This is a genomic window from Pseudomonas sp. 10B238 (assembly GCF_000970615.1).
Taxonomy (GTDB): Bacteria; Pseudomonadota; Gammaproteobacteria; order Pseudomonadales; family Pseudomonadaceae; genus Stutzerimonas.
Genome location: NZ_KQ033936.1, coordinates 1 through 55336, shown reverse-complemented (window position 1 = coordinate 55336; position 55336 = coordinate 1). Strand labels below are relative to the sequence as shown.

The following is a 55336-nucleotide window of genomic DNA, read 5'->3' as shown; positions in this document are numbered from 1 at the left end:
TGACTTCATGGTGCCAATCCATCGCCGTCGCCATAATGGCCAACTTAGACATATTCAGTTCATTTCAAGCCATGACCAGAACCCTTCAGGTAGGCCTTCTCCTGTACCCCGGTTGCATGCCTGCCGGGCTGCTCGCTTTTGCGGATATGCTGCATGCCGCCAACCGTCGAACCGGGCAGCAGCTTTTTGAAACGCGCTTCATGGCCTTGCATAAAGGACCGATTGCCTGTGCCCATGGCCTGATTCTGGAAGCAACACACGCCATCCATGACGGTGCGCTCGAAGCCTTACTGATACCTGGGTTCTGGGCAGAGTCGGCGGAACATATCGACACGGCGTTGGCAGCCAATGCAGATCTCGTGGCGGCCTTATCGATACGAGGAAAACGTTGCCAGTTATGGAGCTACTGCGTGGGTGTTTGCCTGGCTGCTGCGAGTGGCCGGCTGAGTAATCAACACGCGACCGTGACCTGGTGGTTGGCTGACACCATGCTCAAGCGTTATCCGAAGGTTCGCTGGCAGATCGAGCAAAATTGCGTTTTCAACGAGCACAACGCCACCGCTACGGGAGTGAATGGCTATCTACCCATTGCACAGTCGCTGATCGAGCAACACGTCAGCCCAGCGATCTTTCGTGACCTCATCAAATTGATGGTGCTCCCACGCCCTGCACAGGCACATGACGTCTTTCAGGCCATAAGCCTCATCAAGCAGCCCAGCACGCTACTCCGTCAGGTACACGCCCTAGTGGAAAGGCTGCCGGCCGACCAAATCACCCTGTTGAAGCTGGCGTCTGAACTGGGCATGTCCGAGCGCACGCTGGCACGCAAGGTGAGAAGCGAGGCAGGCGTACCGGCGGCCACCTACGCACGGCGCATCAAGTTGAGCCAAGTCGGTGAACGCCTCACCCTGACCTCAGCACCGGTCAACGCCATCAGTACAGAGTTGGGTTTCAGCAGCGACGCCAACATGCGACGGATGTTCAAGGATTTGACTGCACTCACTCCGGCAAAGTATCGACAGCAATTTTCTCGCTGCTAGTCGCTGGGCAGATTGGTTCTGCCAGATACGCCGGCGTATCGCCCGCTTGCTACAGCGGCTGGCCAGGTTTTCTGGTAGCCAGTGGGTTGGCCCTAGCCCCGATAACGGCCCAACCGGCGTTAGCCCCAGCGACACCAACCCTCAACCACACTTGGAATTGCCGCAATTCAGGCAAGTGGCGCAGCCATCCATCTGCACCACCGCCTGGGTGTTGCACTTGCTGCACAGCTGCGCACCGGCCGGGAAGCCCTCGCCCGGCTCGACGGTCACCGCCCCCTGGCTGGCCTCGTAAGCGGCGCGCTTTTCCGCCAGGTACTTGAGCTGAGTCTCGTCCAAGGCATGACCTTCGAGCATGCCGATGTGGATTAGGTGGCGCTCCAATACGCCGCCGATCTCCGCCACGATGGATGGCATATAGACGCCGCCCTTTTTCAGATAGCCGCCGCGGGGATCGAACACCGCTTTCAGCTCCTCGACGAGGAAGGTGCAGTCACCCCCCTTGCGGAACACTGCAGACATGATCCGGGTGAGCGCGACGATCCACTGGAAGTGATCCATGTTCTTCGAGTTGATGAAGATCTCGAACGGCCGCCGCTGCTCGTGGGGCGTGCCGGCGTTGAGGACCACATCGTTGACGGTGACGTAGAGCGCATGTTCGAACAGCGGCGACTTGATCTTGTAAGTCATGCCGACGAGTGTTTCGGGGCGCTGCAAACTTTCATCCATTTCCACCACGGTGGCCTTGCCAGTGGCCTTGCCAGTGGCGTTGTCGGCGGTGACGGCGGGGCGCTCCAAGGTCTCGTCGACGACCTTGAAGCCCTTGATGCGCTGAGTGATCTTTACGGTCATTGCATGTTCTCCACGGACGGTGCGAGCCGCCCGGCTATCAGTCGGGACTCAGTATTTGCCGTAGTAGCCTTCTTTCAAGGCGTCGAACAGGTTGGCGGCAGAATTGACCTCACCGTCGTACTCGACTTCTTCATTGCCTTTCAGCTCGACCACACTGCCGTCCTCGAGAATGAAGCGGTACAGGGTCTTTTCCAGATCCGCTTCCTTGACCAGCACACCTTGGAACGCCGCCGGATTGAAGCGGAAAGTGGTGCAGCCCTTGAGACCTTGGCGCCAGGCATAGCGGTAGATGTCCTTGAACGCCTCGAATGGGTAGTCGGTGGGCACGTTGGCGGTCTTGGAAATCGACGAGTCGACCCACTTCTGCGCTGCGGCCTGAATGTCGACGTGCTGCGTCGGGGTGACATCGTCGGCAGTGATGAAGTACTCCGGCAGCTGCTCGCCCGGCTCGGTCGAGCCCGGCTTGGCGCGCGAGTTGATCAACGTGCGATAGGCCAGCAGCTCATAGCTGAACACCTCGATCTTTTCCTTGGCCTTGCGCCCCGCGCGGATCAGGTTGCGCGAATAGTGATGGGCGAAGCTTGGCTCGATGCCATTGGAGGCGTTGTTGGCCAGGCTCAGGCTGATGGTGCCAGTGGGCGCGATGGAGCTGTGGTGGGTGAAACGTGCGCCCTGCTCGGCCAGCTGATCGATCAGCTCGGGCGCGTATTCGGCGATCTTCTGCATGTAGCGCGAATACTTCGCGTGTAATACGCGGCCCGGCACCTGATCGCCCAGCTTGTAACCATCGGCTTTCATTTCTGGACGCTTGCGCAGCATCTCGGCGGTGACTTCGAAGATTTCGGTCAGCAGAGGCGCCGGGCCTTTTTCCTTCGACAGATCCAACGCCTGCTCCCAGCCGACCAGCGCCATCTCGCGCGCGACTTCTTCGGTGAAGACGCAAGCTTCGGCGCTGCCATAGCGCAGTTTGAGCAACGTCAGTGCCGAGCCGAGCCCGAGGAAACCCATGCCGTGGCGGCGCTTGCTCTCGATTTCGTGGCGCTGCTGCGCCAGCGGCAGGCCATTGATCTCCACCACATTGTCGAGCATCCGAGTAAACACACGCACCACTTCGCGATACTTGTCCCAATCGAAGCGCGCATCGGCGCCGAAGGGGTCAGTGACGAAGCGGGTCAGGTTGATCGAGCCCAACAGGCAAGAGCCGTAGGGCGGCAGCGGCTGCTCGCCACAGGGATTGGTCGCGCGAACAGCTTCGCACCACCAGTTGTTGTTCAACTGGTTGACCCGGTCGATGAGGATGAAGCCCGGCTCGGCGTAGTCGTAGGTGGAGACCATGATCATGTCCCACAGATGTCGCGCCTTGACCCGCCCGTAAATCTTGCAGGCCACGAGGCCGTCGTCGCGGACGATGTAGCCGTCATGGCTCGGCCATTCGCGCCACACCACCTGTTCGGCATCGGCCAGATCAAGCTCGGCTTTTTCCTTCATGTGCAGCGGGAAAATCAGCGGCCAGTCCGCATCGCTTTCCACCGCCTGCATGAACTCGTCGGTGATCAGCAGGCTGAGGTTGAACTGACGCAGCCGGCCGTCTTCACGCTTGGCGCGGATGAACTCGCGCACGTCCGGATGGCCGACGTCGAAGGTGCCCATCTGCGCGCCGCGGCGCCCACCGGCGGAGCTGACGGTGAAGCACATCTTGTCGAAGATATCCATGAACGACAGCGGCCCGCTGGTATGCGCGCCTGCGCCAGAGACGAAAGAGCCGCGCGGCCGCAGGGTGCTGAATTCATAGCCGATGCCGCAGCCGGCCTTGAGCGTCAGGCCGGCTTCATGCACCTTGCCGAGGATGTCGTCCATCGAGTCGGTGATGGTGCCGGACACGGTGCAGTTGATCGTCGAGGTGGCCGGTTTGTAGTCCTGCGCGCCGGCGTTGGAAATGATCCGCCCGGCGGGGATGGCGCCGTTGCGCAGCGCCCAGAGGAAGCGTTCGTACCAGTGCTCACGGGCATCCTGTTCCTCCACATCAGCAAGCGCGCGGGCAACCCGCTGCCAGGTGGCGTCGACGCTGTCATCAACGGCGCTACCGTCCTTGCGGGTCAGGCGGTATTTTTGCGCCCAGATGTCTTCGGAGGCCGTCTGAAGAGCGATTTCTGGGGTGGTTTTCGTCTCTGCCGTGATGGGCCCGTCCGTCTTCGCCATGCGCTGCGCATCCTCGTGTCGATGGAGTGGAAACCAAAGCACGAAGCATAGCCATGAGCGCCAGAAGCACTATGACGCGCATCAAGTCGGCCGACGGACGACCCGGACAAGCGCCGGGCGGAGCGTTGCCGCCGAGCGCTATGAACCAAGGGTCAGAGCGATTCCAGACATTCCGCCAGCGAGCGACCGAGGTTATCGATCAACTGCTCGTAGCCGCCCGCCGAGGCGTCGATGCCATGACCCAGCGCGTCCAGCTCGGTCACCTTGACTGGCAGTCCCCGGATCAGGCTATCCGCCAGACGCGGACGAACCGGTGGCTCGTAGAACACGCAGCTCGGACCGGCCTGTTCCAGACGCTCTCGCATGGCGGCAACATGTCGCGCGCCGGGCTGGGCTTCGCCACCGGCGCTGAACACGCCTGCGTGTTTGATCCCATAAGCGGCTTCGAAATAATCGAAGGCTTCATGGAAGACGAAGAACGGCTTGGTTCGGGTTTCGCTCAGGCGCTGGCTGAGCCGCTTATCCAGCGCATCCAGCCGCTGCTTGAATGCGGCCAGGTTGGCTCTGTAGCGCTCAGCGTTGGCCGGGTCGGCCTTGGCCATGTCCTGCGCCATGCCTTCGGCGATGGTCACCGCATTGGCAGGCAACAACCAGAGGTGCGCGTCCAGGCTGCCGGGACGATGGGCGTGGTCGTGTTCCTCGTGGTCGGCGGCGGCTTCATGAGCGTGGTCGTCATGTTCATCATGTGCCTGGTCGGAATGCTCGCCGTGCGCCTCGTGTGCATGCTCGTCGTGACGATCATGCTCGGCTTCGTGCTCGCCGGCTGCGTCGCCGAAGTGGCGCAGGGTCAGTCCGGGCAGCGACTGTATCGCCACGCTCGGCCGCTTGCGGCCTTCCAGCACCGGCGCGAGAAAACCTTCCATGTCCGGACCGATCCAGTAGAACAGATCGGCGCTGCGAATCTGCCGTACGTCGGACGGGCGCATGGCGTAATGGTGGGGCGAGGCACCCGGCGGCAACAGAACGGCAGGCTTTCCGACACCGTCCTGAACGGCAGCGGCGATCAGCTGCAGCGGCTTGATGCTGGTCAGCACCTCGATCTCGGCATGGGCTTGGGCGCTGCTGAACAGGCTAGCGGTCACTAGAAGAGGTATCGAAAAAAGACGAAACACGGGCAACACTCGATTGAACTGAATGGGTAACATAATAACGTCTCTCAACCACATCGTCTCGCTCATGCCCAAGTCTCCGCTGGCCTGCACGCCCCACGACCACAACCACTGCGTCAGCCATGCTCTGGCCGAAGCCGACCTCCTCTGCGAACGTTCCGGTGTGCGCCTGACCGCCCTGCGCAAACGCGTACTGGAGCTGGTCTGGCAGAGCCACAAGCCGCTCGGCGCCTATGACATCCTCGCCGAGCTGACGGCCCAGGACGGCCGCCGCGCCGCGCCGCCTACCGTTTATCGCGCGCTGGATTTCCTGCTTGAGAACGGGCTGGTGCACCGCATCGCCTCACTCAACGCGTTCATCGGCTGCAACCACCCCGAACACCCGCATCAGGGCCAGTTCCTGATCTGCCGCAACTGCCATACCGCCATTGAGCTTGAGCGACCTGCCATCAGCGAGGCCATCAATCAGGCCGCGCACAGCGTCGGTTTCCAAGTCGAAGGTGAGACGGTCGAGGTCGTTGGTCTGTGCGCCCCCTGCAGGAACGCGGCATGAACGAAGCGTTGATCCGCCTGGACGATATTCATGTCCGCTTCGCCAACCAGGCGGTGCTCGAAGGCGCTCAGCTGCAGGTCCACCGGGGCGAGATCGTGACCCTGATCGGCCCCAACGGCGCCGGCAAGACCACTCTGGTGCGCGCCGTGCTCGGCCTGCTCAAGCCGGACAGCGGCACCGTCTGGCGCAAACCCAAGCTGCGCGTCGGCTACATGCCGCAGAAGCTTAACGTCGACCCGACCCTGCCCCTGTCCGTACTGCGCTTTCTGCGCCTGGTGCCGGGAGTGTATAGAGCCGCGGCGCTGTCGGCGCTTAACGAAGTGGGCGCCGAGCACGTCATCGACAGTCCGCTGCAATCGGTTTCCGGCGGCGAGATGCAACGGGTGCTGCTGGCCCGCGCGTTGCTCCGTGAACCGGAGCTGCTGGTGCTGGACGAGCCGGTCCAAGGTGTCGATGTGGCCGGCCAGGCCGAGCTCTACCGGCTGATCGGACGATTGCGCGAGCGCTATGGCTGCGGCGTACTGATGGTGTCCCACGACCTGCATCTGGTGATGAGCGCCACCGACCAGGTGGTCTGCCTGAATCGCCACGTCTGTTGCTCCGGCCACCCGGAACAGGTCAGCGCTGACCCGGCGTTCGTCGAACTGTTCGGCCAGGATGCTCGCAGCCTGGCGGTCTATCACCATCAGCACGACCACAGCCACGACCTGCACGGCAGCGTAGTGACCGGCAAACCTCACGTCCACGGCCCGAACTGCAAGCATTGATCGATATGCCAGATTTCCTACTGAATGCCCTGCTCGCCGGCCTCGCGCTGGCGTTGGTCGCCGGCCCGCTTGGCTCCTTCGTGGTCTGGCGGCGGATGGCCTATTTTGGCGACACGCTGTCCCATTCCGCCCTGCTTGGTGTCGCGCTGGGTCTGATGCTCGAGGTCAACCTGACCCTGGCGGTCATCGTTTGCTGCGTGCTGCTGGCGGTGCTGCTGGTGACCTTGCAGCAGCGCCAGCCGCTGGCTTCGGACACCCTTCTGGGTATTCTCGCCCATAGCACGCTGTCGCTTGGACTGGTGTCGCTGAGCTTCATGCAGGACGTGCGCATCGACCTGATGGGTTATCTATTCGGCGATCTGCTGGCCGTCAGCCCGACCGATCTGGCCTGGATCGTTGGTGGCAGCGCCTTGGTGCTGCTGGCGCTCATCCCGCTATGGCGGCCCTTGCTAGCGGTTACCGTGCACGAGGAACTGGCCAAGGTAGAAGGCTTGCCGGTGGCCGCCATCCGCCTGGCCCTGATGTTGTTGATCGCGATGGTGATTGCCGTAGCGATGAAGATCGTCGGTGTGCTGCTGATCACCTCACTGCTGATCATTCCGGCCGCTGCCGCTCAGCGCCATGCACGCACGCCGGAACAGATGGCCCTGGGTGCCAGCCTGCTGGGACTGCTGGCGGTCTGCTGCGGACTTGCATTGTCCTGGTATCAGGACACGCCGGCCGGCCCGTCTATTGTCGTCTCGGCGGCCGCGATATTCCTGCTCAGTTTTGCCTGGCCGCGTAGGGCCTAACGCGATGACTGCTGCGCCTGCCATGCTCAAATACCTGCAGGGTTACCCCGAATCATTGCAACAACAGGTTCGTCAGCTGATCGCCGAGCAGCGTCTGGGCGACTACCTTGAGCGCCGCTATCCGCAACGCCATCAGGTGCAGAGCGACAAGGCGCTGTACGGCTATGTGCAGCAGCTGCGCCAGAGCCACCTGAAAAGCGCGCCGAACATCGACAAGGTGCTCTACGACAACCGCCTCGACCTCACCCATCGCGCGCTGGGCCTGCACACCGCCGTTTCACGCGTCCAAGGTGGCAAGCTGAAGGCGAAGAAGGAGATCCGCGTCGCTGCGCTGTTCAAGGAAGCGGCGCCGGAATTCCTGCAGATGATCGTCGTGCATGAGCTGGCGCACCTGCGCGAGAGCGATCACAACCGCGCCTTCTACAAGCTCTGCGAACACATGATGCCGGGTTACGCGCAGACCGAATTTGACTTGCGCTGCTACCTGCACTGGCGCGAGCTGAGCTGAGCTGACACGCAGCCTCCAGGCATAAAAAAGGCGGCTCGGAACAAACTGAGCCGCCTCTGGACATGCCGCTAGGATCAGGCCGGAACCTGCTCCGCAGCCGCCTCGCGCGCCCAGATGCGATGCTGCGCCAGGGCCTGGGCGAACGCCGTGAATACCCTAGCAACATCACCGTCATCACCGGCCACCAGACCGGCATCCTCCGGCAGGTTGAGTGCGGTTAGCAGCTGCCGCGCCTCGCCCAATACCGCGATGGGCTTGAGGTGCTTGTAGGCCTCGAGCAGGTAGTGCTTAGCCACGCCATTCTTGGCCATGGCCTGCACGCTCTGCGCGCCGCCCGGGACGAAGACCGCGTCGAAGGCGATCGAGGGCATGCCATCCATCGCTGCATCAGGCGTGAGCATCGTGCCGTCAGCCGCCTTGACCGGAGCCGGTGACGGACCGATCAATTTGGCGATTGCACCCTCGTCTGCCAGCTTCTGCTTGAAAGCCTCGATAGCCTTACCGTCCACGCCGTTGGCGATAAGGATCGCCACTTTGCGCGACTTGATATTGCCGGATAGGTGATTCATCAGGCTCAGCGCCGGTGAGCTGGCCGGGTTCGGCTGCTTGAGGCTGACTGTCGGCGCGGTCGGCGGCGTGACGCCGATGTTTTCAGCAACCCGGCGAGCCAGTTCCAGATCGATATTGGCAAGGATCTCGTTGACCTGACGCTCGCGGATGAAGACGCGCTCGACCTTGCCCAACTCGAAGCTGTAGGCGCCGATGATGTGCTCCTTCTCCGGAGCGCTCATGCTGTTCCAGAACAAGGTCGCCTGGGAGAAGTGGTCGCCGAACGAAGGGCTGCGTGCCCGCACCTTATGGCCTTCCATGCGCTCCGGATAGCTCTCGAACCCGCCGCCGCTGGCTGCTGGCGGGGTTTCTTTCGGCCAGCCGCTGTCGATGGAGTTGGGCTCGTAGTTAGCGCGGCCCTTGTTGATGGTTTGCCGGTGAAACGCATCACGCTGGTTGTTGTGTACCGGCGCAATCGAACGGTTGATCGGCAGTTCGTGGAAGTTCGGCCCGCCCAGACGCAGCAATTGGGTATCGGTGTAGGAAAACAGCCGGCCCTGCAGCAGCGGATCGTTGGTGAAATCGATGCCGGGCACGATGTGGCCGATGTGGAAGGCGGCCTGCTCGGTTTCGGCGAAGAAGTTGTCCGGGTTGCGGTTGAGCGTCATCTTGCCGAGCTTCTGCACCGGTACCAGCTCTTCCGGAATGATCTTGGTCGGGTCGAGCAGGTCGAAATCGAACTTGTGCTCGTCGGCCTCTTCCACCACCTGTACACCCAGCTCCCACTCGAAATAGTCGCCCATCTCGATGGACTCCCACAGGTCGCGGCGGTTGAAGTCCGGATCCTTACCGGCCAGCTTCAGCGTCTCGTCCCAGACCAGGGAGAAGGCGCCGGCTACTGGCTTCCAGTGGAATTTGACGAAGCGGCTCACGCCCTCGGCATTGATCAGGCGGAAGGTGTGCACGCCGAACCCTTCCATGGCACGCAGGCTACGCGGGATACCGCGGTCAGACATGGCCCAGATGACCATGTGCGCCGACTCGGGGGTCAGTGAAACGAAGTCCCAGAAGCTGTCATGGGCCGACTGGCCCTGCGGAATTTCGTTGTGCGGCTCGGGTTTGACCGCATGCACGAAGTCGGGAAACTTGATCGCATCCTGAATGAAGAACACCGGCATGTTGTTGCCGACCAGGTCGAAGATGCCCTCGTCGGTGTAGAACTTGGTGGCGAAACCGCGCACGTCACGCACGGTATCGGCCGAGCCACGCGAGCCCTGCACGGTGGAAAAGCGCACGAACACCGGGGTTTCCTTGCCCTTGCCGGCGAGGAATGAAGCCTTGGTCAGCGCGCTGTGGTCGTCATAGCTGACGAACACGCCATGGGCAGCCGAGCCGCGGGCGTGGACGATGCGCTCGGGGATGCGCTCGTGATCGAAGTGGGTCAGCTTCTCGCGCATGATGAAGTCTTCGAGCAGCGAGGGTCCCCGTTCGCCTGCCCTCAGCGTGTTCTGGTTATCAGCGATCTTGACGCCCTGGTTCGTGCTCAGGGCCTCGCCTGTGGCATCGGAACGAAAGGTTTCGAGCTGATCGAGCTTGGCGTTGTGGTTCTTGCGATCGACAGTGTCGGTACCGGCGAGCTCGCTGTTCTTAGGATCTTTGTTGTCCGTCATCATGGGCCTCGGTTGAGCGGGTGTGCTGAACCGCGAAGAAATCGGGCCATGCGGCCCAACACTTGATCAATTCACGGCGTACCAGTTAGTGACCCGATAAAGCCGCTCAAGGTTGCGAGCTACGACGATTTGCTCAGACTATAGAGGCGATGGCTTGTCTCAATCACCGCAGTTCGCTACGCCCGCCCGCTGCAAATGCGTAGAATGCACGCCTTTCGCCACCATCCAGGCACATACGACCGCACCCACAAGGTTCGCCCGTGATCGAATTTCAGCAAGTCCACAAAACCTATCGGGTTGCCGGCCGGGGCACTGCTCGAGAAGTGCCTGCGCTCAAGCCGACCGAACTGACTATCGGTGCAGGCGAAGTGTTTGGCCTGATTGGCCATTCCGGTGCAGGCAAGAGCACCTTGCTGCGCCTGATCAACCGTCTGGAAGAACCGTCCGGTGGCCGCATCCTGGTCAACGGAGAAGACGTCACGGCGCTCGACGCCAACGGCCTGCGCCGCTTCCGTCAGCGGGTCGGGATGATCTTCCAGCACTTCAACCTGCTGATGTCCAAGACTGTCGCCGATAACGTCGCCATGCCGCTGCGCCTGGCGGGTCACCACTCACGCAGCGAGATCGACAGCCGGGTCGCCGCGCTGCTCGACCGCGTCGGCCTGAAAGATCAGGCGCGCAAGTACCCGGCGCAATTGTCGGGCGGCCAGAAACAGCGCGTCGGTATCGCCCGCGCGCTGGCGACCGAGCCGGACATTCTGCTCTGCGACGAAGCCACCAGCGCTCTCGACCCGCAGACCACTGCTTCGGTGCTACAGCTGCTCGCCGAGATCAATGCCGAGCTGAAATTGACCATCGTGTTGATTACTCACGAGATGGATGTGATCCGCCGTGTTTGTGACCGCGTCGCGGTGATGGATGGCGGTGAGATTGTCGAACAGGGGCCGGTCACCGAGGTATTCCTGCACCCGAAGCATCCGACCACGCAACGTTTCGTCCTTGAAGACGAAGCAGTCGACGAAGGCGAGCAGCACGATGATTTCGCCCATGTCCCCGGCCGGATTCTTCGCCTGACCTTCCAGGGTGAAGCCACCTACAAGCCGCTGCTCGGCACCGTCGCCCGGGAGACCGGTGTGGATTTCAGCATCCTCTCGGGACGCATCGACCGCATCAAGGACACCCCCTACGGCCAGCTGACCCTGGCGCTGGTGGGGGGCGACATGGGTGCTGCCCTGGCCCAGCTGGATGCAGCTGACGTGCATGTGGAGGTGCTGCGCTGATGGACGCCTTGTTTAGCTCTTTGTTGGGGAATGTCGACTGGTACGAAATATGGCTGGCGACTCTGGACACCCTGCTGATGCTCGGCGGGTCGCTGCTGTTCACCATCATCCTCGGCCTGCCGCTGGGCGTGCTGCTGTTCTTGACCGGCCCGCGCCAGCTGTTCGAGAACGGCCCGCTGTACGGCTTTCTGTCCTTCGTGGTGAACGTGCTGCGCTCATTGCCGTTCATCATTCTGCTGATCGTGATGATTCCCTTCACGGTGCTGGTCACTGGCACCTCGCTGGGCGTGGCGGGGGCGATTCCGCCACTGGTGGTGGGTGCCGCGCCGTTCTTTGCGCGACTGGTGGAAACCGCGCTGCGCGAAGTCGACCGCGGCATCATCGAGGCCACTCAGGCGATGGGGGCCACCACCCGGCAGATCATCTTCAATGCCCTGCTGCCCGAGGCTCGCCCAGGCATCATTGCTGCCGTAACCGTCACCGCCATCACCCTGGTTTCCTACACCGCCATGGCCGGCGTGGTGGGTGCAGGCGGGCTCGGCGATTTGGCCATCCGCTTCGGCTATCAACGTTTCCAAACCGACGTCATGGTCGTCACCGTGGTGTTGCTGCTGGTTCTGGTCCAGGTACTGCAGAGCGTCGGAGACAAGTTGGTAACGCATTTTTCAAGAAAATAACTGCCTAACCGGCACCGATACAGGAACCCACAAGGAGCCCTCCATGAAAAAACTGCTTGCCGCCTTTGCCGCTGTCGCGGCTTTCTCCGCCCAAGCCGCCGACGAACTCAACGTCGCCGCCACTGCCGTTCCGCACGCCGAGATCCTCGAGTTCGTCAAACCCCAGCTTGCTGAGCAGGGTGTCGACCTCAAGGTGAAAGTCTTCACCGACTATGTGCAGCCGAACATTCAGGTCGCCGAGAAGCGTCTGGACGCCAACTTCTTCCAGCACCAGCCGTACCTGGATGAGTTCAACAAGGGCAAGGGCACCGAGCTGGTCAGCGTGGCCGGCGTGCACATCGAGCCCTTCGGCGCCTACTCGAGCAAACGCAAACACAAGTCGCTGGACGAGCTGCCCAATGGCGCAACCGTGGTGATCCCCAACGACGCGACCAATGGCGGCCGCGCCCTGCTGCTGCTGCAGAAGGCCGGTGTGATCACGCTGAAGGACGGCGCCGGCATCACCGCCACGCCGAAGGACATCGCCGAGAATCCGAAGGACATCAAGATTCGTGAGCTGGAAGCCGCCACTCTTCCGCGCGTGCTGACTCAGGTCGACCTGGCGCTGATCAACACGAACTACGCCCTGGAAGCCAAGCTGAACCCCACCGAAGACGCCCTGTTCATCGAAGGCAACGACTCGCCGTACGTGAACATCCTGGTCGCCCGTCCGGACAACAAGGACAGCGCCGCCATGCAGAAGCTGATTGAAGCGCTGCACAGCGAAGAGGTGAAGCAGTTCATCAATGAGAAGTACAAAGGCGCCGTGGTTCCGGCGTTCTAAGCGCGACAGCAGGAGGAGCGGCGTACAGCGCCGCCCCGTTGCACTTGAGACAGGCCCGCCACGTGCGGGCCTTCTTGTTTCTAGCACCGGCAGACCAGGGTGGTGCTTAAACCGCTGCTGAGCCGAGGTAACCGTTACTCCAGTGCAAGCACGGCCGGCAGCTGCTCAGCCAGCTTCTCGGTACGCAGCGGCCCGCGGACGAAGCCGCGCAGACGGCCGTCGGGGCCGATCAGGGCGAGGTTGCCGCCGTGGTCGACGGTGTAGTCCTCTTTCGAGGTATCGGCAGGGATGAAGGGTACGCCGACGGCATTGGCGAGTTCCTGGATGTCGTCCAGCGAACCGGTCAGGCCGATAAAGCCGGCGCCGAAGTATTCCAGGTACTTCTTCAGCTGTTCCGGCGTGTCTCGCTCGGGATCGACGCTGACCAAAACCGGTTGCATCCGCTGTTTCGCGTCTTCCGGCAGTTTAGTGCGCAGCTGCCGCAGTTCCGCGAGCGTCGCGGGGCAGATGTCCGGGCAGAAGGTGTAGCCGAAAAACAACAGGTTCCAACGTCCCTGCAGCTGCTCCATGGATACCGGCTCGCCGTCCTGGTTGGTCAGCGTCAGGTTGGGCACATCGCGGCCCTGAGGCAGCATGACGATGCCGGCATCGAGCAGGTCGGCGGTATCGAGTTGCTGCTCGGTGTTGAGCACCTTGTAGACCGTCAGGCCGATGACCAGCGCAACCAGCGCCACTAGAACAATTACGGTTTTCTGGATGCGTGTCATGAAGGTCCTTGGCGGCCGGCTTAGAAGGTCAGCGGCAGATAATGATCAACCAGCAAGGCGATGAACAGCGCAAACAGGTACCAGATGCTGAATTTGAAGGTCTTGATGGCGGCATGCGGGCGGCTGTCGCGATAGAGCACCACGGCCCAGAACAGGAATCGCGCACCCAGCAGCACGGCCGCAGCCAGGTACAGCGGGCCGCTCATGTGAATGGCGAAAGGCATGACGCTCACGGCCAGGAGCATCGCGGTGTACAGGAGGATATGCACTTTGGTGTAGTGCTCGCCGTGGGTCACTGGCAGCATCGGCACGTTGACCTTGGCGTACTCATCCTTGCGGTGGATGGCCAGCGCCCAGAAGTGCGGCGGCGTCCAGGCGAAGATGATCAAAACCAGCAGCAGCGGTTCGGCCGTCACCTGCCCGGTTACCGCAACCCAGCCGAGCAGCGGCGGCGCGGCGCCTGCCAAGCCGCCAATCACGATGTTCTGCGGCGTGGCGCGTTTGAGAAAGCCGGTGTAGATCACCGCGTAGCCGATCAGCGAGGCCAGCGTCAGCCATGCCGCCAGTGCATTGGTAAAGGCCAGCAGCAGGGCCATCCCGGCAACGCTGAGCACCAGGGCGAACAGCAAAGCAGCGGCCGGCGCGACCCGTCCTTGTGCCAGCGGCCGCTTGTGGGTGCGCGCCATTTCCAAGTCGATGCGCCGGTCGACCACATGATTGATCGCCGCCGCGCCACCGGCACAGAGGGCAATGCCGAGGTTGCCGAACAACAGAACGGTCCAGGGCACACCGGAGCGCGTCGCGAGGAACATCCCCACCAATGAGGTGATGAGCATCAGGACCACTACCTTTGGTTTGGTTAGCTCCAGATAGTCGCGCCAAATGGCCTGGGCGCCGCGTTCGCTGATAAGAGTGGCCATGGGAGTTCTCCTTATGCGCGAGGCAGGTCGAGCCTGCTCGTCGTGTTCGAATTCAGATGCGGCTGAGGCGCCTGTACGGCGTCAACCGATGGGGCCAGGCGCAGGCGATGGTTGATCAGCACGGTTACCAGCAGCAGCAGCGCACCGCCGCCGTTATGGGCGACCGCAACGGCCAGCGGGAGATTGAGCAGCACGTTACTGATGCCCAGCGCGATCTGCAGGGCCAGGGCGGCGACAAGCATCGCGGCCAGACGCGACAGGCCGTGACGCCAGAGCTGCCAGGCCAGCGCCAGCAGAATCAGCGTCACCGTGAGCGCGCCGAGCCGATGCGTCAGATGGATGGCGGTTCGGGCCTCGCCATAAAGCATCCCGCCGAGGTAATTCGGGCCGATGTCGTGATGAGTCAGGTTGAACGCATTGGCGAAATCCATCTGCGGCCACCACTGGCCATGGCAGGTTGGGAAATCGGTACAGGCCACCGCCGCGTAGTTACTGCTGACCCAGCCGCCCAGCGCCACCTGGACGATTACCGCGAGCATGCCGATCAGCGCGAAGGTTTTGAGCCTGCCCGGCACGCTCGGCATCGCCGGCCTCCGGCCGGACAGGCGCAGCGTCAGCAGGAACAAGAGGCTCAAGGTGGTGAAGCCGCCCAGCAGGTGCGCGGTGACCACCTGAGGCCAGAGCTGCAGGGTGACGGTCCACATGCCGAATGCCGCCTGAGCGATGACCACCGCGAGCAGCAGCAAGGGAAGCTTGAGCGGCTGTCCCGGCTCGGCGCGGCGGCGCAGCGCCTGCACTGCGAGCCCAAGGATGACCAGCCCCAGCGCACCGGCGAAATAGCGGTGCACCATCTCGTTCCAGCCCTTGTGTACCTCCAGCGGGGCATCCGGGAAGCGCATAGCGGCCAGACTCTGCTTGTCCTCGCTCATAGGGACGCTGAGAAATCCGTAGCAACCGGGCCAGTCCGGGCAGCCCAAGCCGGCATGGGTCAACCGTGTATAGGCGCCGAGCAGCACCACCACGACAGCCAATAGCGTGGCGACAAGGGCGAGGCGGTAGCCGGGTTTTGCCATCTGGTTCTCCTTGGGCAGCCTTTCTGGGACTCCAGCGAGGCGGCCGAGTGCCTTGGATCAACCGATCTGGGAAATTTTCAGCAGGTACTTGAGGTCGTCGAGGATCGCCTTGCCATTGGCTTTGCTGTCATAGCGCAGCACCAGATTGCCGTGCGGGTCGACAATCCACAGCTGTGCACCATCCGGTAGATCAGGATTCGCGCCGTATACGTTGGGATCCAGGGAGTAGCGTTGCAGCTGTGGATACTCGCGCTGCAAACGCTGGGCGTAATCGGCCGCTAAAGGCTGAGCACTGGCGATGGCGTGGCTGGCCCGACCGGCTTCGCGGGCCAGGCCGATGTTGATTTGCCGCGCCAGATAGACCAGCTGCTGGCAGTCTTCGGCGCAGCCATCCGGCGCCGTAACCAGCAGTTCCCAGCGCGGCTCGGCGGCGACCGGCGCGTTGATACCCAGGGCGTCGCGGCCTTGCCCAGTAGCGACCAGCGCGCCGTCATAGGTGCGGGTTTCAGGCACCCAGAAACCGAAGCGGTACATCGCGCTTGCCAGCAGCATGGGGCCAATCACAACGGCGAAGATCAGCAGCAGTTGCAAACGCCCCCGGCGCCGCTGCGCCGGTGCAGGCTTGTAGGTCGGATTCATCGCGGTCACTGCTTGCTCCCCCGTGCCTGATGCACGCCGAAGTAGATGAACAACGCCAGCAATGCCGCTGCCAGCGCAAACCATTGCACTGCATAGCCGACGTGCTGCTGCGGCTGCATGAAGGTCACCGGCCAATCGGCGCGATACGCTGCCGGGCCCGGTTCCAGCCGCAGCTGGTATTTAATGCCGTCACGGTCGAGCAACTGCCAGATGTCCTCAACCTCGACGTGGTTGATCAGCCGCGGCCAGCCTTCTGCCATGCGTCGGTTGAGAATGAACGGCTCGCCTGACGGCGCGTACACCCACGCAGACAGCTTCAGGGGACGATCCGGGGTGTCGAATTTCGGTGGGATGCGCCGGTCCGGCCAGGGCAGCCAGCCGCGGTTGACCAGCACCCAACGGCCGCTGGGCTGATCCTGAAACGGCTGCAACAGTTCGACGCCGACCCGGCCGTCGCGGGTGCGGCTATCCAGCAGGAAGCTGTGCTCAGCGTCGAAGCTGCCCTGCAAGTTAATGCGCGCGTAGGCGGGGTCCTGGAGAGTTTCGATCTGCTCCGGCCCCAATGGCGCTGCGGCTTCGCGTGCCTCCTGACGCGCCAGCATGTCGCGCTTCTGGTCGGCGCGTTCCAGCTGCCAGAAACCCAGCCAGACCAGAAATGGCAACAGGCACAGCACCACAAGTGTAGGTATGACGCCCGGCTTGAAGCCGCTCATACCCGGCCCCGCGGCGTATTGATCCGGCTGGCTATACTGCACCCCCACTTACCCCCAGTCACCTGTCACGGCGGACCCGCTCATGCTCAAGGCGGCGATTGTTCTGTTATTAGTAGCCACACTGGTCAGTCTGTTCAGTGGTCTGTTCTTTCTCGTCAAGGATGAGGGCCGTACATCACGTGTGCTCACGGCCCTCTTCGTTCGTGTCTCCCTCACCGCAATGACTGTCGCCCTGATCGCATGGGGCTTTTATAGCGGCCAGTTGCAGCCCGGTTTTGGCGCCTGATCGCGCTAAATCACGTAAACGAAGACGAACAGGCCAATCCACACCACATCCACGAAATGCCAGTACCAGGCTGCAGCCTCGAAACCGAAATGCTGCTCAGGTGTGAAATGGCCGCGAAAGCTGCGTACCAGCATGACCGTCAGGATGATCGCGCCCATCGTCACGTGGGCACCGTGGAAGCCCGTGAGCATGAAGAAGGTTGCGCCGTAGATGCCCGAGCCCAGCGTCAGTCCAAGCTCGGTATAGGCGTGGATGTACTCCTCGATCTGCAGGACCAGGAAGGCGGCACCCAGCAGCACGGTCAGGCCCAGCCCAAGCTTGAGCTGCTTGCGGTTACCCTTGCGCAGGGCGTGATGAGCCCAGGTCAGGGTGAAGCTGGACGTCACCAGCAGGATGGTGTTGATCAGCGGCAGCCCCCAAGGGCTGATGGTGCCGGACGGCGCGGGGTAGAACCTCGGGTCCGGGTTGTTCAGCAGCGGCCAGCTGTACTCGAAGTTCGGCCAGAGCATGGCGCTGACGCCCTTGTCACCGTCACCGTCGAGCCAGGGGCCGACCCAGTACCGGATATAGAACAGCACCCCGAAGAATGCGAGAAAGAACATCACCTCGGAAAAGATGAACCAGCTCATGCCCCAGCGGAACGAGCGATCCATCTGCGCGCTGTACAGGCCTGCTCGACCTTCACGGACGACTGCTCCAAACCAGCCGAACATCATGTAGGCGATCAGCAGTGCGCCGACAAAGAAGATCACCGGCCCGCTGATCTCGTCGCGACCGGCCTTGAGGTCATTGAACCAGCTGCCCAGGCCGAACACCGTGGTCAGCAGCGCCACGGTCCCGACGATTGGCCATTTGCTCTGGGCGGGGACGTAATAATTCTCGTGCGTGGTGGTCTGTTGGCTCATTGCAGACTCTCCTTGGCCACCACCAAAGACGCCTGGGAAACGACGGCGACGGGAGGTTGGCGAGACGTGATGTCGAACAGGGTGTAAGCGAGCGTCAGGTGACGCACATCCGCAGGCAGATCACGGTCGACGATGAAACGCACCGGCATTTCGATGCGCTCACCGGGTTGCAGCACTTGCTGGGTAAAGCAGAAGCATTCGGTCTTGTGAAAAAAAGCCGCCGCCTTGGACGGCGACACGCTGGGCACCGCCTGGGCGGTCATCGGTTTGTCCGTCGGGTTGTAGGCGATGAAACGCATTTCACGACTGGCGCCGGGATGAACACTGAGCTGGTCAGCCACCGGCTTGAATTCCCAGACCATCCCTGACGCATTGGTGGCAAGAAATTGAACCCGCACCTCGCGGTCTTCATCCACCGTCTGCACCCCTTGGTAGGCCCCCGCCGTCTTGCCGTTGATGCCGAACGCCTTGCACATGACGTCGTAGATCGGCACCAGGGCGAAGCCGAAGGCGAACATCGCCACGACCAACAGCAGCAGTCGGCGTACCAGGCGGGGTATGGGCAAGGAATCGCTCATGGCACCCGCCTCGTACAGAGCTTTTCGTCAGGCGCCGCCTCACCCTGTTCATAACCACTCCGGTGGGCTGAAGCCCACCCTACCGGGCCGCTATGGCGTGCTGAAGCGGAGCGCTGACCGGCCCCTCCGGATTTCTGGTAATGCCAGGCGCCATGTAGGGTGGGCTTCAGCCCACCAACGGCACCACCGACCACGCGTCCAATAGCCACGGCGCAGCCCGTCGAGGCCACCCAAAGCCCAGCCTCCGGCCTCCAGCCTTTAGCGGCTTGTGCCCTAATCATCCTTCGGCCCCGTGCGGTGTTCGTGGAGTTGATGCATGTCCGGCGGGACACTGAAGGTGTGGTACGGCGCCGGTGACGGCACGCTCCACTCCAGACCCTCTGCACCGTCCCAGGGCTTGGCTGCGGCAGCCGGGCCGCCGCGGATGCATTTGATGACGATGAAGAGGAACAGCAGTTGGGTTGCGCCGAACATGAACGCGCCGATGCTCGAAACCATGTTGAAGTTGGCGAACATCATGTTGTAGTCCGGGATCCGTCGCGGCATGCCGGCTAGCCCAACGAAGTGCATCGGGAAGAACGCCAGGTTCATGCCGATGAAGCTCATCCAGAAATGCAGCTTGGCCAGGGTTTCGTCGTACATGTGGCCGGTCCACTTCGGCAGCCAGTAGTAGGCCGAAGCGAAGATGCCGAAGATCGCACCCGGCACCAGTACGTAGTGGAAGTGCGCCACCACGAAGTAGGTGTCGTGGTACTGGAAGTCAGCCGGGGCGATGGCCAGCATCAATCCGGAAAAGCCGCCGATGGTGAAGAGGATGACGAAGGCCACGGCGAACAGCATCGGCGCCTCGAAGGACAGCGACCCCCGCCACATCGTCGAGACCCAGTTGAACACCTTCACCCCGGTGGGCACCGCGATGAGCATGGTGGCGTACATGAAGAACAACTCGCCGGTCAGCGGGATGCCGACGGTGAACATGTGGTGCGCCCAGACGATGAACGAGAGGAAGGCGATCGCGGCTGTGGCATAGACCATTGAGGTGTAGCCGAACAACGGCTTGCGCGAAAACGCCGGGATGATCGAGCTGACCGCGCCGAATGCCGGCAGGATCATGATGTACACCTCGGGGTGACCGAAGAACCAGAACACGTGCTGGAACAGCACCGGATCACCACCGCCGGCGGCGCTGAAGAAGCTGGTTCCGAAGTGGATGTCCATCAGCATCATCGTTACCACGCCCGCCAGCACCGGCATTACCGCAATCAGCAAGAAGGCGGTGATAAGCCATGTCCAGACGAACAGCGGCATCTTCATCAGCGTCATGCCCGGTGCACGAAGGTTGAGGATGGTCGCGACAACGTTGATCGCCCCCATGATCGAACTAATGCCCATAAGGTGAATGGCAAAAATGAAGAAGGTCACCGATTCCGGTGCGTAGGTCGTCGACAGTGGCGCGTAGAAGGTCCAGCCGAAGTTGGGCCCGCCGCCCTCCATGAACAAGGTACTGACCAGCAGACCGAACGCAGCCGGCAAGAGCCAGAAGCTGAAGTTGTTCATCCGTGGCAGGGCCATGTCCGGCGCGCCGATCATCAGCGGGATCATCCAGTTGGCCAGGCCGACGAAGGCCGGCATCACCGCGCCGAAGACCATGATCAGGCCGTGCATGGTGGTCATCTGGTTAAAGAATTCCGGCTGCACGATCTGCAAGCCCGGCTGGAACAGCTCAGCGCGAATCACCATCGCCATCGAGCCGCCCAGCAGGAAGGCACAGAAGCTGAACCACAGGTACATCGAGCCGATGTCCTTGTGATTGGTGGTCAGCAGCCAGCGTGAGAGCCCCTTGGCCGGGCCGTGGTGATGGTCATGCCCGGCATGACCATGATCGTCGATCACTGCACTCATCGCCTGATCCTCTTACTGGGTGGCTTCTTCGGCCTGTTTGAAGACGAGCACGTCTTTCGGCGTGACCATGTCACCCGTATCGTTGCCCCACGCGTTACGCTCGTAGGTCACCACTGCGGCGATGTCGACTTCCGACAGCTGCGGGCCGAAGGCCGGCATTGAGGTACCCGGTGAGCCTTTCACAACGATGCTGATGTGGTTTTCCGCATCACCCGTGGCGATGGGCGAGCCCTTGAGTGCCGGGAACATCGGCGGCAGCCCTTCGCCTGATGCCTGGTGACAGGCGGCACAGTTGGTCTGGTAGACCTTCTCGCCACGTGCGGTCAGCTCTTCGAGCGTCCACTCCTTGCTGGTGAGTTCGGCGAGCTTGGCAGCTTCGGCCTTCTTCTCGCCGAGCCAAGTGGCGTAGTCCTCCTGGGATTTGACCTCCACCACCACCGGCATGAAGCCGTGGTCCTTGCCACAGAGTTCGGTGCACTGGCCGCGGTAGATGCCAGGCTGGTCGACCCGGGTCCAGGACTCGTTGATGAAACCTGGGATGGCGTCCTTCTTCACTGCCAGATCCGGCACCCACCAGGAATGGATGACGTCTGCTGCGGTGATCAGGAAGCGCACCTTGGCGCCAACGGGAATTACCAGAGGCTCGTCCACTTCCAGCAGGTAGTGCTCGCCCTTGGGCGCCAGGTTGTTGATCTGTTCACGCGGGGTGGTGAGGTTGCTGAAGAACTCGACATCTTCCCCTAGGTACTTGTAGTGCCACTTCCACTGATAGCCAGTGATCTGGATATCCACGTCCGATTCGCTGGAGTCGTAGATGTGGATCAGCGTGCGGGTGGCCGGTACCGCCATGGCGACGAGGATCAGCAACGGAATGATGGTCCAGAGCACCTCGACCTTGGTGTTTTCGTGGAAGTGCGCCGATTGCAGCCGCTTGGAGCGGCGGTGGGCGAACATCGACCAGAACATCACCGCGAACACCAGCACGCCGATGATCACGCAGATCCAGAAGATGGTCATGTGCAGATCGAAAACGGAACGACTGACGTCTGTGGCACCGGAACGCATATTCAAGTCCCAGGCCGCATGGGCCTGACCGAATAGCGAACACAATCCAATCCCCATCCAGGCTCGTGGATGTCGCGACATTGCGGGTTCCCCTTATGGTTCTTGTTATCCCGCCGACCGCCTGTCCGGCCGCAGAGCAGCGCAAAACGCTCGCTACGACAGCCTGACCACGCTCCGATCTGGCTCCCCCCAATTCCTGGTTGCCAGTCCTCGCTTTGCACGCGCAGTCGGATTCAATCGGTACGCTTACGATCGGAGTATAGACAGCGATCCGAGACTGGCAATTTAGTCGATCAAACGCTGGCCTCTGCCTCCGCGGAATGGTCGTTCTTCTTCACGCCTCGAATGTTCATCAGCGCCAGACACACCTGCAGCGTGATCAACGCCCAGGCCTCGGCATACCAGCCCCAGATGACCCAGAGCAGGTTGCTGAGCAGGAAGCACCAGAACCCCACCGTTCGCCGTTGCGGTTTGAGCGAGCCGATCAGCCACGCTGCCAACACCGTGACCACCATTGCCGGCCATTGCAGAAGATCGATCCAGTCCACCTTGCCTCCAGATGCGAATGCGCGCCGGACCATACCGGCGCCGCAGCGATATCTGGATTGGTGCGCCGAGCGCTTCGTATAGTTCCGGTGAACTGCCCTACGGCCCGGTCCTGACTAGAGCAGATTCATCTGCTGCCCGGGGGGAGCGAAGCGGCTGCAATCGAGCCCGTAGTTCTGGTCACGACGGTTGTAGCCCAGCCGCTTACAGGCCAGCTGAAAGCGCTGCGCCAGCAATTGCGCGAACTGTCCTTCTCCACGCATGCGGCTGCCGAAACGGCTGTCGTAATCCTTGCCGCCGCGCGACTGCCGTACCAGGCTCATGACGTGAGCGGCACGTTGCGGGAAATGCTCCTGCAGCCATTCGTCGAAGAGCGTGGCGACTTCGTGAGGCAACCGCAGCAGCACGTAGCCAGCCGAGCGCGCGCCGGCCTCCCGCGCGGCTTCGAGCATGCGCTCCAGCTCCATGTCGTTGATCATCGGAATCATCGGCGCGCACATCACGCTGACCGGCACACCCGCCTTATGCAAGGTGCGCAACACCCGCAGCCGCGCCGAAGGCGACGCCGCGCGCGGCTCCATGATGCGTTTGAGCTCATCGTCCAGCGTGGTCAGGCTGACCGAGACGCTGACCAGTCGCTGCTCGGCCAGTGGCACCAGCAGATCCAAATCGCGCAGCACCAGCGAACCCTTGGTGATGATGTGCACCGGATGCTTGAAGCGCAGCAGGATTTCCAGCGCACGGCGGGTCAGCTGCTGTTCGCGTTCGATGGGTTGATACGCATCGGTATTCACGCCCAGCGCAATGGGCTGGGGCACGTAGCCAGGCTTGCTCAGCTCCTGCTCGAGGCGTTCGGCCAGGTTGGTCTTGGCGATCAGCCGCGTCTCGAAATCGATCCCCGGCGACATGTCCCAATAGGCATGGCTGGGCCGCGCAAAACAGTAGATGCAGCCGTGCTCACAGCCGCGATAGGGATTGACCGAGCGGTCGAAGCCAACGTCCGGCGACTGGTTGCGGGTCAGCACGCTCTTGGCCGTCTCGAACCGTACCTCGGTGGCGCGGGTCAGCGGCACGTCCTGTTCCCAGCCGTCGTCATACGCCTCGCTAGTGGTCGGGGCGAAACGATTATCCGGGTTGATCGCGGTGCCGCGGCCGCGCGGCGTGCTTTTCGGCGGGAACATTGAAGGCTCCGAAATACTGTATATGGATACAGTATCAGAATACGACAAAGCCTCTGCAATGTCGCCGCACCTCCCGTCGCGTAGGGTGGATCGCGCCTTGTCGCTCCACCGCCCCGCGAGCGACCACTGATGTCTCATGCAGGAGCGATCGTGGATGTAAAAAGCGGCATCTACCGTAGGTCAGGCGACAAACCCCAAGCCCACCGGCGGACATCACATGCCTGAAGCGCGGCGCACCTGCACCTGGCTGTACTCGGCTTCAGCTCCGTCGCTGAGCTCAATGACACCACGTTTCGCCAGCTCACGGGCGCGCCAGTAGAGGAACAGGTCTGTCGCGAAGAAGCCGTCGCAATGACTCATCACCTCGGCCATGGCGCGGGCGAGCGGCATCCAGTCATTGCCGCAGGCCGACAGCAGCTCGCTGTCGATCCGCGAGTGGTCTTCACCGACGAAACGCCCGTCGACCCAGCGACGTATCGCTGCGCTCTCTTTGACGGCGGCCCGCCATTGACCAGCGAGTTCGGCGATGCGAGCAGGCGCAACGAGGCGAGGTTGGTAGAGCGCTGCAAGGGCATCCGGCGCATGCATGGACACCGCCATGCGTGTACCGACTCGGCTGTCACCGGTGCCGCAGGTGACCTCATGCAGCGGTATCGCTGAGCCTTCCAGAGCCGCCGCCACCCGCGCCAACATCAGCTGTTCGGAGGCGCTGTCGCCATGCCAGACCGTAATCTGCCGCGGCTGATCGGGCAGCCGCGCCAGCCACTCAGCATCGCTGGCAATGCCCGAGAAATCCGGACGAGGCTCCAAGCCGACAGGCCAGACGCCCTCCCAGAACGCCATGCGTGTTTCGCATGGCGGGGATTCGATATCCGCGAGCGGCCCGACCGCCAAGTCGTCGCGCAGAACGCGGAGCTCATTGCCCTCGGCCAGCAGTTGCCGGACGCTGTCGGCGGCGAGATCGCCACAGGTGATATGCCACATGGCGATGCTCCAGTCGGTCAGTCGGGTTTTTTCTTCAGCTTCGGGTTGGGGAAGAACTGTACCGACTGCACCTGCGGATCAGCCGCCTTCGGCTTGGCCTTGTTAACCCGCGTCCCCAGTTCCGAGGGCACCGACTGGCCCTGGGCGTTGAGGGTGTCGGCGTAGCCGCACTCCACGCACTCGCGGTGGGGAACGCCGTCGACGTCCCACATCTTGATGCTGTCGCTGGCGCTGCACGCCGGGCACACGGCACCGGCGATAAAGCGCTTGGTGGTTACCTTCGGCTCGTCGCTCATGCCACTTCCTCGGTCAGGCCTAGATGACGCAGCAGCGCGTCGGTAGATGGCTCGCGGCCGCGGAAGTCGACGAACAGCACCATGGGTTCCTGCGAACCACCGCGCGCCAGAATGGCGTCGCGGAAGGCACGACCGGTATCGGCGTTGAACACGCCCTCTTCCTCGAAGCGCGAGAAGGCGTCGGAGGACAAGACTTCGGCCCACTTGTAGCTGTAGTAACCGGCCGCGTAACCGCCGGAAAAGATGTGCGCGAAGCTGTTGGGGAAGCGATTGCTGGCCGGCGGACGCATCACCGAGACTTCGTCACGGATGCTTTCCAGCACTTCGAGCACGCTGCGGCCGTCGCCGTGGGTGGCGTGGAGTTCGAAGTCGAACAGCGAAAACTCCAGCTGCCGCACCATCACCAGCCCGGACTGGAAGTTCTTTGCCGCCAGCATTTGGTCCAGCTTGTCCTGCGGCAGGCGCTCGCCGGTCTGGTAATGACCGGAGATCAACGCAAGTCCTTCCGGCTCCCAGCACCAGTTCTCCATGAACTGGCTCGGCAGCTCCACCGCATCCCAGGCCACACCGTTGATGCCCGAGGCGCCGGCATGTTCGACCTGGGTCAGCAGGTGATGCAGGCCATGGCCAAACTCGTGGAACAGCGTGGTCACTTCATCGTGAGTCAGCAGCGCCGGGCGCTCGCCTACTGGTGGAGTGAAGTTGCAGACCAGGTTAGCCACCGGCGTTTGCAGCGTGCCCAGGCAGGTACGGCGCTTGTCGCGCGCGCCATCCATCCAGGCACCGCCACGCTTGTTCGGCCGCGCATAGAGGTCGAAGAAGAAGCGACCGACGTGCTCGCCCTTCTCGCGGATCTCGAACAGGCGAACGTCCGGGTGCCAGCTGTCGAAGTCTTCTAGCTCGTGGATTTCAATGCCGTAGAGGCGCTTGACGATGGCGAACAGGCCGGACAGCACCTTATCCACCGGGAAGTAGGCGCGCAGCTCTTCCTGGCTCAGGCTGTAACGGGCCTGGCGCAGCTTTTCGCCGAAGTAGTTGACGTCCCAGCTCTGCAGGTCGCTAACGCCCTGCTCGGCGGCAAAGGCGCGCAGCTCCTTGAGGTCGCGCTCGGCGAACGGCTTGCTGCGCTTGGCCAGATCTCGCAGGAAACCCAGCACCTGATCGGTGCTCTCGGCCATCTTGGTCGCCAGCGACAGCTCGGCGTAATTGCCGAAACCCAGCAGCTTGGCCAGCTCCTGCCGCAGGTCGAGGATCTGCTCCATCACCGGGCCGTTGTCGAACTGACCGGCGTTCGGTCCCTGATCGGAGGCGCGGGTGGAATAGGCGACATAGACCTCTTCGCGCAGCGCACGGTTGTCGGCGTAGGTCATCACGGCGAAGTAGCTGGGGAATTCCAGGCTGATCAGCCAGCCATCCAGCTCTTTGGCTTTGGCGGCCTCCGCCATCTGCGTCTTGGACGAATCGGTGATGCCAGCCAGCAGGCTTTCGTCGGTGACGTGCTTGGTCCAGGCCTGGGTGGCGTCGAGCAGCTGGTTGGAAAAGGTGCTGCCCAGCTCGGCGAGCTTCATGCGGATCGCGCCGAAGCGCTGCTGTTCGGCGGGCGGCAGATCAATGCCGGACAGACGGAAGTCGCGCAGCGCGTGTTCGAGAATTGTCTTCTGCGCGACATCGAAGCCGTCGGCTTCCGGGCTGAGCGACAACGCCTGATAGGCGGCGAACAGGTCGGCGTTCTGGCCCAGCTCGGTAGCGTAGGCGGACAGCTTCGGCAGGCAGGCCTCATAGGCGCTGCGTAACTCAGCGTTGTTGCGCACGGCATTGAGATGGCTGACCGGGCCCCAGGCACGGCTGAGGCGCTCGTTCATTTCGTCCAGGCCCACCACCAGGGTGCTCCAGTCGAGGCTTTCGGCCGGGCGGCTGAGCAGTTCCTGCAAGGCGACACGGTTGTCACCGAGGACGGCATCCACCGCCGGCTCGACGTGCTCGGGTCGGATCTCGGAATAAGGCGGCAGGTCGAATTCCCGAAGCAGCGGGTTGGTATCGGTCACGGCATTTGCCCCTTTTTGAATAAGTGATCAGCTGAGCATGTTAAAGACAATTGCCCGACCGCGCAGCCAGCAAACGGATCGATAGCGTGGCGCTATGGATAACGAAACCGCAGGGTCTATACGATCAAGAATGCGCGCCGCCACGCGGCATCATCGAACCCGCCTCGCCCACGCCGAGTGGCTGCTTAACTGCGACGGTTTCCTGCAGCGCGGGTTCCCGCCGCACAGCTTCTGTAGGAGCGAGCTTGCTCGCGATCTAAGGTGCGCTGCTTCCCGGCTGCGTTGTGTTCCGCCACCGCGTACGTCAGCAAGGATTGGACGTCCCCCTGGCTCCTACAGCCTGCAACGGAGCTCGCGGTATAGCCGGGACAGGTGACTCTACGACGCCGCGACTACGACAGTTTCCTTCAGCGCGGTCCCCCGCCGCACAGCTCCTGTAGGAGCGAGCTTGCTCGCGATCAGAGGCGTACGGCTTCCGGCTGCGTTGTGTTCCGCCACCGCGGATCGCCAGTAAGGAATGGCCCCCCTGGCTCCAACATATTGCAACGGGGCGCGCCGGATAGCGGAGCCAGGTGGCGCCAAAGAAGCTGCCATTGCGAAGGTCTCCTGCAACGCGGTCCCCCGCCGCACAGCTCCCGTAGGAGCGAGCTTGCTCGCGATCAAAGGTGTGCGGCTTCCGGCAGCGTCGTGTTCCGAACGCGGATCGCCAGCAAGGACTAGGCGTCCCCTTGGCTCCTACGGGTTCAAAGTTGCTGCGGTGTGGATCCGCAGCAAGCGGGCACCCATGTATTGCAGTGGATGCGTGCCCGATAGCGGCTCTACTGAGCCGCAGGCGACTCCACAGGCAGCTCGGGACGGCGCGCGTAGCGCTGCGCCAGCACCGTGCAGACCATCAGCTGGATCTGATGAAAGATCATCAGCGGCAGGATGATCATCCCGACCGCGCTGGTGGCGAACAGCACCTGGGCCATCGGCACGCCAGTGGCCAGGCTCTTCTTCGAGCCGGCAAAGAGGATGGTGATGCGGTCTTCAAGGTTGAAGCCAAACACCTTGGCCAGCACGCTGGTCAGCCACAGGACGATTGCTAGCAACAGGCAGCAGGCGACCACCAGCCCCATCAAATGGCCCAGCGGCACGATCTGCCAGAGGCCATCGACCACCGCGCCGCTGAACGCGGTGTAGACCACCAGCAGGATGGAGCTTTGATCGACCGTCTTCAGCCAGGTCTTGTTGCGCGTGACCCAGGCACCGATCCAACGCCGTGCGACCTGCCCCGCGATGAAGGGCACCAGCAGCTGCAGGACGATCTTGCCGATGGAATCCAGCGTCGAGCCGCTCTCACCTTCCACGCCCATGAGCAACAGCACCAGTAGCGGCGTGAGGAAGATGCCGATCAGGCTGGATGCGGCAGCACTGCAGATCGCCGCCGGGACGTTGCCGCGCGCCAGTGAAGTGAAGGCGATGGCCGATTGCACCGTAGCCGGCAGCGCGCAGAGGTAGAGGATGCCCAGGTACAACTCGTCCCCGACCATCGGCGTCAACACCGGCTTGAGCGCCAGCCCCAGCAGCGGAAACATGACGAAGGTGCAGGCGAAGACCAGCAGGTGCAGGCGCCAGTGGCCGGCGCCAGCGAGGATGGCCTCACGGGACAATTTGGCGCCGTGCATGAAGAACAATAGCGCGATGGCGGCCGCCGTCAGCCACTCGAAGAACACCGCTCCTCGGCCTTCGCAGGGAAACACCGTGGCGATGGCGACCACAGCCAGCAAGGCGAGCGTGAAGTTATCGAAGAGGATGCGGAGCTTGGCCATGAACACTATTCCTTAGGGCTTGCGGGTGACAGGAATCGACCTTAACGTGGGCGCAACCTTCCGACTAACGCCAAGCAGGCACGAAATGTCGCCAATCGGACAAGAAGCCGCATTGATCACCCGCCTGGGCGAGCTCAAAGCATTGCCGCGCCCCGTCTATGGACAGCTCGACTCGCCGCCCAACCTCAAGCTTGGCTACCGTCACAGCCATCCTTGGGTTCAGCTGTCCCATGCGGTCGAGGGTGTGCTCGAGGTGCGCACCGACAGCGGCCGCTTCATCGCGCCGCCGCTGCGCGCAGTATGGATTCCCGCCGGCATCACCCATCAGGTGTTCTGCGCGCCGGACACCTGCATTCGCAGCCTGTACATCGATCGCAGCGTGGTCAGCCATGCGCCGGAGCATTGCCGCGTGCTGCAGGTGAGCCCCTTGTTGCGCGAGCTGATTCGACATTTCAGCACGCTGCCTGAAGCCTATGCCGAGGACGGCGCCGAAGGTCGTCTGGTACAGGTGCTGCTGGACCAGCTGGGATCCGCCCCGGAAGTCGAGCTGGTCCTGCCGCTGCCGACCGAGCCGCGCCTGCATCGGCTGTGCAAGAGTCTGCAGGCGCAACCGGAGTCGCAGGAAGGGCTGGCTGACTGGAGCCGAACCCTGGGGGTCTCGGAACGCACCCTGAGCCGCTTGTTCCTCCGCGAAACCGGGCTGACCTTCCGCGCCTGGCGCCAGCGCTTGCGGCTGCTCAGCGCACTACCGGCACTCGAGCGAGGCGAGCGAGTCACCGACGTCGCGCTGGGCTGCGGCTATGAATCCCTGTCGGCCTTCATCGCGGCCTTTCGCGAACAATTCGGCGCCACCCCAGGCGAATTCTTCCGGCCCGGCAGCAGTTCCGCCGTTGGCCCTGTCCACTAGAAACCGCCCAATCTTCGAGCTAAAGGAGCAATTCATGAGCATCCGAACCTACCAGGGCCACACGCCCATCTTGGGCGAGCGTGTCTTCGTCGACCCCAGCGCGGTGCTTATCGGCGATATCGAGATCGGCGCGGACAGTTCGGTCTGGCCACTCACCGTGATCCGCGGCGATATGCACCGCATCCGCATCGGCCAAAGTAGCAGCATCCAGGATGGCAGCGTCCTGCACATCACCCACGCCGGCCCCTTCAACCCGGACGGCTTCCCGCTGACCATCGGTGATGAGGTGACGGTCGGGCACAAGGTCACCCTGCATGGCTGCACCCTGGGCAGCCGCATCCTGGTGGGGATGGGTTCGATCGTGATGGATGGCGCGGTGGTCGAGGACGAGGTGATCATTGGCGCTGGCAGCCTGGTGCCGCCGGGCAAGACCCTGCAGAGCGGCTACCTCTACGTCGGCAGCCCGGCGAAACAAGCCCGCCCGCTGACCGACAAGGAGCGCAGCTTCTTCAGCTATACCGCGGGTAATTACGTGAAACTGAAGGATCAGCATCTGGAGCAGGCGTACGCTGACTGATGTGTTCGTAGCGGATCGCCAGCAAGCTGGCTCCTACGAAAAGCAGTGCCATGCTCACGCGTCTGTTCAAGGCCCTGCGACTCTGGCGCGGTTGCTGATCCAATCCGGGATCGAATTCCAGATTTCGCAGAGGATTGGTGATCCGTAGGAGCCAGCTTGCTGGCGATCATGGCGAGGTTCAAGGAAACATCCCGCCAGACGCCTTGAGGCGCTGTCCGCTGATCCATTGCGCCGAGCCCACGCTTGCCGGTTGCCAGTTGCCAGTTGCCAGTTGCCAGTTGCCAGTTGCCAGTTGCCGAGATTGCCAGGGCTCGGGTTTGCCGGCCGCGCGCCGAGTGCGGGACAATCGGCGGCCACCTAGCAGCGGGCTCGACTTCATGCATCATTCGACCATCCTCTTCGACCTCGACGGCACCCTTACCGATCCGCGTGAGGGCATCACCCGCTCGATCCAGCATGCGCTGGCCAAGCTCGGCATCGACGAGCCGGATTTGACCAGGCTCGAGCCCTTCATCGGGCCGCCGCTGCTGCAAGCCTTCATGGAGTTCTATGGCTTCGACGAAGCGCGCGCCTGGGAAGCGGTGGGCCATTACCGCGAGCGGTTCAAGACGGTCGGCCTGTACGAGAACCTGCTATTCGACGGCGTATTGGAGATGCTCGAGCACCTGCGCGGTCAGGGTCGGACGCTCTATGTCGCGACCTCGAAACCCTCGGTGTTCGCCCGCGAGATCGCTCGGCATTTCGCCTTCGATCATCATTTCAAGGTCATCTACGGCAGTGAGCTGGACGGCACCCGCACAAACAAGGTCGAGCTGATTGCCCACCTGATCACCGAAGAAAGGCTCGATCCCGAACACACCTTGATGATCGGCGACCGCAAGCACGACCTGATCGGCGCACACCGCAACGGCTTGCAGGCGGTCGGCGTGGGCTACGGCTTTGGCAGCCACGCCGAGCTGATGGCCGAGTCGCCGGCCTACTACTACGCGACCCTGCCAGCGTTGCGGGCCGCGTTCAGCTGATTCACGCTACTCGCGTTCAGGCGCGAAGGTCACCGGGGGCGAGCCGTCGGCGTTGATCTGCTCCACCCGTGCCGGGCGACCTTCGGCATCCAGGCGGACGCGCCCGATCCCCGAGCCGTTCCACAACCGCTCACCGGACTTGCTGCGGCTGGGCAGCCACGGCTGGACGCGCACGCGTCGGCGTTTGGTGAACCAGTTCAGGGGCGAGCGCGGTGAATACAACCAGCGATTGAGGCGATCGAACAGGTCCAACAGACGGCGTGGAAATTCGTTCTTCACGCCGCTGCTGGTGATCTGCCAGATCTTCGGCCCTTCCGCCCGGCCGCGTACATGCACCTCGTAGGCGAAGGAGTAATGCACATCACCGGAGAGAACAACGTAGTTGCCCGGCGTGCGGGTGTGACGAAAGATGTTGAGCATGACCTGGGCGGCGCCGCGGTGCGCCATCCAGTTTTCCGCATCGACCAACAATGACAGCCCGGCCCAGCTGAACACGCGCTGCACGGTTTCGATCAGCTTCACCCCGAACATCGGCGCCGGCGAGACGATGACCACCGAGCGATGATCGAGGATGTGCTGTTGCAGATCGGTGAGCGCCTCCCAATCCATCAGGCCCGAAGGCCGACTCAGGTTGCGCTCGTTGCGCCAGCGGCGGGTGCGGGTGTCGAGCACCACCAGCGCCGGTTCGCTGGCGATGACATAGCCCCAATCACCGCGCTGCAACACCTCGTCCACCACTTGATCATGCAGCGCACAGTCGAGCTGGCCGTCCTCGCCGCTTGCCAACAATGCCTCGACCGTCTGCAACGACGTGACACAGGCATCCGGCGCATTGCCCCAGGCCTGGCACAGCAAATAACCCAGCAGCGCATTACCGATGATGCGTCGTGAGAAGGGATGGCCGTAGGCGGTCTCCTCCCAGCGCGCACTGAGGTTCCAGTCATCGGTGATGTCGTGGTCGTCGAAGATCATCAGCGACGGCAGATGTGCCAGTCCGCGTGCCACCTGCGGCAACCCCTGGCGGAACGCGTCGATGCACTCGGCTTCGCGGGCGTAACGCTGGGCCATATCCTCGTCCAGCGGCGGCGCCTGTAGCTCGATCAGCGTCCAGGGCACCGGTGACCAGACCAGCAGGTACATGGCCAGGACTTCGCCCAGCGTCACCAGATGGTTATGCGCGCTGGAGGTGGTGAATACCGGTTTCTCGACACCACCAAAGAAGCGCTCGCGCAGCGCCTCGTTGGACTGGAACGCCGGCAACAGCTGCTCGCGCTGATAATAAGTGGCCGGATGCGTCATCAGCTCATCGCTGTTGGCCACGGTCGCGCCCTCCAGGCATTCGCCGTATAGGCCGAGCCGGCGGATCAGCGCATGGATGGCGACCAGCATTGGGCCCGCCACATCATCGGCGTACACCTGATCTCCGGTCATCAGCAGCGCGGCCGGCCAGCGCTCGGGCGCGTGGCGTACATCCTTGATCAGCGAATCGACGGTCACCAGCCCATCCGAAGACGCGTGATGGGGCTTGCGACAGGAGCCGTGCAGTAGATCGTCATAGCGCGAGCGGACGACGAAGGCCGGCCGGTCGCAGCCTTCGTGGATCAGGTGCGGCGCCCATTGAGCGATGCCCTGCTCGACGCCCTGTCCGCTGATTAGCAGGTCGTATTCGATCAGTCGGTCGACCGGCAGCGGCGTATCGAGGTGGACATCAATCAGATGCAGCCAGGCCGAGGTGCCGATGCGCAGCCGACGGCAGGCCTCCCCTTCCAACGCCAGCAAACGCGACGCGTCACCTTCGGGCTGCAGCATCAGGCGCAATGACAGGGGCTCGCGGGCCACCAGCCAGAGCACCAGCCGCCCCGCGTCGAGCCGGCGCAGCATGGGCCCGGCAAGCACAAGGGGAAGGGATGCAGCGGTGTCGGATGGTGCGGAGCTGGGCATGCAACTGCTCAATGGCGGCGGTGGAGCATGAGAGTGTAACGAATGACGCCGGTTCGCCCTGGATTGAGGTCGAGTCGCTCGCTGGTGAGGCTGAGCCTTTGTAGGGGAATCGCGCTTCACCGGTCCGCCGAGCAGAGGCCAACGGTGGATGAAAAACGTCATCCACCCTACGGTCGAGCTGCTCGATGTGAGGCTCAGCCTTTGTGGGGTGAATCGCGCTTCACCGATCCACCGAGCAGAGGCCAACGGTGGATGAATAAAGCGTCATCTGCCCTTCGGGCTTTGCCAGCGCTGGGTTGCTCCCGTGCAAGTGGTGGGCTAAAGCCCACCCTACTTGCTGAGGCTTGGGGTCGTAGGGTGGATCACGCTTCTTCGATCCACCGAGCAATGGCCAGGTGGATGAGAAGAGTTCCACCTATCTGGGTACCATCAAGCGCGCCGTTGCGCCTGCTCGCTGATCAGCGATTGCAGACGATGGAGAAAGGCCAGCCCTTCCTCCCAGCGATGATGACCAGACTCCACGTTGATATGCCCTACCCCACTGAGCACGGTCACTTCGCTGCCCCAGGCTTCACCCATGACCCGCGCCCGGTCGGCGCTGGCGGCGGGATCGTTGTCGGACCCCACCAGCACGCTGGGAAATGGCAACGGCACCAGGGGCAGCGGAGCGAAGTTGCGCAGTGGCTCAGGGCACCCCGGTCGCTCCACATCCGCAGGCGCGACCAGCAATACACCCTCAACGCACCGCAACGCCTCGGGCGACGCCTGCGCCACCCAGTGCGCGACGGTGGGACAGCCGAGGCTGTGCGCGATCAGCACCACCGGCGCTGATGCCGCGACGATTCCGCGATGCAGTTCGGTCACCCAGTCGGGACGTTGCGGCTGCATCCAGTCGGCCTGCTCGATGCGCCGACTGTTGGGCAGGATGCGCTGCCAGTGGCTCTGCCAATGGTCGTCAGGCGAGCCATGCCAGCCGGGCACGATCAGATAGTGGAACGCTCCGCGCCGCATAGGATGGCCTCTCGATGGTCGCTGAGCGGCGAGTCTATCGCCCACAGAATCTTCACTATAAAGAATAAGAATTCATTTGCTTATGCACTAAACAATGCATCGGAAGTGCCCGAGTAACGCTGCGCCCAAAAAAAAGACGCGCCCTAAGGCGCGCCAAGGTTTGAAGCGCACGCAGTACTCATTGCACCTGGCTGAGCAGGTCCTTGCGCAGGAGCGACTTGATCTTCACCACATGGTCGTCTTCCTGCGCCTTGGCCTTATGAAAGCCCTTGGCGATGCGCGGGTGACCACCGGCCTCGGCCAGCTCGATCAGCAGCTCCCAGGCGGCGTTGTCCTCAAGCTCCAGCGTCAGCAAGGCATTGATGCCCTGGGCAACGTTCGTCCGCGGGTCGGTCAGCACCTGCATCACGCCCATGGACTTGACGCCGACGATGTCGGCACAGGGCGTCTGCGCAGTCGGGTCGGCACCCAGGGTTTCGATCGCTTCCGCGACCATGTTCATGTGCTCGAACTCTTCGTCACGGATGTGCTGCAGCACTTGGACCAGGTCCGATTGGGCGGTTTCGAGTCCCTTGGCCTTGGCGATCATGGCGTCATACATGCGCACGCCGCTGCGCTCGAAGGCCAGACGCTCGCCGAGCTTGTCGACCAGCAGCTCCGGGCTCTTGCCCAGCGCCATGTCGAAGGTGGATTTGAGCATGCCTTTGGCCGAACCCGGGACCGGCACCGAGCCGATGCGATCGGCTTCCTCGGCGCGGGTCGTGCGTTCGAGCATCATGCCCTTGGAATCGCCCGGGACGTCCGGGTGGATCTCGTTGACGGCATCGAGCAGGCGCTTGGTGTCCTTCGGGGACATCTGCACGCCGGTGAAATTGGTGCCCAGTTTTGCTGAAGTTGCCATGTCTGTTCTCCTCAGGAAGCCTTGCGCATCTGCATGAGTTCACCGCCCGGTGCCCATTGGTAACCGGCCGACACGATGTTCGAGGCGATGCCTTCGGAATTGAGCTGGGCCCGATAATCCAGGGAGTTCTGCGGCTCCTGGCTCTTGTCGACGTACTGGGTGCCGCTGGTGCGCAGGTTGACCTCGGCGGCAAGCACCTGGCGCACAAACTCACGCTGGCTCTTGAACTCGATCATCTTCGGCAACGGGCCGCCGAGAATCTCCGCCGGATCGCGACGCTCGATGTTCTTGAAGTGCTCGCAGGCGATGTTCAGGTGGCCAAGCTCGTAATCGAGGAAGCGCTCCCACATGGCCTTGATGCGCGGGTTGGTTTCCTGCTCGGCACAGCTGGCATAGGCATAAACCTCCATCGCCTCGTGGACCAGCCACTTCTCCATGAAGGATTCCTGGGGGTCGGCCAACGATCCGTACTGGGTGACGTGCTGCTCTTCGACCGACGCAATTTCGGCATACAGCTGACGCGCCAGCGGGTCGGCGAACAGCGGGCCGATGTTCATGTAGTAGTCGTGGGTCTGGTACTCAGCCGCGGTGATCATGGCCGCGTGAATCTTGGTGATGAGATCTGCCTGCTCCTTGGCATAGCTTTCGCGCAGATCGTTGTCCGGATGACGGTGGTGCTCGGAGGTCTGCCGGCCTGGGACGATGTCGGTATAGCCCTGCAGGATATTGTTTGCGTCCTTGCCTTCGAGGCGGTCGAGCATGGCCGAGTAGCGATACAGGTGGTCGAAGTCTTCCAGCAGGCCGAAGCGGTAAGTCTGCGCCTGGTAGGGGTCTGGCTCGGTCTGGGCGACGGCCGCGGTCACTTCGATGGCGACCTGCTCGTAGGCGACGGTGGTTTCCAGCGGCGAATGGTCGGCGGAGATCAGCCAGTTGACCATGGTCGCCTGGTGTTGCTCGACTCGGCGGATCTCGGCGAGCGGGCCGCGCAGCTGGCCAGTGATACGGGCGATGCCGTGCTTGAGGCGCAACGCATCGGTTTCGATCCCGTTCATCAGGATGATGCGCACCCGGGTGAAGGCGTCATCGTCGAGCTTGCTGATGGGCTTGCCCGCCATTTCCTTCCAGGTGAACTTCTGCTTATCGAGCGGCGTGCCCTTGTTGTCGAGAATGCCGGTTAGGTTGTCCATGGAGCCTCCGTTTGAACGGCTTGTATTGGTTCGGCGTACGAATCCGTACGGCCTAATCACGGGTCAGCTGAGCTGACGGCTTAAAAAAGGGACGGAGGCAAGCGGAAAAGAATTCCGTAGAACGTGAAGCGAACATGCAAAGAGTCGACAAGCGGCAGCAGTCAACCCCTTCGAACAGGCTCAGATGCAGCGAAGCGCAATTGGTCCCGAAACCTTGCCGCATCGGCGTTCAAGCGAAGCGGCAAGGCGTCTCAGCGAAGAGCTTCCAACTGACGCTTCCGCTCGTCGGCGGGCAATCGGCCCAAGGCAGCGACTTGGGCATGAAAACGCGGCCAATCGCCGCCGACCTGCTCGAACAACGCAGCGAAGGCAGACACCCATTGATCGTAGAGGCCGAAGGGAACCAGGCTGGCATTGTTCAGTGGCTGGGCAATCCAGCGATCGAAACGATCATCGCCGTTCCACGGCCCGTCTCTCAGCCGCCGATAGGCCTGTCGCATGCGCATGAATTCGGCGGCCTTGGCAGCACGCATTTCCGGTTCGCTCAAACCGGATGCATAGAGCGCAGCCAAGCGCTCGCGGGTCGCCAGCGCCAGCCGGCTGAGGTCGGCGTATTGATCCCGCAGCGCATCGCTGGACGGCGGCAGCCCACGACTGGCGCGCCACTGCCGCAGCCCTTCCCGCTCGACAAAGGAGGCGTAGGATTCGTTGAATGCCGTATCGTCAGTGACATACAGCCGCTGATGCGCCAACTCGTGGAAAATCAGCCCGGCCAGCCGATCGTCGTCCCAGCGCAGCATCGAGCTGAGCAGCGGATCGTCGAACCAGCCCAGGGTCGAATAAGCCGGCACGCCGGCCACCAACGTGTCGTAGCCCTCGGCTTGCAGCAGTGCCGCAGCGCCGCGGGCGCGGCCCTGCTGGTAGTAGCCGCGATAACCCACACAACCGGCTATCGGAAAGCACTGGGTCTGCTGCGCCACGGAAAACTCCTCAGCAACGAACAGATTCCACATCACATAAGGCCGCTGGAGCTCGGCGTAGACCCGATAACTGCGATTGTCCGGCAGTGCCAAGGCACGGCTCGCGAAGCCTCTGGCCTGCAGGGCCAGGGTCAGTCGTTGGCGCAACAGCGGATCGCTTTGCGGGTTGTCGATGATCGCTGCAATGGGCTCACGCTGCCGCAGCAATTCGAGCTGGCCGACCGCCAGTTGCCCGTAGTAACTGCTGCAACCGCTCAGACCAACCGCCATCAGCAGGGGAACCCAGCGCCGCTTGCGGTTGTCGACTGCGGCGATTTTCGACTTCGACATGAACAAACGCTTACCGGCTAAATGCCCCACGGGGCGATGCGCGGAGCCTACAACGAAGTCCACCCAAACACCGAACACGCCGGTGCCAAACAGCCAGGCCGACACCGATCGGAGACCCAGTTTCATGCGAATCCTGATGCTTGCTCTTGCGCTATCCAGTCTGGGCGGTTGCGCCATGTGGATGCCCAAACCGGACCCGAACCAAGCCTGGGTCGACCTCGCACCGCACGGGGAGACCGAACTGGTAGCCGTGGCGGTCGATGACAAGCCGCTCGACGACAGTCGCTATTTTCAGGTCGAGCCGGGCAGCCATCAGCTGGGCATGCGCTATCGCTTCGAAGTCGGCCCGGCCGACGTAGGTCGCGACAGCGAAGCGCTGGCACGCGACTGCCGCCTGACCCTGAGCTATGACAGCTTCAATGCCGGGGCCCGCTATCGGCTGGAGGCTGGCGGCTACGGCTTCCGTCCCTGGGCCAAACTTTACGACCAGCATGACCGCGTGCTGGCCAAGGCCACTGAGCGTGGCTGCGGCGGGGTCGCTACCCGCTAGCGTTCTGTTGTGAACCGTTCTGTTGCGGTGCAGTCGTTGAAAAAGAGCACTATCTGGCTCAGGCTCATTGGCTGACCGCGACAGCAGACGCTGATCCTGCGGTTATCCGGAGGATTCACCATGCGTCTGTTATTGGCTCCATTGCTGGCGCTCGGCCTGACCGGCTGTGCCGGCCCCCTGCCCGCACCCGACCCGAACATGGCCTGGGTCGAGCTGACCGCTCAACCCAGTGACATTTTCATGTCCGACCAGCTGGACGGTGAGCGCACACCCGATGGGCGCTATTTCCAGGTCAGCCCCGGTGCGCATGAACTCGAAGCGCGCTACGAATTCGAAATCAGCAGTGGCGGCTTTGGCGATTTTGGCGACACCCAATACCTGCGCTGCACCATGGTGATCAACTACGACGATTTCCAGCCCGGTCGGCGTTACCTATTCCAGGCCCGCTCGCTGGGCTTCACCCCACAAGGCTGGCTGCGCGACGAAGACCACAACGTCCTGGCGCGCGCCGAGGCCGAGCACTGCTACTGAGCAGCCGTCAGCAAAGAGGTAGACGATGTCCCGTATCGAACACACCCGTTTCTCCACCCTGGACCTGGCGCCGATCCGAGATGACGGCGACGCCGGCCTGGCCCTGCGCAACTCGTTGGCCCTGGCGCAGCATGTCGAGAAGCTTGGCTTCGAGCGCTTCTGGGTCGCCGAGCACCACAACATGGATGGCATCGCCAGTGCCGCCACCTCGGTGCTGATCGGTTATCTGGCATCCGGCACCTCGCGGATTCGCCTGGGCGCGGGCGGCGTCATGCTGCCCAACCACGCGCCGCTGGTGGTGGCTGAACAGTTCGGCACGCTGGACGCGCTCTACCCGGGGCGGATCGAGCTGGGCCTGGGACGCGCACCGGGCGCCGATCAGTTCACCGCCCATGCCTTGCGCCGCGACCGCATGGGCAGCGCCGATGACTTCCCGGCGGACTTGGAAGAACTGCAGCTGCTGCTTGGTCCGCGCCAGCCCAACCAACGCGTCATCGCCATGCCCGGCATGGGCAGCAATGTCCCGATCTGGCTGCTCGGCTCGAGCCTGTTCAGCGCTCAGCTGGCTGCTGCCAAAGGCCTGCCCTACGCCTTCGCTTCGCATTTCGCGCCGCGTTATATGCACGACGCGATTCGCCTGTACCGCGAGAACTTCCGCCCCTCCGAGGTGCTGGACAAGCCGTACGTCATGCTCGGCGTGCCGCTGATGGCGGCCGACACCAACGAGCAAGCCGAGTATTTGGCGACCACCGCCTATCAGCGCATCCTCGCGCTGATCCGTGGCCAAAGCCTGGTGCTGGTGCCGCCGGTGACGAGCATGCAGGGCAAATGGCTGCCCCACGAGCAGGACGCCGTCGGCAGCTTCCTCGGCATGGCCCTGATTGGTGGTCCGGAAAAGATCCGCGCTCGCCTGGACGTCTTGCTCGAGCAGACTCAGGCCGACGAGCTGATCTTCACCTGCGACCTTTACGAAACCGCCGACCGCCACCGCGCCTTCGAGATCCTCGCCGAGCTACGTTGATCAGCAAAATGCATCGGGGCGACACCTAGCGCCCCGTCGCACCAGCGCAACCTGTGAAAGGGCCACTCGACAGCAGGCCCGTGCGGGTGACTCGCAAACAACACCTCCCACCGCGACGGGCCTTCCACGAGGCCGGCAAGGCGAGCGCCGCGTCTGCATTGGACGCGCTGGCGTTCCGCTCGACGAACGCGGCTGAACCCCATCCAATCGCGCCGATCAAAACAGCAGCCCATGCGTACTTCGGCGCGTCACGCTTGTTTGCGGAAGACTGAATGAATTTTCTTGAATGGATGGCCGTGCTCGGCATCCTGCTGTTGATCCTCGCCCTGGCATCGGCCTACCTGCGCTGGCTGCCTGTCACCACGTCACTGATCTACCTGGGCTTCGGCCTGCTCATCGGCCAGCTCGGCGTCGGTTTGTGGGAGATGGAGTTCATGCACATCGCCAGCTGGATGGAGCACCTCACCGAGATCGCGGTGCTGGTGTCACTGTTTGTCAGCGGCCTCAAACTGCGGATGCCGCTGCATCACCGGGCATGGCGAAGCGCGTACATACTCGCAGGCCCGGTGATGCTCGCCTGCATCGCGGGCGTCGCCGCGCTCTGCCATTACCTGCTCGGGCTCAGCTGGGGTCTCTCGGTGTTGATCGGCGCCATCCTCGCCCCCACCGATCCGGTGCTCGCCAGCCTGGTACAGGTAAACAATTCCCGCGACAGCGATCACGTCCGCTACGGCCTGTCCGGCGAAGCCGGCTTCAACGATGGCACCGCCTTCCCGTTCGTCGTGTTCGGCCTGCTGCTGATCGAGCAGGAAACCCTGGCTAGCGGCTGGGTGAGCGAGTGGGCGCTGCATCGGCTGGTTTGGGCCGTACCGGCTGGCCTGGGGTTTGGTTATCTGCTCGGCAGGCTTATAGGCAAGCTGGCGATCTTTCTGCGCGCCCGCCACGCCGATACATCCATGTCGCCGAACGATTCGCTGGCACTTGCGCTGATCGCACTGGCCTACGTCGGCGCCGAGCTGATCGGCGCCTGGGGCTTCCTCGCGGTATTCGCCGCCGGCCTGGGGTTGCGCCATGCGGAGAAGGACGCAGCAGAGGAATCAGATACGCCATCCGAGGAGCTGATCGCCCACGCGGTGCCGCACTTGGCTGAAGGCGGCCTGAGCCCGCGAGAGCTGCCGCTGGAAAATGAGAAAATCGCCGAACCCAAGGTCGCCGCAGGTGTGATGGTGGGTGACATCCTGACCTTTGGCGGCCAGCTGGAGCGCAGCCTGGAAGTGCTACTGGTGACGATTCTTGGTGTGTTGGTCTCGGTGCACTGGGACTGGCGTGCGGTGCCCCTGGCGCTGGCGCTGTTCGTGGTGATCCGGCCGCTGAGCGTATGGTTGCTGATGCCAAGCCGCTACCTGGACCGTACCCAACGCCTGACCGTCGGCTGGTTTGGCATCCGAGGCATCGGCAGCTTGTACTACCTGAGCTATGCGGTCACCCACGGCCTGATGCCAGAAGAGGCCGAAGCGATCATCTCACTGGTGATTTCAGTGGTGGTGTTGAGCATCGTCCTGCACGGCTTGAGCACTCAGCCATTGCTACGACGTTACGAACGCAGCCGCGGCGAGGCGCCGACGGACCACGCCTGACACGGCGAGGCGAGCCGGCCTCCCAGGCAGCTGGCTGGATAGCCGCTGCCGGGCCGCCTGGACGGCAGATCAGCTGTCCGCGAGACGGAAGCCGACCTTCATGGTGACCTGGAAATGGCCGACCTTGCCGTTTTCGACATGGCCGCGGATCTCGCCGACTTCGAACCACTCGACGTTCTGCAGTTTGCTGCTGGCCTCGGCGATACCGTTCTGAATCGCTTCATCAACGCTATTGCGCGAAGAACCGACGATTTCAATCTTCTTGTACGTGTGATGATCCGACATGAATAAATCCCCTTCTGGTCTGAGGAGCCTCCGCTCGGTAATGATGCGTCCTGTTCATTGAGGCCCGCGAAGGGCCTCGGAAGTTCAGCGGAGCGGTCGATCCGCCGATGGCGGCCGGCGAATCTCAGCACCCACTATCTGGATAACTCGAAGGTTATCCGTGTTGATCGACGTACAGCCGTAGGGTGGGCTTCAGCCCACCGGAACGCTCGGCCCAAGTCGGTGGGCTGAAGCCCACCCTACGAAACTCTGCAACCCACCGGCAGTAGGCTTCGTGCGTCTGTAGGAGCGAGCTTGCTCGCGATCCGCTTCCACTCGTAGCCCGAGAGGCAACACGCAGCGCAGGTTAATCGATACGCCGATAGGGATACTGCTGCGCCTTGAACACCTGATTGAAATACCGACCGAGGGAATCAGCCTCCAGCAGTGCCTGCACCACGTCGGCGGGCACCTGCTCGTAGCGATACAGCGAGCCGTTATGAAACTCAACCTCCAGCGCCTGCTCGTCCAGGTCGTAACCCAAGGCGCGCAGGCTGCTCGAATTCACCGCGACTCGCTTCATACCGCCGGATCGGGCTCGTGTTTGAAGCCCTCGGCCTGCATCCGCCAAAGCGCCTCGAAAGCACCGCCGCGGCTGCGCAGCTCCATCGGTGCGCCGTCTTCGATGATCAACCCGTTGCGCAGCACGATGATCCGATCGAAGCTCGCCAGCGTCGACAGCCGATGGGCGACGGCGACTACGGTGCGGTTGTGTACCAGATTGTTCAGCGCCGCCTGGATCTCGCCTTCCGACTGGGTATCCAGCGCTGAGGTCGCCTCGTCGAGAATCAGGATCGGTGCATCCTTGAGGAACGCCCGAGCGATACCCAGACGCTGACGCTGGCCACCGGAGAGCAGCACGCCGCGCTCGCCGACCAGGGTGTCATAGCCCTGCGGAAGCTCGCGGATGAACGCATCGCAGAAGGCCTGGCGGGCCGCTTCCTCCACTTCGCCATCGGTCGCATCAGGACGCCCGTAGCGGATGTTCTCGCGAATCGTCCGGTTGAACAGCGCCGTCTCTTGCGGCACCACCGCGATCTTCTCGCGCAGGCTGTTCTGGCTGACGGAGCGGACATCCTGACCGTCGATCAGGATGCGCCCGGCCTGTACATCGTCCAGGCGTTGCAGCAACTGAATGAGGGTCGACTTGCCCGCCCCGGACGGCCCGACCACGCCGACCTTCTGCCCAGCCGGGATATGCAAATTGAGATGCTCAAAGATTATGCCGCGCTTCGGATAGCCGAAGCTGATGTCCTCGAAGGTGATGTCCCCTTCGGCCAGCAACAGCAGGGTTTCGGAGTCTTCAAGGCCGTGCGGCTGGACGATGATGCGCAGGGTGTCGTCGATGGCACCGATCTGCTGCGTGGTGTCCACGAGCGCCAAGGCCAGATCACGCGAGCCATGCAGGATACGGAAGGTCAGCGCGCTGACCAGCACCACGTCGCCGGCGGTCACCGAGCCGTCCACCCATAAAGTGATTGCCCAGACCAGCATGCCCCCGGCCATCAGCGACAGGCAGATGTCGTGGATAACGCGGGCCTTTTCCAGATACATCCAGCTGCGTCGCTGGGCCTTGGCTTCGTAGCCGATCTCGTTGGCCAGGCGTTCCGCTTCACGGTCGCGTGCGGAGAACGCCTTGATGGTCCAGACGTTGGACACCGCATCGACCAGCTCGCCGCCAACCCGCGCCGATTGCGCGGCGAAGCGTTGATGCTTGGCGCGGCCACGAATACCGAACCCGGTGATCAGTACCGCGACGATGGCCACGAACAGGATCAGCGCAACCGCCATGCGCCAATCGACGGTCAGCAGCACCACCACCGCCCCGATGAAGTCGACGATGGGCGGCACGATCTTCCAGACCAGACCGCCATAGATCGCCCCTGCCGCCTGGCCCAGCGCCGAGATACGATTACCCAGCGAACCGGCGAAATGCTCGGTGAAATAGCGCATGGGGTGACCGGTCAGGTGCTTGAACAGGTCAACCCGGATATCCACCATGCTCGCCACGACTGTTCGGCAGCCGAGCCAGCCGCCGAGACGCCAGAACACGTTTTCAATGACGATCAGGCCGATGAACAGCCCCAGCGGAAACCAGACATCGGCGGCGCCTCGGTTGGAGCTGCCCTGCGCCATGGCGTCGACCAGCAGCTTCATGCCGTACTGCACCGCCACCGCGCAGGTCGCCGCACCGACGATCAGCAGCAGCAAGCCGCCGAAATGCCAGGGCCGCGCGCAAACGTAGTGCCACAAAAAGGCGACCGGCCGATCCGGCAGGAGCGGCACCAGTGGCGGTTTGCGCAGTGCCGGGGCGTTCATGAAAAGGCTTCAGCGATGTTCGAAACCGGACTCGAGTGGCTGAAGCGCGCCTGTTGCAGCCGCAGCTCATCGGCCAGCCCCTCATGCACACGGCGGTTTCCGGCTTCGTCCGGGAAGCCCAACAGTCCCACCGGGCAGTGACGGTCGTCGGTCCAGCCCGGGTAATCCACCACCGGGTACAGGCAGATACCTTCCACCGGCACGCCACGCTGCATCGCCAGGCCGGCCTGCTCGCTGACGTAGCGCAGCCAGTCGCCGCGCACATCGCCCTCGGCGCCGGTTTCGGCGATCACGATGGGGCGCTTGTAGCGCTGCGCGATCTCGCTGAGGATGCCTTTGAAAGGTCGATAGTCTGGGCTGTCCCGGCCGATGGTATTACCTGCGCCGTGATACCACTGGTTGTCGGGGTAATAGTTCACGCCGAGCAGATCAAGGTATTCCGGCGCGCCGCCGAGACCCGGCCAGAGCTCACCGCTGAGCATGTCCCAGGCCTCGAACTGCGATTGGCGGTAGCGCTCGGCCTCGCGCTGCGGGCCGGGCCGATCATTCGGCGCAACCACGTGGATTGCGGGATCGACCTGAACGAAGCGCGCCCGCGGTTCAATCTCGCGGATAGCCTGCATCGCGGCGATGGTGGCGCGCACCAGCTGATGCTTGAGCTCAAAGCCACGGCCGCGTGCCATCGGGTTGAAGTAGGCCTCGTCGCCGCCAGCCCAGGCCCAGAACGAGATCTCGTTCAGCGGTGCGTAGAACGGCACCGCATCGGTCTCGTCCTTGATCAACTGCGCTGCAGCCGCGGCGTAGCGGGCGAAGCGCTCGACGAACTGCGGTCGCCAGATGTCGATGTCGTCCGGCCAGCCGTAGTGGCACAGATCCCAGATCACCTGGGTGCCCTGGCGCCGGGCCGCCTGCAGCATCGGCAGAAAGCTCGACCAATCGTAGCGGCCCGGTGACGTCTCGATCAGGTGCCAGCGCAGGCCGTCACGCACGGTGTGCAAGCCATGCCGATGCAGCACCGCGTAATCATGGGCGGCCCAGCGGTCGTGGCCGGTGGCCGCCAGCAGGTCCAGGCGGCGGCCGTCGCTGCGACGATGGTTCGAGCATTCGAAACCGCCGAGGAAAAAGCTTTTGAACAGCGTCGGCTGATGCATCCTTGTGCCTCGTCTTCAGGGAACCTGTTTGGCCAGTGAACGGCTGTGCTCTGCACTTTCGCCCGCCGCAGGGCCACGCTCGGCCTCTTCGATGCGCTTGTACAGCGCCAGCGCCTGCCCGACTACCTGATCCATGTTGTAGTACTTGTAGGTGCCGAGGCGGCCGACGAAGGTCACGCCGGGCGTCTCGTCCGCCAGCTTCTGGTAGCGCTTGTACAGCTCGGCATTCTCCGGCCGCGGAATGGGGTAATAGGGATCGCCCTCCGCCGACGGATATTCGTAGGTGACGCTGGTTTTCGGATGAACCTGCCCGGTCAGGTGCTTGTACTCGCTGATGCGCGTGTAGGGCACGTCTTCACTCGGGTAGTTGACCGTACCGACGGCCTGGAACTGTTCCTGGTCGAGCTGCTTGTGTTCGAACCTCAGCGAACGATAGGGCAGCTTGCCGAAGCGGTAGTCGAAATACTCGTCGATGGGCCCGCAAAAGATCAGGTGGTCGTACTGCACCTCATCGCGGATCTCGCGGTAGTCGGTGTTGATCATGACTTTGATGTTCGGGTGCGCGAGAATTTTCTCGAACATTTTGGTGTAGCCATGCTTGGGCATCTGCTGGAAGGTATCGGTGAAGTAGCGGTCGTCGGTGTTGGTTCGCGTCGGGATGCGCGAGGTGACCGACTTGTCCAGCTGCGACGGGTCCAGGCCCCACTGCTTTCGCGTGTAGCCGCGGAAGAACTTCTGGTACAGCTCACGGCCGATGCCGTTGATCACCACGTCCTCGCTGGTCTGGATGTCTTCCACCGGCTCGGCGCGACTGGCGAGGAAGTCGGCCGCTTCCTGTTCGGTGGTCATGTTCAGACCGTAGAGCTTGTTCAGCGTGGTCATGTTGATCGGGATCGGCACTTCCTGCCCGTCCACCTGCGCCAGTACGCGGTGCTCGTAGGGCCGCCACTCGGTGAACTGCGAAAGGTAGTCGACGATGCGCTGGGCGTTGGTGTGGAAGATGTGCGGGCCGTAGCGGTGGATCAATACGCCGGCTTCGTCGTAGTGATCGTAGGCATTGCCGCCGATATGGGGCCGCCGGTCGACCACCAGCACACGCTTGTTCAGCCCGGCAGCCAGCCGTTCGGCCAGCACGCTGCCGGCGAAACCGGCGCCGACGATCAGGTAGTCGAAGCCGCGGCGGCCATGGGATGAGCCGTCGCTGGCGCCGCCGCCTGCGTATTCGGGATTGCTGTCTCGCAGGCTCATTTCGCGCATTGCATCTTCTCCTTCATCAGCGCCCAGGTGTGGTCCCAGGACATGTCGCCGAGGATTTCGTCAGCGGTCTTCAACAAACGGTCGCGGTCTTCGGCATCGACCAGTGCCTTTTCCACAGACGCGATGAACGCATCGGGCGTGTCGGCGATGTAGACGATCTCGGTGTCGCCATAGGTGCGCACCACGTCCTTGATTGGCGTGGACACCACGGGCCGGCCGCCGGCCAGGTATTCAGGAGTCTTGGTCGGGCTGATAAAACGGGTCGACTCGTTCATCGCGAACGGCATGATGGCCACGTCCCAGCCGGCCAGGTATTTGGGCAACTCGTCGTACGTCTTGCCGCCCAGGTAGTGGATGTTGTCGCGCTGCGGCAGCTCCGCCGGATCGATCTTGACCACTGGCCCAACCAGCACGAACTGCCAGTCAGGGCGTTTTTCCGCCATGTCGGCCACCAGTTCGATATCGAAACGCTCGTCAATCACGCCGTAGAAGCCCAGCCGTGGATGAGGGATCTCGGCCTGGTCGTCGGGGTCGGCCTGAGTCCGCCGGGCCTCGGCGAAGTGCGCCACGTCGACGCTGCTGGGAAAGGCGAAGGCGTTGTCGTGCAGTTCGCGCTTGGCTTCCCAGATGCTGTAGCCACCCGTGAAGACCAGATCAGCGCGCTCGAGCAACTCACGTTCGCGCTGCACCAGCTCCGGCGGTGCGCCGCGGAATGCCGAGAGTTCGTCCATGCAGTCGTAGACGGTGAGCTTGGGCTTCAGGTGGCCGGCATAACCGAGCGCCATCGGCGTGTAGTACCAGAGCATCAGCTCATTGACGCCGAGCTTTTCCAGATAGCCGTCGAGCAAATCGCGCTGCACGCGCAGCGCTGCCTCGCCCTCGCAGCCCTGAGGCAGACGCGGAATCAGTACCTGAACACCATTTTCCTCGGGCCGTACCTCCAGCCAGGGCTGGGCGTCCTCGGTCGGGATCGGCTCTTCGGCAAACAGCACGTTGAAGTCACGGGCGAAGCGCGACATCAGGTGCTGCGGGCGTTGGTAGACGAAGCTCCAGCGCAAATGGGAAAGACACAACAAGGTCGGCACCAGCTCATCGAAGATGACTTCAGGTGGCGTCGCTTGTTTATCGGGGGATTTGCCAATTTCGTATTGGTAGGGGCCGGCCCAGCTCATGGAAACCTCGTAAAGGGTGGCAATGCCCTCCAGAGTCCCTTCTGCCGCATCGCATAGGCCTGCGCAGCCCGCGCAAAGCAAAATCTGATGGCGCTCGGTGGCAGAAACGACCAATCGGCGAGCGCTGTCCGCCGGCTATGGACGACAGCTGATGAGCCAAGGTTCCCGATGCCCTACTGCAGAGGTCGGTCATCGGGTGACTGCCGTTTCGTTGGAACTTGCTCACACCTTCCCCCGTCCCTATCACAGGACGCCTGTTTCACCCCGGCATCGGTGCTGTGTGCTTCCTGCAGTCAGTACCGCCCGATTCGCCGACTCAACCCTGGAGATGCTTGCAGCGGCCGCGCTCATACGGTCAGCCGTGCGCTCCCGTGTGCGTCAGATAATTCGGTTCATGAGGTAGAGACATGATTCTCGTCACGGGTGGTGCTGGATATATCGGGTCCCATGCGGTGCTTGAGCTCCTGCTGGCTGGCCATGAAGTGCTGGTGTTGGACGACCTCAGCAACAGTTCGAAAGTGGCACTGGATCGCGTGGAGCATCTGGCTGGCCGCACGCTGCAGTTCATCAAGGGTGACGTGCGAAACCGCTCGCTGCTCAAGGCGTTGTTTGCCTCTTACCCCATCACGGCGGTGCTGCACTTCGCCGGTCTCAAGGCCGTCGGTGAAAGTGTGCGCGAACCGCTGCGCTATTACGAAACCAACGTCAGCGGCAGCATCGCGTTGTGTCAGGCCATGGCCGAAGCCGGAGTCTTCAAGCTGGTATTCAGCTCATCGGCGACTGTCTACGGCGACTCACCCAAGATGCCGATCACCGAGAACTGCCCCACCGGCATTCCAACCAACCCCTACGGCCAATCCAAGTTGATGGCAGAGAACGTGCTGAAAGGGCTGGCCGAATCCGACCCGCGCTGGTCGATTGCACTGCTGCGCTACTTCAATCCGATTGGCGCTCACGAGTCTGGCCTTATCGGCGAAGACCCCAACGGCATCCCCAATAACCTGCTGCCTTACATGCTGCAGGTAGCGGTGGGCCGCCGTAAGCAACTGAACGTATACGGAGCGGACTACCCGACGCCGGACGGCACGGGAGTGCGGGATTACATTCACGTGGTGGATCTGGCCAAGGGGCACCTCAAGGCACTGGAGCGCCTCGACCTGGTCCGTGGTGTTTCCACGTGGAACCTCGGCACCGGCCGGGGCTACTCGGTACGCCAGATGATCACCGCGTTCGAAGAAGTGATCGGCAGACCGCTGCCCTATGTGTTCAAAGCGCGCCGACCGGGTGACGCCGCACAGTGCTGGTCGGACCCGAGCAAGGCCAGTGACGATCTGGGCTGGAAAGCGGAGCGTGACCTGCTGGTAATGCTGACCGACGCCTGGCGCTGGCAGAGCCGCAATCCGCAAGGTTATGGAACGGAGAAGTCAGCGGCCAAGGCTCCGGTGGCCGCGAACAGCAATACCGCGATGGCCAGCTGAGCACTCGCCACGCGGATGCTCAGCATGGCTCTTACGGTGCGCTGCAGTTCAGTTCAGCACGGATTTTCGAAACATCGAGCCGGCGGTTCTGCTGTACCGCCCCGGTGAGCTGCGGGTCGATCACCGCGGTGCGCAGCAGCGCCTCGCGGATCTGCGCGCTGCTGGCACAGGGGTTCAGCGAGGCATACAGCGCCGCCGCACCGGTCACGTGAGGCGTCGCCATTGAGGTGCCACTCATGTAGGCGAAGCCGGCCGCGCCAGTTGAAGTCGGCACCGTCGAAACAATGTCGACGCCCGGCGCGGCGATATGCACGTTGTTCACGCCATAGTTCGAGAAACCCGCACGACGACCGTTCTGGTCGATCGCACCCACTGAAATCACGTTGGGCAGGTTATAGCTGGCTGGGTAGCTCGGTGTGCTATCGATATTCAGCCCACTGTTGCCCGCAGCTGCGATGAACAAAATGTTCGCATTGCCGGCCGCCTGAATGGCGTCATACAACGCTTGGGAGTAACCGCCGCCGCCCCACGAGTTGTTGGTGGCGACCAGGTTGATCTTCTTCGCCAGCTTCAGTTGCGTCAGGTAGTTGATGGCCTTGACGGCTCCCGCTGTAGTACCGCCATTGGCCCCGAGGAACTTGGCGGAAATCAACTTGGCGCTCGGACAAACACCGAACACGCCAGCACCATTGTTCGCCACGGCCCCTACCGTGCCGGCGACATGCGTACCGTGATCGTCAGCCGGGCCGTCGTACACGCTGGCGTTGTTGGCAGCAAAGTCCCAGCCGTAGATGTCGTCGGCAAAACCGTTGCGGTCATTGTCCTTGCGGTCAGCGCGAGTGCCCTCGCCTGGGTTGACCCAGACGTTGGCGCGCAGATCGCCATGAGTGGTCATCACACCTTCGTCGATGATGCCCACGTGGACTTTGTTGGAGCACAGCGCGCCGGCGTTCCAGCTCGCCAGCGCACCGCTGCCATACGGGGAAGCAGGTGACGTCGTCGCGCCCTGCATGCCCCAGAGCATGTTGATGCCCGGGTCATTGGGGTTGGCCAGTTGGGTGTTGTAGATCCAGTTGGGCTCGACGTATTCGACCGCGGGATCAGCCGCCAGCTGTGCGATCAACGCGGCGTCCACCTTCTTGCCTTTACCCAGCTGCGCCCGGACCAGATCACCCTTGGCATCCTTGCGCGCTGCCTTATCGAGCAGCTTCTGGGTCGCTTTTGCGTTCCGCTTGCTAAGCGCTGCCGTCATTGCCGATTCAGATGCACCTGATTTGAATTGAACCAGCAACTCGCCTTCGACAAAGGGTCGACCGGCTTTGAGCGAAGCATCAACCGCAGGGTTGGGCTTGGCGGCTAGCTGTTCTGCTCCGGCCGCGAGCAGCGCGCACATCACGATACCGACACGCTTTTTATAGACCATCACTGTTCTCCCGAACGACTACAGACAGTCCCACGGACAGGCAACGTGGCCGCTCGGTGGGTGTTTGAACTGTATCGGCAATGATGGTGTCGATTTAGTGGCGCCGGACGAGTGGCACAACCGCTCATCGGCAACGACGGGGAGTTACGTCAGCTACCGCGGCTGGACGCTTTCCAAAAAAAACCCGCTTCGCATTAGCGAAACGGGCGAAACAGGAGATGACGCGCGTAGGTCGCGAACTAGCTGTTCTGCTCTTGCTGGCTGTCGTCGGAAATCGTGATGATCGACTTCGCGTTGAACTCACGATTGCCAAAGAAGGCAGGGTCCATTTGTCCCATGACACTGATGCGGTCGCCCTTCTCGACCTGCTGGAAACCGTCCTTGTCCAAAGGGTTATAGGACATGGTGAGGGTATTGATGGTCAGCGTGCCGTCACCCGTATCGAGGGTGAGTTCTCGATCCTTGACCGATTGCACGGTGCCCTGAATCGTGGTTTCGGCAGAGGGCACAAAGGTTGCGGTCCGCCATGGCGTTTCTTCATCGTTGGCGCTGGCGAAGAAGAAGCTGTTCAGGCCGTCGACGTAAACACTGTTGGCTTCTATCGACGTCACTTCGAATATGTCGTCATCCACATCACCATAGACCGTGACCTTGTCCCCGGCTTTCAGGGCGGTGCCTTCGGAGTACCAGTCCCAGTCGTCCATCTCGACGATGATGCTGCCCTTGCCGTAGTCCAGCATGAAGGAATCGGGCTTCACCGATTCTACCGTGCCGTTCAGGCTGATCCAGGTTCCATCGTGCTTCTGGTAAGGGCTAGGGGCATTACCCGATTCCGCTGCAAGCGGAGCAGTCGCGAATCCGGCGATAGCGGTTGCAATCAGCGTTTTCGTAATCGTGTTCATGGAAACCTCTCTTGCGATAGGTTCTTTGCAGAGCGACAGACCTAACTCCAACGCTCACGAGATACTGCTAGGCGAGCGGCCCGCACCATGAAAAGACCGCTAGTACATCAATGGCCTTTTCACGGATGCAGAGCGGATACGTCAGATATCCAGCCAGCCACCATCACCCGCGTCGTCATAGAAGGCGTTGTATTCCGTCTCGTTCCAATCGCCGCTATCGTCGGCGTCATAGGCGTCGTACAGACCTTGTCCGTACTCGTTGTTGGAGAGCATGCCGTCCTTGTCGCTGTCCCAGCTGGTGAACAAGGCGTCGTTATCGAAACCGGTGTCCCATTCGCCCATGGTGACCACGCCGGAATTGTCTTTATCCCATACGCCGAAATCGCCTACTTCCGCGAAGGCCGGAGCGCTGGCCGCCATGGCCGTTGCGAGTGCGATACCACCGAGCATTGTGTGAAGTTTGTTAGTCATCGTGCTTCTCCTCTGTGATTGATTGGAAGTCAGCACCAGAGGATGGCGCTCACATAAATACCGAGCGCCCGGGCCGTTTGTGAGTTCATGAAAATCGTGGAATCAGCCGTCGAGCGCCTTACCGATACGAATCAGGCGAAACGCCGATTGCGCTTCTGGTGCGGGTTGCGGAAAAGTTGCCGAGTGCACCCCCGAGGATGTTACGAAATCTTACGAGACGAACCGCTACGAGCGCCGCGCTAGCGTTCCACCCAGGGGTCATCGAAGCCAACAACGGCTCGATCTTTCACGTGGCACCCAGGGTGGGGCTCCATCAAACCAGCTGCTGGCGCAACCAGTCCGCCAATCGCTCAGCGCGCCGATCCGTGCGCCGTGACGGCACCCACAGCGACAGCCGCGCCCGGGTTTCGACGAATCCCCAGGGCGCCAGCAAGCGGCCCTGGCGCAAGTCATCGGCCACAAGCTGCTGCGGTGCGATGGCAACACCCAGCCCGGCCAGCGCCGCTTCCAGCAAAAAGTAGAGATGCTCGAAGCCCTGCCCCATGCGCAACATGCTGGGGTCAAGCCCATTGCCCTGGGCCCAGGCGGGCCACGCCTGCGGACGCGATGCGGTGTAGAGCAGCGCTTCGTTGAACAGCACCGACGGCGGTGCCTGGCGTAACGCCGCGCAGTTCGGATGATGCGGGCTCAGTACCGGGCCGATGCATTCGGTGGCCAGCTCGAATACCTGCATATCGGCTGGCCACGGCGGCTCGGCATAACACAGGGTGGCATCCAGCCCCGGCCGGCGTGGGTCCAGTTCGCCCTCGCTGGCGGACAGTTGCAGATGCAGATCGGGCAGCTCGCGGTTGAGCCTGTCCAGCCGCGGAATGAACCAGCGCGCCAGCAGGCTGCCCGGACAGCCGAGCACGAACGGCGCATCGGCGGTCTGCTGGCGCAGCTCGGCGCAGCTGTCCCGTAACCGCTCGAACGCCTCGCCCGCCGCGTCACGCAACCGCAGCCCCGCATCGGTGAGTTTTATGCCGCGACCTTCCTTGCTGAACAGCGCCACGCCAAGGTCGTCTTCGAGCAACCGGATCTGCCGGCTGACGGCCCCGTGCGTCACGCTGAGTTCCGCTGCCGCTTGGCTTACGCTCTGCAATCGAGCGGCCGCTTCGAAAGCGCGAAGTGCATTGAGGGGAGGAAGGGCTTGGCTCATTAGTGAGTTTTCCTGACAGGTCGAGGCGATCTTATCGCTTTTTATGCCGGCCAAAGTCGGTTAATTTTCCGCCCATCGCGCAATCCTTACTCGCGTTTGGATGGCCGCCACCCTTTTCCGCAGGAGATGACCATGACCTCATTCCGCAGCGGCCCTGATGCCAAGGGCCTGTTTGGCCACTTTGGCGGTCAGTACGTCGCCGAAACCCTGATGCCGCTCATCCATGAGCTGGCCGCCGAGTACGAAAAAGCCAAGACCGATCCGGAGTTCGCTAAAGAGCTGGCGTACTTCCAGCGCGACTACGTCGGCCGCCCTTCTCCGCTGTACTACGCCGAGCGCCTGACCGAGTTCTGCGGCGGCGCCAAGATCTACCTCAAGCGCGAAGAGCTGAATCACACCGGCGCGCACAAGATCAACAACTGCATCGGCCAGATCCTCCTGGCGCGGCGCATGGGCAAGCAGCGCATCATCGCCGAGACCGGCGCCGGCATGCACGGCGTGGCCACAGCCACCGTCGCCGCACGCTTCGGCATGCAGTGCGTGATCTACATGGGCACCACCGATATCGAGCGCCAGCAGGCCAACGTCTTCCGCATGAAGCTGCTGGGCGCCACGGTGATCCCGGTCACCGCCGGCACCGGCACCCTGAAAGACGCGATGAACGAAGCCCTGCGCGACTGGGTGACCAACATCCACGACACCTTCTACCTGATCGGCACCGTCGCCGGCCCGCACCCCTACCCGGCCATGGTTCGCGATTTCCAGTCCGTGATCGGCAAGGAAACCCGTGACCAGATGATGGCTCAAGAAGGTCGCCTGCCCGATTCGCTGGTGGCCTGCATCGGCGGCGGCTCCAACGCAATGGGCCTGTTCCACCCCTTCCTCGACGATAAAGACGTCAAGATCATCGGCGTTGAAGCAGCCGGCCACGGCATCGAATCCGGCAAGCATGCCGCCAGCCTCAACGGTGGCGTACCTGGCGTGTTGCACGGCAACCGCACCTTCCTGCTGCAGGACGACGACGGTCAGATCATCGACGCCCACTCGATTTCCGCCGGCCTCGACTACCCGGGCATCGGCCCGGAACACGCATGGTTGCATGACATCGGCCGCGTCGAATACACCTCGGTGACCGACGACGAAGCCCTGGCTGCGTTCCACAAGTGCTGCCGCCTGGAAGGCATCATCCCCGCCCTGGAAAGCGCCCACGCGCTGGCTGAAGTCTTCAAGCGCGCACCCGGCCTGCCGAAGGATCACCTGATGGTGATCAACCTCTCCGGCCGCGGCGACAAGGACATGCAGACCGTCATGCACCACTACGACGAACAGGAAGAACACATATGAGCCGTTTGCAGACGCGCTTCGAGCAGCTGAAACAGGAAAACCGCGCGGCCCTGGTGACCTTCGTCACCGGCGGCGACCCGGACTACGCCACCTCGCTGGCCATCCTCAAGGGCCTGCCGGACGCCGGCGCGGACGTCATCGAACTGGGCATGCCCTTCACTGACCCGATGGCCGACGGCCCGGCGATCCAGCTCGCGAACATCCGCGCCCTGGCGGCTAAGCAGGACCTGGCGAAAACCCTGCAGATGGTTCGCGAATTCCGCGAGGGCAACCAGACCACGCCGCTGGTGCTGATGGGCTACTTCAACCCCATCCACAAGATGGGCGTCGAGCGCTTTCTCGCCGAGGCGGTGGAAGCCGGCGTCGACGGCCTGATCATCGTCGATCTGCCACCGGAGCATAACGAAGACCTCTGCGACCCGGCCCAGGCCGCGGGCATCGACTTCATTCGCCTGACCACCCCGACCACCGACGACAAGCGCCTGCCTACCGTGCTCAACGGCAGCTCGGGATTCGTCTATTACGTGTCGGTGGCCGGCGTGACCGGTGCCGGCTCGGCCACGCTGGAACACGTCGAAGAAGCCGTAGCACGCCTCAAGCGCCACACCGATCTGCCGCTGTGCATCGGCTTCGGCATCCGCACCCCGGACCAGGCCGCTGCCATCGCCCGACTGGCCGATGGCGTGGTGGTGGGCTCGGCGCTGATCGACCAGATCGCCAATGCCGAAACCTCTGAGCAGGCCGTCAAGGGCGTACTCGGTCTGTGCCGTGAGTTGAGCGAAGGAGTGCGCGGCGCTCGCGGCTAAGCTCTCTCGCAAAACGAACTTAAAGCCGCTGCACCATGATCTGGGTAGCGGCTTTTTTGTTTCAGCAGTAAGCCATCTCCCCTGTAGGAGCCAGCTTGCTGGCGATCAAATAACGCCCTGCAGCCCCGGATCGCCAGCAAGCTGGCTCCTACAAAAGCCGCTCGGCTATCCGATGCCAACGATCCCTATCGAATCGGCTTGATCGACCTTCCGAGCCGCACCGCCTGGGCATGGGCGTTCGCTGCTGACCTGCTGACCGTTCCTCCAGGACTTACCCAAGCCGCCGCCCGGTGACCGAGCAGCGGTTCGC

54 protein-coding genes are annotated in these 55336 nt (G+C 62.7%); 19 read left to right on the top strand and 35 right to left on the bottom strand.

The features are described from left to right. Positions 1 to 200 precede the first annotated feature (200 nt). Positions 201 to 1040 carry a helix-turn-helix domain-containing protein gene (locus RT21_RS15605; RefSeq protein ID WP_234463454.1) on the top strand — a complete coding sequence of 280 codons (840 nt, stop codon included), beginning with the start codon at positions 201 to 203 and terminating at the stop codon, positions 1038 to 1040. Between the two features lie 141 nt (positions 1041 to 1181). Here the strand turns inward: RT21_RS15605 and RT21_RS15600 are convergent, their stop codons facing one another. The 3 genes from RT21_RS15600 to RT21_RS15590 form a co-directional block, all read right to left on the bottom strand. Beyond that, complete coding sequence (locus RT21_RS15600) at positions 1182 to 1889, bottom strand: TSCPD domain-containing protein (RefSeq protein ID WP_046163442.1); 708 nt, start codon at positions 1887 to 1889, stop codon at positions 1182 to 1184. Positions 1890 to 1937: 48 nt separating this feature from the next. Further along, a complete protein-coding gene (locus RT21_RS15595) occupies positions 1938 to 4088 on the bottom strand; it encodes an adenosylcobalamin-dependent ribonucleoside-diphosphate reductase (RefSeq protein WP_046163441.1) in 2151 nt (716 codons plus the stop codon). 152 nt (positions 4089 to 4240) lie between these two features. Beyond that, entirely contained in the window at positions 4241 to 5293 is a 1053-nt protein-coding gene (locus RT21_RS15590; protein WP_234463453.1) for a zinc ABC transporter substrate-binding protein, read from the bottom strand. Between the two features lie 31 nt (positions 5294 to 5324). Here RT21_RS15590 and RT21_RS15585 point away from each other — a divergent pair, with 31 nt between their 5' ends. Genes RT21_RS15585 through RT21_RS15570 form a run of 4 tightly spaced genes read left to right on the top strand, consistent with a single transcriptional unit; the run spans position 5325 to position 7876 of the window. Then, positions 5325 to 5810, top strand: coding sequence for a Fur family transcriptional regulator (locus RT21_RS15585; protein ID WP_045431415.1), 486 nt, complete (start codon positions 5325 to 5327; stop codon positions 5808 to 5810). Beyond that, positions 5807 to 6577, top strand: a complete 771-nt coding sequence (gene znuC / locus RT21_RS15580; protein ID WP_046163440.1) for a zinc ABC transporter ATP-binding protein ZnuC — start codon at positions 5807 to 5809, stop codon at positions 6575 to 6577. The genes RT21_RS15585 and znuC overlap by 4 nt, the downstream gene beginning before the upstream one ends. Before the next feature lie 5 nt (positions 6578 to 6582). Next, entirely contained in the window at positions 6583 to 7368 is a 786-nt protein-coding gene (znuB, locus tag RT21_RS15575; RefSeq protein ID WP_046163573.1) for a zinc ABC transporter permease subunit ZnuB, read from the top strand. 22 nt (positions 7369 to 7390) lie between these two features. Beyond that, entirely contained in the window at positions 7391 to 7876 is a 486-nt protein-coding gene (locus RT21_RS15570; RefSeq protein ID WP_127840564.1) for a M48 family metallopeptidase, read from the top strand. 74 nt (positions 7877 to 7950) lie between these two features. On the opposite strand, the gene katE is transcribed toward RT21_RS15570, so the two are convergent. Next, the gene (katE, locus tag RT21_RS15565; RefSeq protein ID WP_046163439.1) at positions 7951 to 10095 is read right to left on the bottom strand and encodes a catalase HPII; all 2145 of its coding nucleotides are present in this window, start codon (positions 10093 to 10095) and stop codon (positions 7951 to 7953) included. A 260-nt stretch (positions 10096 to 10355) separates the two neighbouring features. Between katE and RT21_RS15560 the strand changes: the two genes are divergently transcribed. Genes RT21_RS15560 through RT21_RS15550 form a run of 3 tightly spaced genes read left to right on the top strand, consistent with a single transcriptional unit; the run spans position 10356 to position 12875 of the window. Then, complete coding sequence (locus RT21_RS15560; protein ID WP_046163438.1) at positions 10356 to 11375, top strand: methionine ABC transporter ATP-binding protein; 1020 nt, start codon at positions 10356 to 10358, stop codon at positions 11373 to 11375. Continuing rightward, positions 11375 to 12052: a methionine ABC transporter permease gene (locus tag RT21_RS15555; protein ID WP_045422780.1), complete on the top strand. Its 678-nt coding sequence runs from the start codon at positions 11375 to 11377 to the stop codon at positions 12050 to 12052. The genes RT21_RS15560 and RT21_RS15555 overlap by 1 nt, the downstream gene beginning before the upstream one ends. 43 nt (positions 12053 to 12095) lie before the next feature. Next, positions 12096 to 12875: a MetQ/NlpA family ABC transporter substrate-binding protein gene (locus RT21_RS15550; RefSeq protein ID WP_046163437.1), complete on the top strand. Its 780-nt coding sequence runs from the start codon at positions 12096 to 12098 to the stop codon at positions 12873 to 12875. 134 nt (positions 12876 to 13009) lie between these two features. Here RT21_RS15550 and RT21_RS15545 read toward each other — a convergent pair whose 3' ends face one another. The 5 genes from RT21_RS15545 to RT21_RS15525 are packed head-to-tail and all read right to left on the bottom strand — an operon-like array spanning position 13010 to position 16987. Next, positions 13010 to 13642, bottom strand: coding sequence for an SCO family protein (locus RT21_RS15545; RefSeq protein ID WP_046163436.1), 633 nt, complete (start codon positions 13640 to 13642; stop codon positions 13010 to 13012). A 20-nt stretch (positions 13643 to 13662) separates the two neighbouring features. Beyond that, positions 13663 to 14562 carry a heme o synthase gene (gene cyoE, locus RT21_RS15540; RefSeq protein WP_046163435.1) on the bottom strand — a complete coding sequence of 300 codons (900 nt, stop codon included), beginning with the start codon at positions 14560 to 14562 and terminating at the stop codon, positions 13663 to 13665. Between the two features lie 11 nt (positions 14563 to 14573). Next, a complete protein-coding gene (locus tag RT21_RS15535; RefSeq protein ID WP_046163434.1) occupies positions 14574 to 15635 on the bottom strand; it encodes a COX15/CtaA family protein in 1062 nt (353 codons plus the stop codon). A gap of 57 nt (positions 15636 to 15692) precedes the next feature. Continuing rightward, complete coding sequence (locus tag RT21_RS15530; RefSeq protein ID WP_046163433.1) at positions 15693 to 16274, bottom strand: hypothetical protein; 582 nt, start codon at positions 16272 to 16274, stop codon at positions 15693 to 15695. A gap of 5 nt (positions 16275 to 16279) precedes the next feature. Continuing rightward, on the bottom strand, positions 16280 to 16987 hold the full coding sequence (locus tag RT21_RS15525; protein WP_045422790.1) for an SURF1 family protein: 708 nt from the start codon (positions 16985 to 16987) through the stop codon (positions 16280 to 16282). An 82-nt stretch (positions 16988 to 17069) separates the two neighbouring features. Between RT21_RS15525 and RT21_RS15520 the strand changes: the two genes are divergently transcribed. Beyond that, positions 17070 to 17273 carry a twin transmembrane helix small protein gene (locus tag RT21_RS15520; RefSeq protein ID WP_045422792.1) on the top strand — a complete coding sequence of 68 codons (204 nt, stop codon included), beginning with the start codon at positions 17070 to 17072 and terminating at the stop codon, positions 17271 to 17273. Positions 17274 to 17278: 5 nt separating this feature from the next. Here the strand turns inward: RT21_RS15520 and RT21_RS15515 are convergent, their stop codons facing one another. The 10 genes from RT21_RS15515 to RT21_RS15470 all read right to left on the bottom strand — a co-directional run bounded on the left by RT21_RS15515 (position 17279) and on the right by RT21_RS15470 (position 28586). Continuing rightward, the gene (locus RT21_RS15515) at positions 17279 to 18178 is read right to left on the bottom strand and encodes a cytochrome c oxidase subunit 3 (protein WP_045422794.1); all 900 of its coding nucleotides are present in this window, start codon (positions 18176 to 18178) and stop codon (positions 17279 to 17281) included. Beyond that, the gene (locus RT21_RS15510) at positions 18175 to 18756 is read right to left on the bottom strand and encodes a cytochrome c oxidase assembly protein (protein WP_046163432.1); all 582 of its coding nucleotides are present in this window, start codon (positions 18754 to 18756) and stop codon (positions 18175 to 18177) included. Before RT21_RS15510 ends, RT21_RS15515 begins: the two co-directional genes overlap by 4 nt. A gap of 273 nt (positions 18757 to 19029) precedes the next feature. Continuing rightward, positions 19030 to 20658: a cytochrome c oxidase subunit I gene (gene ctaD / locus RT21_RS15505; protein WP_045422798.1), complete on the bottom strand. Its 1629-nt coding sequence runs from the start codon at positions 20656 to 20658 to the stop codon at positions 19030 to 19032. Positions 20659 to 20670: 12 nt separating this feature from the next. Continuing rightward, on the bottom strand, positions 20671 to 21804 hold the full coding sequence (gene coxB, locus RT21_RS15500) for a cytochrome c oxidase subunit II (protein WP_046163431.1): 1134 nt from the start codon (positions 21802 to 21804) through the stop codon (positions 20671 to 20673). 212 nt (positions 21805 to 22016) lie between these two features. Then, positions 22017 to 22304: a hypothetical protein gene (locus RT21_RS15495; protein ID WP_234463451.1), complete on the bottom strand. Its 288-nt coding sequence runs from the start codon at positions 22302 to 22304 to the stop codon at positions 22017 to 22019. Positions 22305 to 22385: 81 nt separating this feature from the next. Beyond that, positions 22386 to 23450: a PA0069 family radical SAM protein gene (locus tag RT21_RS15490; RefSeq protein ID WP_046163430.1), complete on the bottom strand. Its 1065-nt coding sequence runs from the start codon at positions 23448 to 23450 to the stop codon at positions 22386 to 22388. 213 nt (positions 23451 to 23663) lie between these two features. Next, a complete protein-coding gene (locus tag RT21_RS15485) occupies positions 23664 to 24434 on the bottom strand; it encodes a DUF1835 domain-containing protein (protein ID WP_046163429.1) in 771 nt (256 codons plus the stop codon). A gap of 17 nt (positions 24435 to 24451) precedes the next feature. Beyond that, positions 24452 to 24730 (bottom strand): YheV family putative zinc ribbon protein, encoded by a 279-nt coding sequence (locus RT21_RS15480; RefSeq protein ID WP_046163428.1) that lies wholly within the window; start codon positions 24728 to 24730, stop codon positions 24452 to 24454. After that, on the bottom strand, positions 24727 to 26775 hold the full coding sequence (gene prlC, locus RT21_RS15475; RefSeq protein ID WP_046163427.1) for an oligopeptidase A: 2049 nt from the start codon (positions 26773 to 26775) through the stop codon (positions 24727 to 24729). Before prlC ends, RT21_RS15480 begins: the two co-directional genes overlap by 4 nt. A gap of 818 nt (positions 26776 to 27593) precedes the next feature. Then, on the bottom strand, positions 27594 to 28586 hold the full coding sequence (locus tag RT21_RS15470; protein ID WP_046163426.1) for a bile acid:sodium symporter family protein: 993 nt from the start codon (positions 28584 to 28586) through the stop codon (positions 27594 to 27596). Between the two features lie 85 nt (positions 28587 to 28671). Between RT21_RS15470 and RT21_RS15465 the strand changes: the two genes are divergently transcribed. Both RT21_RS15465 and RT21_RS15460 read left to right on the top strand, forming a co-directional pair. Beyond that, entirely contained in the window at positions 28672 to 29493 is an 822-nt protein-coding gene (locus RT21_RS15465) for an AraC family transcriptional regulator (protein ID WP_046163425.1), read from the top strand. A gap of 34 nt (positions 29494 to 29527) precedes the next feature. Beyond that, a complete protein-coding gene (locus tag RT21_RS15460) occupies positions 29528 to 30070 on the top strand; it encodes a gamma carbonic anhydrase family protein (protein ID WP_046163424.1) in 543 nt (180 codons plus the stop codon). A 178-nt stretch (positions 30071 to 30248) separates the two neighbouring features. On the opposite strand, the gene RT21_RS15455 is transcribed toward RT21_RS15460, so the two are convergent. Continuing rightward, positions 30249 to 30449, bottom strand: coding sequence for a hypothetical protein (locus RT21_RS15455; RefSeq protein WP_046163423.1), 201 nt, complete (start codon positions 30447 to 30449; stop codon positions 30249 to 30251). Here RT21_RS15455 and RT21_RS15450 point away from each other — a divergent pair. After that, a complete protein-coding gene (locus tag RT21_RS15450) occupies positions 30448 to 31092 on the top strand; it encodes an HAD family hydrolase (protein WP_046163422.1) in 645 nt (214 codons plus the stop codon). The genes RT21_RS15455 and RT21_RS15450 overlap by 2 nt on opposite strands. Before the next feature lie 6 nt (positions 31093 to 31098). Here the strand turns inward: RT21_RS15450 and RT21_RS15445 are convergent, their stop codons facing one another. From RT21_RS15445 to RT21_RS15425, 5 genes are all read right to left on the bottom strand, one after another. Next, complete coding sequence (locus RT21_RS15445) at positions 31099 to 33033, bottom strand: metallophosphoesterase family protein (RefSeq protein WP_177327096.1); 1935 nt, start codon at positions 33031 to 33033, stop codon at positions 31099 to 31101. A gap of 429 nt (positions 33034 to 33462) precedes the next feature. Next, the gene (locus RT21_RS15440; RefSeq protein WP_046163421.1) at positions 33463 to 34044 is read right to left on the bottom strand and encodes an RBBP9/YdeN family alpha/beta hydrolase; all 582 of its coding nucleotides are present in this window, start codon (positions 34042 to 34044) and stop codon (positions 33463 to 33465) included. Between the two features lie 178 nt (positions 34045 to 34222). Beyond that, entirely contained in the window at positions 34223 to 34945 is a 723-nt protein-coding gene (locus RT21_RS15435) for a ferritin-like domain-containing protein (protein WP_045422821.1), read from the bottom strand. Between the two features lie 11 nt (positions 34946 to 34956). After that, the gene (locus tag RT21_RS15430) at positions 34957 to 36132 is read right to left on the bottom strand and encodes a hypothetical protein (RefSeq protein WP_046163420.1); all 1176 of its coding nucleotides are present in this window, start codon (positions 36130 to 36132) and stop codon (positions 34957 to 34959) included. 251 nt (positions 36133 to 36383) lie between these two features. After that, the gene (locus tag RT21_RS15425; RefSeq protein WP_046163571.1) at positions 36384 to 37442 is read right to left on the bottom strand and encodes an aminopeptidase; all 1059 of its coding nucleotides are present in this window, start codon (positions 37440 to 37442) and stop codon (positions 36384 to 36386) included. A gap of 124 nt (positions 37443 to 37566) precedes the next feature. Here RT21_RS15425 and RT21_RS15420 point away from each other — a divergent pair, with 124 nt between their 5' ends. From RT21_RS15420 to RT21_RS15405, 4 genes are all read left to right on the top strand, one after another. Continuing rightward, positions 37567 to 37992 carry a PA0061/PA0062 family lipoprotein gene (locus RT21_RS15420; RefSeq protein WP_046163419.1) on the top strand — a complete coding sequence of 142 codons (426 nt, stop codon included), beginning with the start codon at positions 37567 to 37569 and terminating at the stop codon, positions 37990 to 37992. Positions 37993 to 38112: 120 nt separating this feature from the next. Further along, the gene (locus RT21_RS15415; protein WP_046163418.1) at positions 38113 to 38523 is read left to right on the top strand and encodes a PA0061/PA0062 family lipoprotein; all 411 of its coding nucleotides are present in this window, start codon (positions 38113 to 38115) and stop codon (positions 38521 to 38523) included. Between the two features lie 25 nt (positions 38524 to 38548). Next, on the top strand, positions 38549 to 39544 hold the full coding sequence (locus RT21_RS15410; RefSeq protein WP_046163417.1) for an LLM class flavin-dependent oxidoreductase: 996 nt from the start codon (positions 38549 to 38551) through the stop codon (positions 39542 to 39544). A gap of 272 nt (positions 39545 to 39816) precedes the next feature. After that, the gene (locus RT21_RS15405; protein ID WP_046163416.1) at positions 39817 to 41181 is read left to right on the top strand and encodes a cation:proton antiporter; all 1365 of its coding nucleotides are present in this window, start codon (positions 39817 to 39819) and stop codon (positions 41179 to 41181) included. 69 nt (positions 41182 to 41250) lie between these two features. Here RT21_RS15405 and RT21_RS15400 read toward each other — a convergent pair whose 3' ends face one another. From RT21_RS15400 to RT21_RS15375, 6 genes are all read right to left on the bottom strand, one after another. Then, positions 41251 to 41466, bottom strand: coding sequence for a dodecin (locus RT21_RS15400; RefSeq protein ID WP_045422835.1), 216 nt, complete (start codon positions 41464 to 41466; stop codon positions 41251 to 41253). Positions 41467 to 41812: 346 nt separating this feature from the next. Beyond that, positions 41813 to 42028 (bottom strand): KTSC domain-containing protein, encoded by a 216-nt coding sequence (locus RT21_RS15395; protein WP_046163415.1) that lies wholly within the window; start codon positions 42026 to 42028, stop codon positions 41813 to 41815. Beyond that, positions 42025 to 43824: an ABC transporter ATP-binding protein gene (locus RT21_RS15390; protein ID WP_046163414.1), complete on the bottom strand. Its 1800-nt coding sequence runs from the start codon at positions 43822 to 43824 to the stop codon at positions 42025 to 42027. The genes RT21_RS15395 and RT21_RS15390 overlap by 4 nt, the downstream gene beginning before the upstream one ends. After that, on the bottom strand, positions 43821 to 44975 hold the full coding sequence (locus RT21_RS15385) for a glycoside hydrolase family 1 protein (protein WP_046163413.1): 1155 nt from the start codon (positions 44973 to 44975) through the stop codon (positions 43821 to 43823). Before RT21_RS15385 ends, RT21_RS15390 begins: the two co-directional genes overlap by 4 nt. Positions 44976 to 44990: 15 nt before the next feature. Then, positions 44991 to 46232 (bottom strand): UDP-galactopyranose mutase, encoded by a 1242-nt coding sequence (gene glf, locus RT21_RS15380; protein WP_046163412.1) that lies wholly within the window; start codon positions 46230 to 46232, stop codon positions 44991 to 44993. Next, positions 46220 to 47404, bottom strand: a complete 1185-nt coding sequence (locus RT21_RS15375; protein ID WP_046163411.1) for a glycosyltransferase family 1 protein — start codon at positions 47402 to 47404, stop codon at positions 46220 to 46222. Before RT21_RS15375 ends, glf begins: the two co-directional genes overlap by 13 nt. Positions 47405 to 47811: 407 nt before the next feature. Between RT21_RS15375 and galE the strand changes: the two genes are divergently transcribed. Continuing rightward, positions 47812 to 48882: a UDP-glucose 4-epimerase GalE gene (galE, locus tag RT21_RS15370; protein WP_046163410.1), complete on the top strand. Its 1071-nt coding sequence runs from the start codon at positions 47812 to 47814 to the stop codon at positions 48880 to 48882. 31 nt (positions 48883 to 48913) lie between these two features. On the opposite strand, the gene RT21_RS15365 is transcribed toward galE, so the two are convergent. From RT21_RS15365 to RT21_RS15350, 4 genes are all read right to left on the bottom strand, one after another. After that, positions 48914 to 50305 carry a S8 family peptidase gene (locus RT21_RS15365; RefSeq protein ID WP_046163409.1) on the bottom strand — a complete coding sequence of 464 codons (1392 nt, stop codon included), beginning with the start codon at positions 50303 to 50305 and terminating at the stop codon, positions 48914 to 48916. A 239-nt stretch (positions 50306 to 50544) separates the two neighbouring features. Continuing rightward, a complete protein-coding gene (locus RT21_RS15360) occupies positions 50545 to 51207 on the bottom strand; it encodes a NirD/YgiW/YdeI family stress tolerance protein (protein ID WP_046163408.1) in 663 nt (220 codons plus the stop codon). Between the two features lie 141 nt (positions 51208 to 51348). After that, a complete protein-coding gene (locus RT21_RS15355; RefSeq protein WP_046163407.1) occupies positions 51349 to 51678 on the bottom strand; it encodes a hypothetical protein in 330 nt (109 codons plus the stop codon). 313 nt (positions 51679 to 51991) lie between these two features. After that, on the bottom strand, positions 51992 to 52876 hold the full coding sequence (locus RT21_RS15350; protein ID WP_046163406.1) for a LysR family transcriptional regulator: 885 nt from the start codon (positions 52874 to 52876) through the stop codon (positions 51992 to 51994). Between the two features lie 132 nt (positions 52877 to 53008). Here RT21_RS15350 and trpB point away from each other — a divergent pair, with 132 nt between their 5' ends. Together trpB and trpA are read left to right on the top strand one after the other, a co-directional pair. Then, a complete protein-coding gene (gene trpB, locus RT21_RS15345; protein WP_177327095.1) occupies positions 53009 to 54220 on the top strand; it encodes a tryptophan synthase subunit beta in 1212 nt (403 codons plus the stop codon). Then, on the top strand, positions 54217 to 55026 hold the full coding sequence (trpA, locus tag RT21_RS15340) for a tryptophan synthase subunit alpha (RefSeq protein ID WP_046163404.1): 810 nt from the start codon (positions 54217 to 54219) through the stop codon (positions 55024 to 55026). The genes trpB and trpA overlap by 4 nt, the downstream gene beginning before the upstream one ends. Positions 55027 to 55336 lie beyond the last annotated feature (310 nt).

What these genes read in the sequence shown, in the direction of transcription:
- trpA (WP_046163404.1), top strand. Translation starts at nt 54,217, where the DNA reads ATGAGCCGTTTGCAGACGCGCTTCGAGCAGCTGAAACAGGAAAACCGC.
- coxB (WP_046163431.1), bottom strand. Translation starts at nt 21,804, where the DNA reads ATGTCGCGACATCCACGAGCCTGGATGGGGATTGGATTGTGTTCGCTA.
- RT21_RS15550 (WP_046163437.1), top strand. Translation starts at nt 12,096, where the DNA reads ATGAAAAAACTGCTTGCCGCCTTTGCCGCTGTCGCGGCTTTCTCCGCC.
- RT21_RS15410 (WP_046163417.1), top strand. Translation starts at nt 38,549, where the DNA reads ATGTCCCGTATCGAACACACCCGTTTCTCCACCCTGGACCTGGCGCCG.
- RT21_RS15450 (WP_046163422.1), top strand. Translation starts at nt 30,448, where the DNA reads ATGCATCATTCGACCATCCTCTTCGACCTCGACGGCACCCTTACCGAT.
- RT21_RS15390 (WP_046163414.1), bottom strand. Translation starts at nt 43,824, where the DNA reads ATGAACGCCCCGGCACTGCGCAAACCGCCACTGGTGCCGCTCCTGCCG.
- RT21_RS15445 (WP_177327096.1), bottom strand. Translation starts at nt 33,033, where the DNA reads ATGCCCAGCTCCGCACCATCCGACACCGCTGCATCCCTTCCCCTTGTG.
- cyoE (WP_046163435.1), bottom strand. Translation starts at nt 14,562, where the DNA reads ATGGCCACTCTTATCAGCGAACGCGGCGCCCAGGCCATTTGGCGCGAC.
- RT21_RS15495 (WP_234463451.1), bottom strand. Translation starts at nt 22,304, where the DNA reads ATGGTCCGGCGCGCATTCGCATCTGGAGGCAAGGTGGACTGGATCGAT.
- RT21_RS15375 (WP_046163411.1), bottom strand. Translation starts at nt 47,404, where the DNA reads ATGAGCTGGGCCGGCCCCTACCAATACGAAATTGGCAAATCCCCCGAT.
- RT21_RS15385 (WP_046163413.1), bottom strand. Translation starts at nt 44,975, where the DNA reads ATGCATCAGCCGACGCTGTTCAAAAGCTTTTTCCTCGGCGGTTTCGAA.
- RT21_RS15405 (WP_046163416.1), top strand. Translation starts at nt 39,817, where the DNA reads ATGAATTTTCTTGAATGGATGGCCGTGCTCGGCATCCTGCTGTTGATC.
- RT21_RS15515 (WP_045422794.1), bottom strand. Translation starts at nt 18,178, where the DNA reads ATGAGCCAACAGACCACCACGCACGAGAATTATTACGTCCCCGCCCAG.
- RT21_RS15485 (WP_046163429.1), bottom strand. Translation starts at nt 24,434, where the DNA reads ATGTGGCATATCACCTGTGGCGATCTCGCCGCCGACAGCGTCCGGCAA.
- RT21_RS15415 (WP_046163418.1), top strand. Translation starts at nt 38,113, where the DNA reads ATGCGTCTGTTATTGGCTCCATTGCTGGCGCTCGGCCTGACCGGCTGT.
- RT21_RS15595 (WP_046163441.1), bottom strand. Translation starts at nt 4,088, where the DNA reads ATGGCGAAGACGGACGGGCCCATCACGGCAGAGACGAAAACCACCCCA.
- RT21_RS15525 (WP_045422790.1), bottom strand. Translation starts at nt 16,987, where the DNA reads ATGAGCGGCTTCAAGCCGGGCGTCATACCTACACTTGTGGTGCTGTGC.
- RT21_RS15480 (WP_046163428.1), bottom strand. Translation starts at nt 24,730, where the DNA reads ATGAGCGACGAGCCGAAGGTAACCACCAAGCGCTTTATCGCCGGTGCC.
- znuB (WP_046163573.1), top strand. Translation starts at nt 6,583, where the DNA reads ATGCCAGATTTCCTACTGAATGCCCTGCTCGCCGGCCTCGCGCTGGCG.
- katE (WP_046163439.1), bottom strand. Translation starts at nt 10,095, where the DNA reads ATGACGGACAACAAAGATCCTAAGAACAGCGAGCTCGCCGGTACCGAC.
- RT21_RS15470 (WP_046163426.1), bottom strand. Translation starts at nt 28,586, where the DNA reads ATGGCCAAGCTCCGCATCCTCTTCGATAACTTCACGCTCGCCTTGCTG.
- RT21_RS15520 (WP_045422792.1), top strand. Translation starts at nt 17,070, where the DNA reads ATGCTCAAGGCGGCGATTGTTCTGTTATTAGTAGCCACACTGGTCAGT.
- RT21_RS15355 (WP_046163407.1), bottom strand. Translation starts at nt 51,678, where the DNA reads ATGACTAACAAACTTCACACAATGCTCGGTGGTATCGCACTCGCAACG.
- ctaD (WP_045422798.1), bottom strand. Translation starts at nt 20,658, where the DNA reads ATGAGTGCAGTGATCGACGATCATGGTCATGCCGGGCATGACCATCAC.
- RT21_RS15590 (WP_234463453.1), bottom strand. Translation starts at nt 5,293, where the DNA reads ATGTTACCCATTCAGTTCAATCGAGTGTTGCCCGTGTTTCGTCTTTTT.
- znuC (WP_046163440.1), top strand. Translation starts at nt 5,807, where the DNA reads ATGAACGAAGCGTTGATCCGCCTGGACGATATTCATGTCCGCTTCGCC.
- RT21_RS15420 (WP_046163419.1), top strand. Translation starts at nt 37,567, where the DNA reads ATGCGAATCCTGATGCTTGCTCTTGCGCTATCCAGTCTGGGCGGTTGC.
- RT21_RS15605 (WP_234463454.1), top strand. Translation starts at nt 201, where the DNA reads ATGGCCTTGCATAAAGGACCGATTGCCTGTGCCCATGGCCTGATTCTG.
- RT21_RS15555 (WP_045422780.1), top strand. Translation starts at nt 11,375, where the DNA reads ATGGACGCCTTGTTTAGCTCTTTGTTGGGGAATGTCGACTGGTACGAA.
- RT21_RS15510 (WP_046163432.1), bottom strand. Translation starts at nt 18,756, where the DNA reads ATGAGCGATTCCTTGCCCATACCCCGCCTGGTACGCCGACTGCTGCTG.
- glf (WP_046163412.1), bottom strand. Translation starts at nt 46,232, where the DNA reads ATGCGCGAAATGAGCCTGCGAGACAGCAATCCCGAATACGCAGGCGGC.
- RT21_RS15530 (WP_046163433.1), bottom strand. Translation starts at nt 16,274, where the DNA reads ATGAATCCGACCTACAAGCCTGCACCGGCGCAGCGGCGCCGGGGGCGT.
- RT21_RS15350 (WP_046163406.1), bottom strand. Translation starts at nt 52,876, where the DNA reads ATGAGCCAAGCCCTTCCTCCCCTCAATGCACTTCGCGCTTTCGAAGCG.
- RT21_RS15570 (WP_127840564.1), top strand. Translation starts at nt 7,391, where the DNA reads ATGCTCAAATACCTGCAGGGTTACCCCGAATCATTGCAACAACAGGTT.
- RT21_RS15430 (WP_046163420.1), bottom strand. Translation starts at nt 36,132, where the DNA reads ATGGACAACCTAACCGGCATTCTCGACAACAAGGGCACGCCGCTCGAT.
- RT21_RS15435 (WP_045422821.1), bottom strand. Translation starts at nt 34,945, where the DNA reads ATGGCAACTTCAGCAAAACTGGGCACCAATTTCACCGGCGTGCAGATG.
- RT21_RS15395 (WP_046163415.1), bottom strand. Translation starts at nt 42,028, where the DNA reads ATGAAGCGAGTCGCGGTGAATTCGAGCAGCCTGCGCGCCTTGGGTTAC.
- galE (WP_046163410.1), top strand. Translation starts at nt 47,812, where the DNA reads ATGATTCTCGTCACGGGTGGTGCTGGATATATCGGGTCCCATGCGGTG.
- RT21_RS15535 (WP_046163434.1), bottom strand. Translation starts at nt 15,635, where the DNA reads ATGGCAAAACCCGGCTACCGCCTCGCCCTTGTCGCCACGCTATTGGCT.
- RT21_RS15400 (WP_045422835.1), bottom strand. Translation starts at nt 41,466, where the DNA reads ATGTCGGATCATCACACGTACAAGAAGATTGAAATCGTCGGTTCTTCG.
- trpB (WP_177327095.1), top strand. Translation starts at nt 53,009, where the DNA reads ATGACCTCATTCCGCAGCGGCCCTGATGCCAAGGGCCTGTTTGGCCAC.
- RT21_RS15465 (WP_046163425.1), top strand. Translation starts at nt 28,672, where the DNA reads ATGTCGCCAATCGGACAAGAAGCCGCATTGATCACCCGCCTGGGCGAG.
- RT21_RS15490 (WP_046163430.1), bottom strand. Translation starts at nt 23,450, where the DNA reads ATGTTCCCGCCGAAAAGCACGCCGCGCGGCCGCGGCACCGCGATCAAC.
- RT21_RS15440 (WP_046163421.1), bottom strand. Translation starts at nt 34,044, where the DNA reads ATGCGGCGCGGAGCGTTCCACTATCTGATCGTGCCCGGCTGGCATGGC.
- RT21_RS15455 (WP_046163423.1), bottom strand. Translation starts at nt 30,449, where the DNA reads ATGAAGTCGAGCCCGCTGCTAGGTGGCCGCCGATTGTCCCGCACTCGG.
- RT21_RS15600 (WP_046163442.1), bottom strand. Translation starts at nt 1,889, where the DNA reads ATGACCGTAAAGATCACTCAGCGCATCAAGGGCTTCAAGGTCGTCGAC.
- RT21_RS15460 (WP_046163424.1), top strand. Translation starts at nt 29,528, where the DNA reads ATGAGCATCCGAACCTACCAGGGCCACACGCCCATCTTGGGCGAGCGT.
- RT21_RS15585 (WP_045431415.1), top strand. Translation starts at nt 5,325, where the DNA reads ATGCCCAAGTCTCCGCTGGCCTGCACGCCCCACGACCACAACCACTGC.
- RT21_RS15545 (WP_046163436.1), bottom strand. Translation starts at nt 13,642, where the DNA reads ATGACACGCATCCAGAAAACCGTAATTGTTCTAGTGGCGCTGGTTGCG.
- RT21_RS15365 (WP_046163409.1), bottom strand. Translation starts at nt 50,305, where the DNA reads ATGGTCTATAAAAAGCGTGTCGGTATCGTGATGTGCGCGCTGCTCGCG.
- RT21_RS15360 (WP_046163408.1), bottom strand. Translation starts at nt 51,207, where the DNA reads ATGAACACGATTACGAAAACGCTGATTGCAACCGCTATCGCCGGATTC.
- RT21_RS15425 (WP_046163571.1), bottom strand. Translation starts at nt 37,442, where the DNA reads ATGTCGAAGTCGAAAATCGCCGCAGTCGACAACCGCAAGCGGCGCTGG.